The organism is Burkholderia sp. 10_S31, assembly GCF_056930375.1.
In genome coordinates, this window is sequence record NZ_JBXOWK010000002.1 from 401,931 (window position 1) to 459,063 (window position 57,133).

The 57,133-nt window shown below is 67.6% G+C and carries 48 protein-coding genes and 3 pseudogenes (2 of these 51 only partly in view); 29 read left to right on the top strand and 22 right to left on the bottom strand.

Annotation, left to right across the window (positions count from 1 at the left end):
• On the bottom strand, nt 1-2,429 hold the 5' portion of the coding sequence (locus AC1Z3W_RS16405) for a maltotransferase domain-containing protein (RefSeq protein WP_483508001.1). 964 nt of this gene lie to the left of the window's left edge; the window shows 2,429 of its 3,393 coding nt (coding positions 1-2,429); the start codon lies at nt 2,427-2,429; the stop codon falls past the left edge of the window.
• A 401-nt stretch (nt 2,430-2,830) separates the two neighbouring features.
• Here AC1Z3W_RS16405 and AC1Z3W_RS16410 point away from each other — a divergent pair, with 401 nt between their 5' ends.
• Complete coding sequence (locus tag AC1Z3W_RS16410) at nt 2,831-6,151, top strand: type VI secretion system Vgr family protein (protein ID WP_483508003.1); 3,321 nt, start codon at nt 2,831-2,833, stop codon at nt 6,149-6,151.
• Between the two features lie 86 nt (nt 6,152-6,237).
• Here AC1Z3W_RS16410 and AC1Z3W_RS16415 read toward each other — a convergent pair whose 3' ends face one another.
• From AC1Z3W_RS16415 to AC1Z3W_RS16430, 4 genes and pseudogenes are all read right to left on the bottom strand, one after another.
• Entirely contained in the window at nt 6,238-6,726 is a 489-nt protein-coding gene (locus AC1Z3W_RS16415) for a phage protein NinX family protein (RefSeq protein ID WP_483508004.1), read from the bottom strand.
• 50 nt (nt 6,727-6,776) lie between these two features.
• Nucleotides 6,777-6,989, bottom strand: a pseudogene (locus tag AC1Z3W_RS16420) (hypothetical protein); the annotation flags it as partial.
• Complete coding sequence (locus tag AC1Z3W_RS16425; RefSeq protein ID WP_057927038.1) at nt 6,986-7,324, bottom strand: hypothetical protein; 339 nt, start codon at nt 7,322-7,324, stop codon at nt 6,986-6,988. The gene AC1Z3W_RS16425 and the pseudogene AC1Z3W_RS16420, both read right to left, overlap by 4 nt.
• Nucleotides 7,321-8,016: an MgtC/SapB family protein gene (locus AC1Z3W_RS16430; RefSeq protein WP_057927037.1), complete on the bottom strand. Its 696-nt coding sequence runs from the start codon at nt 8,014-8,016 to the stop codon at nt 7,321-7,323. Before AC1Z3W_RS16430 ends, AC1Z3W_RS16425 begins: the two co-directional genes overlap by 4 nt.
• Before the next feature lie 210 nt (nt 8,017-8,226).
• Here AC1Z3W_RS16430 and AC1Z3W_RS16435 point away from each other — a divergent pair, with 210 nt between their 5' ends.
• The 6 genes and pseudogenes from AC1Z3W_RS16435 (at nt 8,227) to AC1Z3W_RS16460 (ending at nt 13,268) form a co-directional block, all read left to right on the top strand.
• On the top strand, nt 8,227-8,469 hold the full coding sequence (locus AC1Z3W_RS16435) for a DUF6566 family protein (RefSeq protein ID WP_483508005.1): 243 nt from the start codon (nt 8,227-8,229) through the stop codon (nt 8,467-8,469).
• A gap of 118 nt (nt 8,470-8,587) precedes the next feature.
• Nucleotides 8,588-8,764, top strand: a pseudogene (gene sdhB / locus AC1Z3W_RS16440) (succinate dehydrogenase iron-sulfur subunit); the annotation flags it as partial.
• A 237-nt stretch (nt 8,765-9,001) separates the two neighbouring features.
• Nucleotides 9,002-9,721 (top strand): FadR/GntR family transcriptional regulator, encoded by a 720-nt coding sequence (locus AC1Z3W_RS16445; RefSeq protein WP_483508007.1) that lies wholly within the window; start codon nt 9,002-9,004, stop codon nt 9,719-9,721.
• 107 nt (nt 9,722-9,828) lie between these two features.
• Nucleotides 9,829-10,596: an SDR family oxidoreductase gene (locus tag AC1Z3W_RS16450; RefSeq protein ID WP_483508008.1), complete on the top strand. Its 768-nt coding sequence runs from the start codon at nt 9,829-9,831 to the stop codon at nt 10,594-10,596.
• 85 nt (nt 10,597-10,681) lie between these two features.
• Entirely contained in the window at nt 10,682-11,974 is a 1,293-nt protein-coding gene (locus AC1Z3W_RS16455; RefSeq protein ID WP_483508009.1) for an MFS transporter, read from the top strand.
• A gap of 46 nt (nt 11,975-12,020) precedes the next feature.
• Nucleotides 12,021-13,268, top strand: coding sequence for an enolase C-terminal domain-like protein (locus AC1Z3W_RS16460; RefSeq protein WP_483508010.1), 1,248 nt, complete (start codon nt 12,021-12,023; stop codon nt 13,266-13,268).
• A 29-nt stretch (nt 13,269-13,297) separates the two neighbouring features.
• Here the strand turns inward: AC1Z3W_RS16460 and AC1Z3W_RS16465 are convergent, their stop codons facing one another.
• Nucleotides 13,298-13,972, bottom strand: coding sequence for an HAD family hydrolase (locus AC1Z3W_RS16465; RefSeq protein WP_175825213.1), 675 nt, complete (start codon nt 13,970-13,972; stop codon nt 13,298-13,300).
• Between the two features lie 199 nt (nt 13,973-14,171).
• On the opposite strand from AC1Z3W_RS16465, the gene AC1Z3W_RS16470 reads away from it, so the two are divergent.
• The gene (locus tag AC1Z3W_RS16470; protein ID WP_057927034.1) at nt 14,172-15,356 is read left to right on the top strand and encodes a sugar transporter; all 1,185 of its coding nucleotides are present in this window, start codon (nt 14,172-14,174) and stop codon (nt 15,354-15,356) included.
• Nucleotides 15,357-15,401: 45 nt separating this feature from the next.
• On the opposite strand, the gene AC1Z3W_RS16475 is transcribed toward AC1Z3W_RS16470, so the two are convergent.
• On the bottom strand, nt 15,402-16,547 hold the full coding sequence (locus tag AC1Z3W_RS16475) for an AraC family transcriptional regulator (protein WP_483508011.1): 1,146 nt from the start codon (nt 16,545-16,547) through the stop codon (nt 15,402-15,404).
• Between the two features lie 243 nt (nt 16,548-16,790).
• On the opposite strand from AC1Z3W_RS16475, the gene AC1Z3W_RS16480 reads away from it, so the two are divergent.
• Nucleotides 16,791-17,516 (top strand): OmpW/AlkL family protein, encoded by a 726-nt coding sequence (locus tag AC1Z3W_RS16480; protein WP_483508322.1) that lies wholly within the window; start codon nt 16,791-16,793, stop codon nt 17,514-17,516.
• A gap of 153 nt (nt 17,517-17,669) precedes the next feature.
• On the opposite strand, the gene AC1Z3W_RS16485 is transcribed toward AC1Z3W_RS16480, so the two are convergent.
• From AC1Z3W_RS16485 to AC1Z3W_RS16505, 5 genes are all read right to left on the bottom strand, one after another.
• Nucleotides 17,670-18,839, bottom strand: coding sequence for a helix-turn-helix domain-containing protein (locus AC1Z3W_RS16485; protein ID WP_242431828.1), 1,170 nt, complete (start codon nt 18,837-18,839; stop codon nt 17,670-17,672).
• 153 nt (nt 18,840-18,992) lie between these two features.
• A complete protein-coding gene (locus tag AC1Z3W_RS16490) occupies nt 18,993-20,120 on the bottom strand; it encodes an NAD(P)-dependent alcohol dehydrogenase (RefSeq protein ID WP_057927030.1) in 1,128 nt (375 codons plus the stop codon).
• Between the two features lie 26 nt (nt 20,121-20,146).
• Complete coding sequence (locus AC1Z3W_RS16495; protein WP_124833434.1) at nt 20,147-21,619, bottom strand: benzaldehyde dehydrogenase; 1,473 nt, start codon at nt 21,617-21,619, stop codon at nt 20,147-20,149.
• A 457-nt stretch (nt 21,620-22,076) separates the two neighbouring features.
• A complete protein-coding gene (locus AC1Z3W_RS16500; RefSeq protein ID WP_124833435.1) occupies nt 22,077-22,502 on the bottom strand; it encodes a GlcG/HbpS family heme-binding protein in 426 nt (141 codons plus the stop codon).
• Nucleotides 22,503-22,526: 24 nt separating this feature from the next.
• Nucleotides 22,527-23,540: a zinc-binding alcohol dehydrogenase family protein gene (locus AC1Z3W_RS16505; protein ID WP_124833436.1), complete on the bottom strand. Its 1,014-nt coding sequence runs from the start codon at nt 23,538-23,540 to the stop codon at nt 22,527-22,529.
• Nucleotides 23,541-23,637: 97 nt separating this feature from the next.
• Between AC1Z3W_RS16505 and AC1Z3W_RS16510 the strand changes: the two genes are divergently transcribed.
• The 9 genes from AC1Z3W_RS16510 (at nt 23,638) to AC1Z3W_RS16550 (ending at nt 31,874) form a co-directional block, all read left to right on the top strand.
• The gene (locus tag AC1Z3W_RS16510) at nt 23,638-24,576 is read left to right on the top strand and encodes a LysR family transcriptional regulator (RefSeq protein WP_483508323.1); all 939 of its coding nucleotides are present in this window, start codon (nt 23,638-23,640) and stop codon (nt 24,574-24,576) included.
• A 505-nt stretch (nt 24,577-25,081) separates the two neighbouring features.
• Nucleotides 25,082-26,218 carry a muconate/chloromuconate family cycloisomerase gene (locus AC1Z3W_RS16515; RefSeq protein WP_124833437.1) on the top strand — a complete coding sequence of 379 codons (1,137 nt, stop codon included), beginning with the start codon at nt 25,082-25,084 and terminating at the stop codon, nt 26,216-26,218.
• Nucleotides 26,219-26,253: 35 nt separating this feature from the next.
• Complete coding sequence (gene catC, locus AC1Z3W_RS16520) at nt 26,254-26,544, top strand: muconolactone Delta-isomerase (protein ID WP_124833438.1); 291 nt, start codon at nt 26,254-26,256, stop codon at nt 26,542-26,544.
• A gap of 74 nt (nt 26,545-26,618) precedes the next feature.
• Nucleotides 26,619-27,563 carry a catechol 1,2-dioxygenase gene (gene catA, locus AC1Z3W_RS16525; RefSeq protein ID WP_175825210.1) on the top strand — a complete coding sequence of 315 codons (945 nt, stop codon included), beginning with the start codon at nt 26,619-26,621 and terminating at the stop codon, nt 27,561-27,563.
• Between the two features lie 116 nt (nt 27,564-27,679).
• Complete coding sequence (locus tag AC1Z3W_RS16530) at nt 27,680-29,038, top strand: Rieske 2Fe-2S domain-containing protein (protein ID WP_124833439.1); 1,359 nt, start codon at nt 27,680-27,682, stop codon at nt 29,036-29,038.
• The gene (gene benB / locus AC1Z3W_RS16535) at nt 29,035-29,523 is read left to right on the top strand and encodes a benzoate 1,2-dioxygenase small subunit (protein WP_057927022.1); all 489 of its coding nucleotides are present in this window, start codon (nt 29,035-29,037) and stop codon (nt 29,521-29,523) included. The genes AC1Z3W_RS16530 and benB overlap by 4 nt, the downstream gene beginning before the upstream one ends.
• A gap of 39 nt (nt 29,524-29,562) precedes the next feature.
• Complete coding sequence (gene benC / locus AC1Z3W_RS16540) at nt 29,563-30,585, top strand: benzoate 1,2-dioxygenase electron transfer component BenC (RefSeq protein ID WP_124833440.1); 1,023 nt, start codon at nt 29,563-29,565, stop codon at nt 30,583-30,585.
• On the top strand, nt 30,582-31,358 hold the full coding sequence (gene benD, locus AC1Z3W_RS16545) for a benzoate diol dehydrogenase BenD (protein ID WP_057927020.1): 777 nt from the start codon (nt 30,582-30,584) through the stop codon (nt 31,356-31,358). Before benC ends, benD begins: the two co-directional genes overlap by 4 nt.
• A 123-nt stretch (nt 31,359-31,481) precedes the next feature.
• Complete coding sequence (locus AC1Z3W_RS16550) at nt 31,482-31,874, top strand: RidA family protein (protein ID WP_124833441.1); 393 nt, start codon at nt 31,482-31,484, stop codon at nt 31,872-31,874.
• A 122-nt stretch (nt 31,875-31,996) separates the two neighbouring features.
• Here AC1Z3W_RS16550 and AC1Z3W_RS16555 read toward each other — a convergent pair whose 3' ends face one another.
• From AC1Z3W_RS16555 to AC1Z3W_RS16570, 4 genes are all read right to left on the bottom strand, one after another.
• Entirely contained in the window at nt 31,997-32,803 is an 807-nt protein-coding gene (locus AC1Z3W_RS16555) for an oxidoreductase (RefSeq protein WP_124833442.1), read from the bottom strand.
• Between the two features lie 35 nt (nt 32,804-32,838).
• Nucleotides 32,839-35,976: an efflux RND transporter permease subunit gene (locus AC1Z3W_RS16560; RefSeq protein WP_124833443.1), complete on the bottom strand. Its 3,138-nt coding sequence runs from the start codon at nt 35,974-35,976 to the stop codon at nt 32,839-32,841.
• Complete coding sequence (locus AC1Z3W_RS16565; protein ID WP_124833444.1) at nt 35,973-37,082, bottom strand: efflux RND transporter periplasmic adaptor subunit; 1,110 nt, start codon at nt 37,080-37,082, stop codon at nt 35,973-35,975. The genes AC1Z3W_RS16560 and AC1Z3W_RS16565 overlap by 4 nt, the downstream gene beginning before the upstream one ends.
• A gap of 82 nt (nt 37,083-37,164) precedes the next feature.
• Nucleotides 37,165-37,782, bottom strand: coding sequence for a TetR/AcrR family transcriptional regulator (locus tag AC1Z3W_RS16570; RefSeq protein ID WP_483508013.1), 618 nt, complete (start codon nt 37,780-37,782; stop codon nt 37,165-37,167).
• Nucleotides 37,783-37,859: 77 nt separating this feature from the next.
• Here AC1Z3W_RS16570 and AC1Z3W_RS16575 point away from each other — a divergent pair, with 77 nt between their 5' ends.
• The 3 genes from AC1Z3W_RS16575 to AC1Z3W_RS16585 all read left to right on the top strand — a co-directional run bounded on the left by AC1Z3W_RS16575 (nt 37,860) and on the right by AC1Z3W_RS16585 (nt 40,138).
• Entirely contained in the window at nt 37,860-39,320 is a 1,461-nt protein-coding gene (locus tag AC1Z3W_RS16575) for an efflux transporter outer membrane subunit (protein WP_483508014.1), read from the top strand.
• A 153-nt stretch (nt 39,321-39,473) separates the two neighbouring features.
• Nucleotides 39,474-39,770, top strand: a complete 297-nt coding sequence (locus AC1Z3W_RS16580; RefSeq protein ID WP_483508324.1) for a type II toxin-antitoxin system RelE/ParE family toxin — start codon at nt 39,474-39,476, stop codon at nt 39,768-39,770.
• Between the two features lie 2 nt (nt 39,771-39,772).
• A complete protein-coding gene (locus AC1Z3W_RS16585; RefSeq protein WP_124833448.1) occupies nt 39,773-40,138 on the top strand; it encodes an addiction module antidote protein in 366 nt (121 codons plus the stop codon).
• Between the two features lie 67 nt (nt 40,139-40,205).
• On the opposite strand, the gene AC1Z3W_RS16590 is transcribed toward AC1Z3W_RS16585, so the two are convergent.
• The 4 genes from AC1Z3W_RS16590 to coxB are packed head-to-tail and all read right to left on the bottom strand — an operon-like array spanning nt 40,206 to nt 45,880.
• The gene (locus AC1Z3W_RS16590; RefSeq protein ID WP_483508015.1) at nt 40,206-41,789 is read right to left on the bottom strand and encodes a c-type cytochrome; all 1,584 of its coding nucleotides are present in this window, start codon (nt 41,787-41,789) and stop codon (nt 40,206-40,208) included.
• Nucleotides 41,780-42,181, bottom strand: a complete 402-nt coding sequence (locus AC1Z3W_RS16595) for a cytochrome C oxidase subunit I (RefSeq protein WP_124833450.1) — start codon at nt 42,179-42,181, stop codon at nt 41,780-41,782. The genes AC1Z3W_RS16590 and AC1Z3W_RS16595 overlap by 10 nt, the downstream gene beginning before the upstream one ends.
• A complete protein-coding gene (gene ctaD / locus AC1Z3W_RS16600) occupies nt 42,178-44,817 on the bottom strand; it encodes a cytochrome c oxidase subunit I (protein ID WP_124833451.1) in 2,640 nt (879 codons plus the stop codon). The genes AC1Z3W_RS16595 and ctaD overlap by 4 nt, the downstream gene beginning before the upstream one ends.
• A gap of 16 nt (nt 44,818-44,833) precedes the next feature.
• Nucleotides 44,834-45,880 (bottom strand): cytochrome c oxidase subunit II, encoded by a 1,047-nt coding sequence (gene coxB / locus AC1Z3W_RS16605; protein ID WP_483508016.1) that lies wholly within the window; start codon nt 45,878-45,880, stop codon nt 44,834-44,836.
• A 247-nt stretch (nt 45,881-46,127) separates the two neighbouring features.
• Between coxB and AC1Z3W_RS16610 the strand changes: the two genes are divergently transcribed.
• On the top strand, nt 46,128-47,111 hold the full coding sequence (locus AC1Z3W_RS16610; protein WP_483508017.1) for an SDR family oxidoreductase: 984 nt from the start codon (nt 46,128-46,130) through the stop codon (nt 47,109-47,111).
• A gap of 5 nt (nt 47,112-47,116) precedes the next feature.
• Nucleotides 47,117-48,895 carry a glycoside hydrolase family 15 protein gene (locus AC1Z3W_RS16615; RefSeq protein WP_483508018.1) on the top strand — a complete coding sequence of 593 codons (1,779 nt, stop codon included), beginning with the start codon at nt 47,117-47,119 and terminating at the stop codon, nt 48,893-48,895.
• A 69-nt stretch (nt 48,896-48,964) separates the two neighbouring features.
• Here the strand turns inward: AC1Z3W_RS16615 and AC1Z3W_RS16620 are convergent, their stop codons facing one another.
• Complete coding sequence (locus tag AC1Z3W_RS16620) at nt 48,965-50,791, bottom strand: thiamine pyrophosphate-requiring protein (RefSeq protein WP_483508019.1); 1,827 nt, start codon at nt 50,789-50,791, stop codon at nt 48,965-48,967.
• Nucleotides 50,792-50,958: 167 nt separating this feature from the next.
• Between AC1Z3W_RS16620 and AC1Z3W_RS16625 the strand changes: the two genes are divergently transcribed.
• Genes AC1Z3W_RS16625 through copM form a run of 5 tightly spaced genes read left to right on the top strand, consistent with a single transcriptional unit; the run spans nt 50,959 to nt 55,734 of the window.
• Complete coding sequence (locus AC1Z3W_RS16625) at nt 50,959-52,059, top strand: enolase C-terminal domain-like protein (RefSeq protein WP_483508020.1); 1,101 nt, start codon at nt 50,959-50,961, stop codon at nt 52,057-52,059.
• A 49-nt stretch (nt 52,060-52,108) separates the two neighbouring features.
• Nucleotides 52,109-52,960 (top strand): hypothetical protein, encoded by an 852-nt coding sequence (locus AC1Z3W_RS16630; RefSeq protein ID WP_483508021.1) that lies wholly within the window; start codon nt 52,109-52,111, stop codon nt 52,958-52,960.
• Nucleotides 52,957-53,616: a gluconate 2-dehydrogenase subunit 3 family protein gene (locus AC1Z3W_RS16635; RefSeq protein WP_124833458.1), complete on the top strand. Its 660-nt coding sequence runs from the start codon at nt 52,957-52,959 to the stop codon at nt 53,614-53,616. Before AC1Z3W_RS16630 ends, AC1Z3W_RS16635 begins: the two co-directional genes overlap by 4 nt.
• Complete coding sequence (locus AC1Z3W_RS16640) at nt 53,606-55,276, top strand: GMC family oxidoreductase (protein ID WP_483508022.1); 1,671 nt, start codon at nt 53,606-53,608, stop codon at nt 55,274-55,276. The genes AC1Z3W_RS16635 and AC1Z3W_RS16640 overlap by 11 nt, the downstream gene beginning before the upstream one ends.
• Before the next feature lie 59 nt (nt 55,277-55,335).
• Entirely contained in the window at nt 55,336-55,734 is a 399-nt protein-coding gene (gene copM, locus AC1Z3W_RS16645) for a CopM family metallochaperone (protein ID WP_483508023.1), read from the top strand.
• Between the two features lie 142 nt (nt 55,735-55,876).
• Here copM and AC1Z3W_RS16650 read toward each other — a convergent pair whose 3' ends face one another.
• Complete coding sequence (locus AC1Z3W_RS16650; RefSeq protein ID WP_483508024.1) at nt 55,877-56,302, bottom strand: hypothetical protein; 426 nt, start codon at nt 56,300-56,302, stop codon at nt 55,877-55,879.
• A gap of 635 nt (nt 56,303-56,937) precedes the next feature.
• Here AC1Z3W_RS16650 and AC1Z3W_RS16655 point away from each other — a divergent pair.
• Nucleotides 56,938-57,133: pseudogene (locus AC1Z3W_RS16655) on the top strand (TolC family protein) (its annotated part continues 122 nt past the right edge of the window); the annotation flags it as partial.

A 57,133-nucleotide genomic window follows, 5' to 3' on the forward strand; every position in this document is an offset into this window, starting at 1 on the left:
GCGTCCGGTGCGTAGAAGTCGGGGTTCACGATGTCCTGGTAGCGCTTCGGCGGGTTCTCCGCATAGCGCAGCGAGCCGTCGGGCCGCCATGCGAACCAGCCCGGGTGCGCGGCGAGCCACGGATGGTCGGGCGAGCACTGGATCGCGAAATCCAGCGCGATCTCGAGCCCCTGCGCGTGTGCCGCATCGACCAGCGCGCGGAACGACGCGAGCGTGCCGAGCTGCGGATGCACGGCCGTGTGGCCGCCGTCGGGCGAGCCGATCGCGTACGGGCTGCCGACGTCGTCGGCGCCGGCCTTCAGCGTGTTGTTGCGGCCCTTGCGCGCGGTCGTGCCGATCGGGTGGATCGGCGGGAAATACAGCACGTCGAAACCCATGTCGCGGATGCGCGGCAGTTGCGCGATCACGTCGTCGAACGTGCCGTGCCGGTGCGGGTCGTTGCTCGCCGAGCGCGGGAACATCTCGTACCAGCTCGAGAAGCGCGCGGCGCGGCGTTCGACCTCGACCGGGTAGACGGTTTCATCGTGCGTGACGAACGGCCGGTAGCGCAGCGCCGCATACGCGTCGGCGAGTGCCGGCGCGCCGAGCAGCGCGAGGCGGTCGTCGGGCGACGCGTCCTTGAAATCGGCGGCCAGCCGTTCCATGTGCGCGCGCGCGCGCGGATCGGCCGGCTCGGCGAGCTTCAGCGCGGTCGCGAGCAGCAGTTGCGCTTCGCGTACCTCCAGCGTCACGTCCTGGCCGGCCGCGCGCTTCTTCGCGACGTCGGTGACGAGCGACGCCCAGTCGTCGCGCCATGCGATCACGCGGAACGCGTGGCGGCCGAGCCGGTCGAGCGCGATGCGCGCGTGCCAGCGGTCGTTCGGTTCGACGACGAACGGCGCTTCCCGCCAGTCGTCTTCGTCGTCCGCGCGCCATTGCAGCGCGGCCGCGAGATGCGCGTGGCCATCGGTGAAGATCGATGCGTGTACAACCAGTGTTTCGCCGATCACGCGCTTGATCGCGAAGCGGCCGCCGTCGACCGCCGGCTCGACGCGCTCGATCGCGATCCGGTCGGCCGAGCGTGCGGCAGACAGCGCGGTGCGCTCGCGTGCCGCATCGGCGTGCGTGGTCGCGGGCGGCGCGCGCCACGCATCGAGCAGCGCATAGCCGCCGGGCTCGAGCGTGAAGGCTTCCAGCGCGGCCGGCGCGCGCTTGTGCGTGCCGTCCGGCGTCGCGACGTGCGTGAAGCCGCCCGGCACGCCGGGCAGGATCGTCGCGGGATCGACGCGCGCCGGCGTATCGAGCGCGGGATTCAGCGCGATCAGCAGCGCGGTGTCGTCGTGTTCGAGCGACGGGCCCATGCCGCGCAGCAGCGCGGTCGCGGCCGCGCCGGGCGCGCTCAGCTGCGCGATCTCGCCGCGCTCGGCCGCAAGCGGTGTCGCGCGGCGCCACGCATTCGCATCGGCAATCGCGCCGGACAGGTCGAAGCGCGCACCGTCGAACGCGGCGCGGTAGCGCGCGGCGTTAGCGTCGCGTGCCATCAGCGGCAGCGCGACGCCGCGCTCGAAGCCCATCGGCACGAGCCAGCCGGTGCCGACCGATGCCGCGGTCCACAATGCACGGTGGTATGCGCGGGCGACCGTTTCGTCCGGCGCCATGCGCCAGCCGTCGGCGAGACGCGGGCCGTCGAACGCGTCCGGAAACGCGATCGGCGAGCCGATGCGGCGCAGCAACCGGTGTTCGTCGACGAACCAGGGCGCGTGCAGGTCCCACCAGCGTACCGACGAGAACACCGCGTCGAAGCCGGCCGCCTCGAGCTGCGCGAGCGCGTCGCGCGCATGGCCGGGCACGCCGGCCAGCACCGCGACGTCCGGGCGCGCGCGGCGCAGCGCCGCGCGCCAGCCGGGCCACCACGCGGCCGGCAGGCGGTGCGGCGCGTCGATCAGGAAGCCGGCCGCGCCGGCGTCCGCGAACGTGGCCAGGTGCTTGCACCACCAGGCGGCGAGCGCGTCGTGCGTCGCGTCCTCGCCGATCTGCGCATGCGCGACATCCGTTTCATGTGCGGCGCTGCGCGGATCGATCAGCGCGTCGTCGTGCGCGCGCTCGACGTACCAGTCCGGATGCTCGGCGCGCAGCGGATTGTCGCGGGCGATGCGGTCCGGCACGACTTCGAGCAGCACGCGCAGCCCGTGACCGTGCGCGAGCTGCGCGAGCCGCGAGAACGTCTCGAGCGCGCCGGCGCGCGTCGCGAACGTTGCGGCCGGCCGGTGGAAGTCGGCGACGTGACGCGGAAAGCCCGCGACGCTGGCGGCCCAGAAGCCGCCGATCAGTACATGGTCGAAGCCCATGCCCGCGATGTGCGCGAACGTGTCGGGCCACGCGTCGAGCGGGCCGATGAGGCGGGCGTCGCAGAAATAGAGGTGCGGGGCGAAGGGTGGGGTGGCGTTCATGGGATGGCGTCGATGGGCGGCGGCGGGATCGGCAATGCCCATGTTCGCCGCAATGCGCGTTCCCGCCGCGATGCATCCGGCGCGGCAAGCCCCCGCGCGGCTCGCGGCGGTCCGGGACGGTCGCTTTTTGCATGGGGCAGGTGGACGGTCGCGGGATTTTTACGCGGGTTCGCGTCGCCGCGGAGTGGTCCGGCTTCGTGAAATTTTTGCCAATGACGTCGAGTCACCGATGAAAATCTCGACGTTCGGGCGGGATGCGGCATCCATCGCTGCAGGTGCGGTATGCAAGAGCCGAGCCCGGTGAAATGTTCGCGTCAAAATCATACGAGTCCTATGGTGGCATTGCCTCCCGGACGGTTAGGATCGCTCGCGATATTCCGAAAACGTTCGACGGGGGCGCCTTGACCAAAAGCACGGCCATTTCCGATATACCCGCGCGCGCGGGTATCGACATCCACCAGTTTTACAGCCTGGATATCCAGGGCGCGCCCGCAGCCGCACTCGCGGACGTGTACGAGTTCGAAGGCACACGCGGAATCGGTGAGCCGACGAAGTACACGATCCGGTTCACGCATTTCCGTCATGACCTGTCGCGCAGCGAATTCCTGAAACGGATGGGTGCGTTCGTCATTCAGCCGCCAGCGCAGGACCGATGGAGTCAGCCGGAAGCGGCGCGGCGCGTGCAAGGTGTCGTGACGGGCTTTGCGTTGAAGGCTGTGAACCGCGATCAGTCACTGTACGAGATCGTGCTGGAATCACGGCTGGCGCTGTTGCGCAATGCGCCAAAGTGTCGATTCTTCCTCGACATGAGCATTCCCGAGATCATCGAGCGGATTCTGCGGGAGCACGAGTTCAATAAGATCTTCGCCGACTTCGAATTCAGGTTGAATCGGCCGTACCGCAAACGCGGCTTCGTGATGCAATGGGGCGAGGACGATCTGGCGTTCATCACGCGCTTGTGCCGACGCTCGGGCATCTGGTTCGTGTGCGACGAAGGCGAGCGGTGCGAGCGGGTGTGCTTCGGCGACGACTATGCGCACTACCGCCGCGATCCCGAGCGTCTGACGGTCGCGTACCGGCCGCACAGCGGGCTGGATGCCAGCGGCATCGAGTCCGTCAGCGCGCTCGAAATGCGCGCGACGACCTTGCCGACGGCCTATGCGGTACGCACGTTCAACACGGAAGCGGCGATCTCGGATCCGATCGAGGCGGTCAGTCCGATTCGCGACGACCGCACGACGTACGGTGAAGCGTATACCTGGGGAGCGCCGAATCAGAGCGAGGACGAGGCGAAGGAAGAGGCGCAACTGCGCCGCGAGGCAGCGCTGGCCGGTCAGGTCGAATATCGCGGCGAGTGCGACATGCTGGACCTCACGCCCGGCTCCGTGCTGAAGCTATCGAACCGGGAATTGCCCGATGCGAAGCACGGGCTCGCCGTCGTGCGCGTGACGTGCGGTGCGAGCCGGAGGCAGGCCTATCACGTGACGTTCGATGCGATTCCATCGGATCGCCAGTATCGAATGCCATTGAAGGAAGAAACCTGGCCCCGGATCGATGCGGTCATTACCGGGACGATCGCGTCGTCCGGCGGCTGGAAAAGCCCCTACCTCGATAGCCAGGGCGAATACATCGTCGATCTTCATCTGGATCGCGACACGCGGACGCCGGGTCTGCAAAGCTGCCCGATGAGGCTGGCGAAACCGTTCGCGGGGCCGAACCACACCGGTTTTCACTTCGGACTCGTTGAAGGCACGGTGGTTGGTGTGAGCTTCCTGTGGGGTTGCGTGGATTTGCCGTTCATCAGCCACGTGCTGCATACCGCACAACACACGGATCCGATCGTCGCAGGTGTTCCCTGGGGCACGCGCAACACGATCCGCACGCGCTCGAACAACACGCTGGAGATGGATGACAGGGAAGGGCGCGAGCATATCAAGGTTGCGACCGAGCATGGCAAGTCGCAACTCAATCTCGGGCACATGGTAGACCGCGGCCAGAGCGAGCGGGGGAGCGGTGCCGAACTGAGATCGGATGGGCCTGCCGCGCTGCGGGGCGGTGCGGGTGTCCTGGTGTCGGCCTATGCGCGAAACGGTGCGTCAGGCAAGCAACTCGACATGCAGGAAACCGTTGCACAGCTCGAGGATGCGTTGGCGCTGGCGAAAGCACTGGCATCGTCCGCTCAGGCGTCGAAGGCCGAAGCGGCCGATATCGCCAATCAGCGAGCCGCGAACAAGGCGCTCGACCAGCTTCAGCAGTCCAGTGTGCTGGTGACCGCACCGGCATCGGCGGGCGTGGTGGCGGGCAAGAGCGTGCAGGTCGTCGCCGGTGAAAACATCATGGGCATCGCCAGGGGCGATGCGAGCTGGAGCGTGTGGAAGCGCTTTACGGTGGCCGCGCACGACATGGTGTCGCTGTTCACGCAGAAAGGCATGAGCCTGATTGCGGCGGCGGGCGCAGTCGTCCTGCAGGCACAGCGCGGACGCATGCAGCTTGCGTCGCAGGAAGACATGACGGTCGAGACGGTGAACGGCGTGCTCCACGTCAAGTCGTCCAAGGAAATCGTGTTGAACGTAGGCGGCTCGTATTTCCGCATGACGCCAGGCGGCATCGAAATGGGGACGCGCGGCGGCGTGTTGTTCAAGACCAGCAGCCTGAAAAAGACCGGGCCGGCGCAGATGGATCTGGGGGGCGCGGCATTTGCGCCGGCATTCGTGCCGTATACGACGCAATGTGACGTGTGGCGGACCAACCCGAACTTTGTTCCACCGGCGTCTCCTGCGTCCGTGACGGATGCTTCGGCCGATACCGGCGTCGCGGCGCCGTCGCTTCTCGGTGGCCTATTCGGTGGGAAATCTGGTGCGGGTTCGAAAACGCTAGGCAATGGCGGTTTGACTGTGAACGACGCCGAAAACGAGAAGTCGATCTGCGTCCCGCTTGATCCCATTCAGTTGCAGAATCCGGCGCCGTGTAACTGGCAGCTGGCCGATTTTGTTGAATCGGCAACGATGATGCGGGAGACGCCACCCTATCAAAAGTATGGTTGGACGAGAACCGAGCGTCTTACGGAGGATGGTCAACCTGTCATGTGTGCAGGGACGGCGCCGACCACATGCCAGTTCACCTACGATTCGGTCAGTAAAACGTTGACAGCGAAGGTGGTTATCGCATTAGTGCCGCGACTGCTGGTGAAAATGAATCGAGCGACCCGGGAGCCGTTGCGGGACGCGAACAATGACTACGTTGTTGTCCAGTACGAAACCTTCCGGAACGGAGCAAATTCTCCTAAGACCCTCGCAGAGCAGGGGCTGATGCTGGTGGAGCGCGACCCGAAGGAAGTCGGCGCTTCTACCTACAAGAATCAGATTGAAAAGACCCTGAATCAGGGCAACTACAAGCTCATTCTCGACGGGTGCCAGAAGGGTGGTGCCTGCGGTTGTCGAATCTCCGTCAAATTTTGTGCCGACGTGCATGTCGTACGAGTGGCCGACGCTCCGGCGCTCAACCCGAACATCACCATCAATCTGTATCCGACGACCGAGCGAGCCGACGCTTTGAATTGGCCAGAGGACGACTATGAACTAGATAACAGTGGGGCTGGAAAGATAAGGGTCGAGACGGTATTTACGATTGCGATTGGCGTCTTCGTCTTGCTGAGTATTGCGTGGCGCCTTTTTTGGGGACCGCGCCTCTATACGAATGACGTTTTGCGCGAGTACGGATAACCCGCGCGTCGGACGTTGTCGTTTCTACATGTGCGCCGCACGGTCGTGGCAATTCGACCGCAACGGACTACCCATGGGGCGCAGCCTCACGTGCGCGGAATCGACCGGATATCCGAACTGTCTCCCGTAGCCGGATCATCGTCCGCCTCGGGAAGCGGCGCACCGGGGTCGTAGCGCACCGGGGCGCCGCGTTCGATCCGATGCGCGAACGACGGCGGCGTCTCGACCGTGTCGCCGAAGCGCGCTCGCACGAACGCGCGCAGCAATGCGGTGCGCATGTCCGGCGCACGGGCCGCACAGGTCGACGGACGGTCGATGAAGCACGCGTCGCATTCGACGCCGTCGCCGCGGCGCGCGATCCGAAGATCGCCGACGCGCTCGAGCACCGCCCCCGCGTCGGCCCATGACGCCGACGGTGCGAAATGCGCGTCGAGGCGCCGCAATGCATCGCATGCGGCGGTCACGATGACCTTCGGTTCGACGGCCGTGAAGCACAGCGTGTCTTCGTCGTCCGCGCACAACGCGCGCGCGCACCAGTAATCGAGGGCCGTTCCGGCGAGTTCGTCGGTTCGCATCGGCAAGCTCCGTCAGGTTCCATCAGGCAGGGGCGCTCAGCGCGCAAAGGGCGTGCCCGGCGCAGCGCGGCGCGCAGCGTCGCGAAATATGCGTCGCCGTCCACCGGCATCGCGAAACGGCTTGCATCGCGGATCGTGTCGCAGTTGCGTCCGCATTCGAGCAGCCCGTGTCGAACCGGATCGTCCGGGCGCGAGGTATTGACCGCCGCGTCGGTGCTCGCGGTCGCGAATGCGGCGCGCGTCATGCGAACCGGCACGATCATCGGGCGTCGACGTCCCGGTCGCCGTCGATGCGTTGCAGCAGCACGTCGCAACGCGCGCGCAGCGCCTGCAGTTCCGGCGAATCGGCGTCGAGCCGGACGCGTTCGCCGCTGTCGGGGTCGCCGTATGCGCACGCGATCTCGTAGATGCCTTGCGCGATCGTCGCGGACGCATGCGCGATCCTGATCCGGTCGAGCCAGCCGCATTCCGCGTGGTGGCACGCGAGCCACGCGCGCATCGCGCCGACCGCCTGGCTGGTCGTGAGCCATGCGCCGCCGCGCATGCGCGCAGCGAGCTGGCTGGTGACGAGGTAGGAGAGCAGGTCGGTCGGGGTCACGCGAGACTCCTTGTCGAGGTGTCGGGATGACAGGTCCGCACACCGGCGATGCGTTGCAGCGCCGCGCAGATCGCCGCAAATTCCGCGCCACTCGTGCGCGAGAACGATACCGAGATGTCGTCGGTGTCCGGATCGTCATCCGATTGCTGGACGATGAACCGCTTCACGCGCACGCGGCCGGTGCCGAGCGTGTCGTGCAGCACCCCGAGCGTCAGGCCGCCGCGTTCGACGACGAGCCGCAGCGTGCGCTGCTGCCGCTGCGCGATGAAGCGGCGCTCGAGCGGTTTCACGCCCGCGAGGATTGCAAGCACGATCGCCGTTGCACCGATCGCCGCGACATACATGCCGCCACCCGCGGCGAGACCGACGCCGGCCACCGCCCACAGGCTCGCTGCCGTCGTCAGCCCGCGCACCACTTCGCCGCGCAGCAGGATCGAGCCGGCGCCGAGAAAGCCGATGCCCGATACCACCTGCGCGGCGACCCGCGACGGATCGAGCACGACGCCGTTCTGCCCGCGCACGTCCTCGAAGCCGAACGTGGAAACGAGCATCACGAGGGCCGAGCCGACGCACACCAGCATGTGCGTGCGCAATCCGGCGGCCCAGTTGAGCCGCTCGCGTTCGAGCCCGATGACGCTGCCGAGCAGCGCGGCGAGCAGCAGGCGTCCGAGGAGTTCGATATGGCCGATCATCGTGGCCTCCTTTATTGTCTGGCGGACCGGGGCGGTTCGATGCCCGGTTCGATAGCCGGTTCGATACCCGATACCCATTCGGGACGCAAGGCGCGTGCCGGGCCTGCCGATACCGGGCACGGCGCGTGCGCACGGGGCCGACGGCGCGCGCGGCGATCATGCGGTGCGCATTTTCTGCATCTCCATCGCAGATAAGTACAGGGGGCCAGGATGCAACATCAACAGGACGCACAGGTTCGCGATCCGTATCGCGGCCACGAGATTCGCGTATGGGCGCGGCGCAACGCGCGCGGCGCGTGGGACGATGAGGTGCAGGTGTATGTCGACGGCGCGCGCATCGAGCTCTACGTGCCGGAGCCGTCCGGACCCGAATGGCCGACCGAGGACGAGGCACTGCGTGCCGGCGTCGAGCGCGGGCGCTATCTGGTCGACAAGCGGGTCGACGACGATTGATACCGCGCGACCCGATTCGATCGGCATGGCGTTTGCGCGCGGTTCGCGCACTTCGTATCGACGCGCGTGCCGCGCGGGCATCTGCGGTTCGGATGCGATGAATATCAATGACAAGAACTGGCTCGCGGATCCGCGCGACTTCGCGACGGCCGGGCGGCTCGACAACCTCGAGGATCCGTATCGGCTGTTCCGTTGCCAGACGATCATGAACTGCACGGACGTATGCCCGAAGCGGCTCAATCCGACGAAGGCGAGTTCGGAGATCCGGACGATGCCGGTCAGGTGGGCGGTTTAGCGCCTGCGCACGGCACGGGCGTCGTGAATCACGAAAGAGGTGGCACGATCCGAGCGACCATCCCCGTCGGCTCTCCTTTCCGCAGCGCCGAGGTTCAGCCGTGCGCCTGTACGATCTCGCGCAACGACGGCGAGCGACGCTCCGCACAGGATCTGTCAGCCCCGGGTCAACCCCGATTGCGAGCGGCGCACGACCTGCCTATCTTTCTACATCATACGTATGATCTAGAGAGTCGATATGGCAACCCTCCACCGACAGGTACTGAATCAGATCGGTGAGCGGATCTGCTCGGGCCAGCTGGCGCCCGGCGACGTCCTGCCGTCCGAAGACGAACTGGCCGAACAGTTGCAGGTCAGCCGCATCACCATCCGCGAGACGGTCAAGTCGCTGTCCGCCAAGGGCATGCTGCAAGTGCGCCGGCGCTACGGCACGGTCGTGCTGCCGCGCGCGCAATGGCAATTGTTCGATCCCGACGTCATTACGTGGCGTGCGCGCGCCGGCACGGTCGATGAGGGGCTGATCCAGGATCTGATGGAACTGCGCCTGATCATTGAGCCGAACGCGGCCAGACTTGCCGCGAAACGTGCGACCGACGAGGACCGCATCGCGATCCGGCGTGCTTACCGGGCGATGGAGCGCGCGGTCGCTGGCAATGGTGAATATGTACCTGCCGATCTTGCGTTTCACGGCGCGATTCTCACCGCCTGTCACAACCAGTTCGTCCAGCAGATGCAGAACGCGTTGTCGTCCATCTTGCAAACGAGCTTCGAGCTCAGTTCCGAGATCGCCGGCGGCCCGGCCCGATCGCTGCCGATGCATGAAGCGCTTTGCGTCGCAATCGAAAAGGGCGATGAGGCTGCCGCGGAAGAAGCGGTGCTCACGCTCATCAGGCGCGCCGAACAGGACTTCGAGGATCGCGCCGCACTGAATCGGGCCGCTGCCGACAAGCGCGCCTGACAGTTTGACAGCCTGACAGGAGACCGCGTTGGCATCGTCGCGTCCGGAGACGGACGCGAGGGGCACACTCGCGCCCGATTTCCCATCATAGAGAGGAGTACGATTAAATGACTTCACTATTTGACCTGCGCGGCCGCACGGCGCTCGTCACCGGCTCGGCGCGCGGTATCGGCTTCGCGCTGGCGGAAGGACTTGCGACGGCAGGCGCTCGAGTCGTCGTAAACGGAACGCAGCCCGAGACGGTTGCCGCCGCGGTCGACCAACTCATCCGAAAAGGGTTCGACGCGCAAGGTCACGCGTTCGACGTGACGGACGAGCAGGCTGTCGCCGAGGCGTTCTCGCAATGGGACGCGGCAGGCGTGCAGATCGACATCGTCGTCAACAACGCTGGCATCCAGTTTCGCAAACCACTTGTCGAACTTGAGCTGGGTGATTGGCAACGGGTGATCGACACCAATCTGACGAGTGCGTTCATCGTCGCGAAGCAGGCGGCGCAACGCATGATCGTGCGTGGCACCGGCGGCAAGATCATCAACATCGGCTCACTCACGAGCGAAGCCGCGCGTGCGACGGTCGGTGCGTACACGGCCGCCAAGGGCGGGATCAAGATGCTGACCCGCGCGATGAGCGCCGAATGGGCGTCGTCGAACATTCAGGCGAACGCGATCGGCCCCGGTTACATCCTGACCGACATGAACAAGCCGCTCGTCGAGAACGCGGCGTTCGACGCGTGGGTCAGGAGCAGCAATCCGACGCAGCGCTGGGGCAAGCCGGAGGAACTCGTCGGTACGGCGGTGTACCTGGCATCGGCGGCGTCGAGCTATGTGAACGGCCAGATCATCTATGTCGATGGCGGCTGGCTGGCCGTCCTTTGAAAAGCAGATCCGCGCGAACAATACCCATACCAAAGGCAGCGCGCACCCGTAAAGCGTCCGCGCGTCGCACCTATCCGGAGACATCATGGAAAGCACCCAACCCGTAGCCCCCCAGAGATGGTGGTATCTGATGCCCATCATCTTCATCACCTATAGCCTCGCCTATCTCGATCGTGCGAACTACGGCTTCGCCGCGGCCGCCGGCATTGACAAGGATCTCGGCATCACACACGGGATGTCGTCGCTGATCGGCTCGCTGTTTTTCCTCGGCTACTGCCTGTTCCAGGTACCGGGCGCGATCTACGCGCAGCGCAACAGCGTGAAGAAATTGATCTTCTTCAGCCTGATCCTGTGGGGCCTGTGCGCTGCCGCGACCGGGATGGTCAGCAACATTCCGATGCTGATGGTCCTGCGTTTCGTGCTCGGCATCGTCGAGGCCGCCGTCATGCCGTCGATGCTGATGTACATCAGCCGCTGGTTCACGCGAACCGAACGCTCACGCGCGAATACATTCCTGATTCTCGGTAATCCGGTGACGGTGTTGTGGATGTCGGTGGTGTCGGGTTACCTGGTGCACAGCTTCGGATGGCGCGAGATGTTCGTCATCGAAGGATTGCCCGCGCTCGCCTGGGCCGTCGTCTGGTGGTTCACCGTCAAGGATCGACCGGCCGACGCGCCATGGATGACGGACGAAGAAAAGGCCGAACTCGATGCACGCCTGAAAGCCGAGCAGGCTCATATCGCGCCGGTTCGCGACTACAAGGCCGCATTCCGTTCGTCTGTCGTATTGAAATGCTGCGCGATTCATGCGCTCTGGAGCATCGGGGTGTATGGCTTCATCATGTGGCTGCCGTCGATTCTCAAGACGGCCTCGACGATCGACATCGTGTCGGTGGGCTGGCTCGCCGCAGTTCCGTACCTCGCCGCGATCGTCCTCATGCTGCTGGCATCGTGGCTGTCGGACAAGACGCGTAACCGCAAGCTGTTCGTCTGGCCGCTGCTGCTGATCGGGACGATTGCGCTCGCGGCGTCGTTCCTGGTCGGCGGATCGCACTTCTGGATCTCGTTCACGCTGCTCGTGATTGCTGGCGCGACGATGTATGCGCCGTACGGACCGTTCTTCGCGCTCGTACCTGAACTTGTCCCCAGCAACGTGCTGGGTGGTGCGATCGGCATCATCAATTCGAGCGGCGCACTGGGCGCATTCCTCGGGTCGTGGGTCGTCGGCTATCTGAATGGCGCAACCGGCAGCCCGTCGGCTTCGTACATCTTCATGGCGCTTGCACTGCTGCTGTCGGTGATTCTGATGATCACGGTTCCGGCCCGTTCCGAACAGCGCTCGGCCGAGGAACCGACCGTCTCTCTGCGCCGCACTTGAAGTGCTGCATCGCGTGATTTATTGATTAGATATTGGTAGACGAGAAATGACCACTCCGATTACAGACGTAAAGGTCATCCTGACCGCGCCGGAAGGCATCAACCTGATCGTCGTGAAGATCGAGACCAACCAGCCGGGCTTGTATGGTCTCGGATGTGCGACGTTCGCGTACCGACACGTCGCCGTCCAATGCGTCATCGAGGCATATTTGCGGCCCCTGTTGATCGGACGTGACGCGGAAGGCATCGAGGAGCTCTGGCAGTTGATGCACCAGAACGCGTACTGGCGCAACGGCCCGATCGAGAATAATGCGATTTCGGGCGTCGACATGGCGCTGTGGGACCTCAAGGGCAAGATGGCGAACATGCCGCTATATCAGCTGTTCGGGGGGAAGTGTCGCGAAGGCGTGCCCGTCTATCGTCATGCGGACGGACGCGACCTGGGCGAGCTGTGCGAGAACATTCAGAAGTATCGCGAGCAAGGCATCACGCACATCCGCTGCCAGAGTGGCGGTTACGGCGGCGGCGGATACGGCAAGGCGCCGGCGAGCGCGCCGGACGGTGCGGCCGATGGCGTCTATCTGGACAGCAAGCAGTACATGCGCGATACGCTGAAGCTGTTCGACGGGATCCGCAGCAGGATCGGCTTCGATGTCGAGCTGTGTCACGATGTTCATGAACGCCTGAAGCCGGTCGAGGCCATTCGCTTTGCGCGTGAACTCGAGCAATTCGACCTGTTTTTTCTCGAGGATGCGATCGCGCTGGAAGAGGGCGAATGGATTCGCCAACTGCGGGAGAAGACGTCTACACCGCTCGCGCAAGGCGAGCTTTTCAACAATCCTTATGAGTGGCGCTTCCTGATCACCGAGCGGTTGATCGACTTCATCCGGGTTCATCTGAGTCAGATCGGCGGCATTACCGCCGGCCGCAAGTTGCAGATATTCGCTGAGCAGTTCGGTGTCAGAACGGCTTGGCATGGCCCGGGCGACATGTCGCCGCTCGGGCATGCGGCGAATATTCATATCGATCTCGCATCTCGCAATTTCGGTGTGCAGGAATGGTCCGGTACCGAGCCGCCCAATTTCGTGATTCAGGAACTCAAGGGGCCGAGGGCGGCATTGCTCGATGTATTTCCCGGTCTTCCCGAGTTTCGGAGCGGGCACGTATACGCCAGTGAAAGGCCGGGGTTGGGCGTGGATATCGATGAAGCCGAGGCGGCGAAATATCCGTGCGAAAACACGGTGACGACCTGGACGCAGACGCGGCTGAAGGACGGCACGCTGCAGACACCGTAACGCGTGCGATGGAACGGGATGCGTCAGGCCTACGGCCGCGCCGCAATCTCGTCCAGATGCCACAGCAGATCCGCCGGATCGTCGTACACGCGCAGCGCCCCCGCGCGCTCCAGCTCGTCGCTGCCGTAACCGCCCGACAGCAGCCCGACGCCCAGCGCGCGGCAGCGGCTCGCGGCGAGCATGTCCCAGATGCTGTCGCCGATCACTACCGTATGCTCGATCGGCACGTTCAGTTTCGCGGCAGCGGTCAGGAACAGGTCGGGATCCGGTTTCGCATACTTGACCTGGTCGCGCGTGACGACCACGTGCTTCGCGGGATCGACGCCGAGCGCGTCGAGATTGATCGCGGCGGTTTCCATCCGCCCGCTCGTCGCGATCGCCCAGCGGATGCCCGCGTTCGACAACGCGGCCAATAGCTCGCGCGCGCCCGGCAGCGGCCGGACCTGCGCACGCAGCCGCTGGTACGCGGCCGCATGCAGCCGCGCGAGCCGTTCGACGCGCTCGGCGTCGATGTCGCCGGCCGTCTCGCGCAGCAGCTGGTTCAGGAACAGGCCGCCGCTCATCCCGATCTTGCGATGGATGCGCCACACCGACAGCTCGATGCCTTCCGCATCGAGCGCTTCCTTCCACGCGAGCACGTGCTGGTAGACGCTGTCGACGAGCGTGCCGTCGAGATCGAACAGAAACGACGTTTCAATGCGCATGTGAATCTCCCTGCCCGAGGTCGTTCGGGCGAATCGTTAGCGAAAGCGTTTTCGACACATCGGTCATTATCGGCGCACGGCCGTGTCATCGCCATGTCCGCGCGCCGCGGCCGGCAGCAGCGTGTCAAGCGCCGCTGGTACAATCGCGCCGATGCGCCGGGCCGGCTGCCCGCGCTCTCAACCTTCGTCGAATTCCCGTATGGCAACCCCGGACGCCGTCAGTTCCGAACAGTCGTGGTGGGGCGTTCTGGCCCTGGCACTCACTGCCTTCATCTTCAATACCACCGAGTTCGTGCCCGTCGCGCTGCTGAGCGCGATCGGCGACAGCCTGCAGATGCAGCCGACCGCCGTCGGCCTGATGCTGACGATCTACGCGTGGGCCGTCGCCGTCGTGTCGCTGCCGCTGACGTTCGTCACGCGTCACGTCGAGCGCCGCAAGCTGCTGAGCTGCGCGTTGCTGGTGTTCATCGGCAGCCATGTCGTCACCGGCGTCGCGTGGAATTTCACGGTGCTGATGATCGGCCGGCTCGGCATCGCGTGCGCGCATGCGGTGTTCTGGTCGATTTCCGTCCCGCTCGCCGTGCGGGTCGCGCCGAGCGACCGAAAAAGTCGCGCGCTCAGCCTGCTCGCGATGGGCACGGCGATCGCGATGGTCGCCGGCATTCCGCTCGGGCGCGTGATCGGCGAGGCGCTCGGCTGGCGCGTCACGTTCCTCGTGATCGGCGGCGCGGCGGCCGTTGCGCTGCTGATACTGCGCGTGTCGCTGCCGACGCTCCCGAGCCAGGGCGCCGGCTCGCTCGCGAGCATCGGCACGTTCCTGCGCAAGCCGGCGCTGGTGTCGCTGTATGCGATCACCGTGCTGGTGGTATCCGCGCACTTCACGTCGTACACGTATATCGAGCCGTTCGTGCAGAGCGTCAATCACGCGAGCAGCGGCCGGATTACCTACGTGCTGATCCTGTTCGGCGTCGCCGGCATGCCGGCCGCGCTCTGCTTCAACCGCGTGTTTCCGGAGCGGCCGGCCGACTTCCTGCTCGCGTCGATCATCGCGTTGTCGGCCTGTCTGCTGATCCTGTTCCCGAGCGCACTGAACATCGTCACGCTGTCGGTTCACACGCTCGTGTGGGGCGGCGCGATCGTCTGCTTCGGTCTCGCGATGCAGGCGTGGGTGCTGAAGTTGGCGCCGGAAGCGACCGATCTCGCGGTGTCGATCTTTTCCGGGCTGTACAACGTCGGGATCGGCGCCGGCGCGCTGCTCGGCAACCATATCGCCGGAGCGTTCGGGCTGCCGTGGATCGGCACGTTCGGCGGGTTGGTCGGAATCTTCTCGGCCGGCATCGCGTGGGCCGCGTTGCGGCTGCATGAGCGGCGAGCGGTCGCGTAGGGCCTGTTCATCGGCCATGCCGACGATAACGCCGCAATGGCGGCGTCAACCCGCCGTGCTCCACGGCCGCGGCGCCGGCTCCGCGTTGCCGCGCACCTCGTTCGGCGTCAGGCCGGTCCAGCGCTTGAATGCATGCCGGAAACTCGCGGCGTCGCTGAATCCCAATACCGATGCGATGTCTTCGGTGCTCAGCGCGGTCGTGCCGAGATAGTCGATCGCCAGCGCCCTGCGCACGCCCGTCAGCAGTTCGTTGTAGGACGTGCCTGCGGCGTCGAGCTTGCGGCGCAGTGTCCTTGAAGTCATGTGGAGGGTCCCGGCGATCGCGTCGATGTCCGGGAATCTGCCGGGGATGCGCGTTAGTTCGTCGTAGACGCGAAGCGTGATCCCGGAGCGGTCCTGGAGTTCGTCGAGCAACTGCGCGCAGTGCCGCGAGACCTGGGCCGCCGTGATCGGGTGGGCAAGCTGCGGCGCCCGCGATAGCCACGCGGCGGGATAGCTCAACACATGGCAATCCTGATCGAATGCAACCGGACAGTCGAGCGCTTCGGCAAGCAATGTCGCATGGGCCGGTGGTTCGCATGCAAACTGTGCGCGCACCGGCACGCACCACGATCCCATCACGTCCTTGACGAATGTCGCGTGAAGAACGAACTGCATGTCGAGCAGAAACGCGTACAGTCGCGCGTCGAGTTCGGGCAGCACCACGTCTTCGCGGGCAGGGAAATGCCAGGACGCCAGATCGCCTTCCTCGCCTTCTATGCCCCAGCGAATGCCGAGCAAGCCGTTCGCGAGCCGGTGGAACCGGACCGCCGCATCGAACGCCTGCCCGAGCGTTTCGGCGCACAGCGTCGCATACCCGTATAGCCCGTAGCTCGATGCATGCAGCAACCTGCCGACCCGCACGCCCAGGTCGGAGCCGGAATAGTGCCGGAGCGCATTGCGCACGGCCGTCAGGAATTGTTGCGCCGACGTGAGCGTGAACGGGTTCGACACGTCGTTCGGGGTGAGATCGGTCCCGGCGAGCACCGCGGACGTGTCGAGCGCCAGATGCGCCGCGACTTCCATCAGCGCCGCGAGCTTCGACGGCGATGCGCGTTTTTCCGACAGGGTGGCCAGATCGACCGGCGACGACGGCAAGCCGGCGCCAGGGCCGGCTTGCGTCGGGTTCAATCGCATGGTGCTGCTGCTCATCTCTGAATCAGGTCGTCGGTTCTCGTCGCGGCCTGGAATCGGGCAATGCCGGGCATCGATGCTTCGCAGGCCGCGTCCGCAGTGACCACGTTACGTCAATCCGCCGGTTCCGTGTGGTAGCGAACGCGGACAATTTTCGCGTCCGTTTCAAACATTTCCAAAGCCCCGGTCGGCCGCCATAGTGGCGGCACGCCACGGTCGGCATACGCACCCGTGTCGAGACAATAAATAGGGAGATACCGTCTGATGAAGTCGATGAAACTGGCGGCGGCTGCCGCCATGCTGGTGGCGAGCGCGGCAGCACATGCGCAGTCCGCGGGAAGCAACGTGATCGGAATGGGCTGGTTGCGAATCGCCCCTCAAACCTCGAGCGATCCGCTCGAAATCGGCGGGCACGCGGTGCCCGATACGGGCGCGAGCGTCGATAACGCCGACACGCTTGGCATGACGTTTACGCATTTCCTGACCGACAACATCGCGGTGGAGACGGTCGCCGGCATTCCGCCGAAATTCAAGTTCTCGGGAACGGGGGTGCTTTCCGCCGCGGCGATCAATCCGCTCGGCGATGTCCGCCAGTGGAGTCCGGCGCTGCTGCTGAAATACTATTTCGGCCGCGCGGATGCCCGATGGAGACCCTATCTCGGCATCGGCGTCAGCTACATCTGGTTCACCAATGCGCATGTCGGTCCCGCGTTCCAGCAGGCGTTGAGCGCGCAATTGACGCACGGGGCGACGACAGGCCTGTCGACGAGTGCGGACGTAGACAGCGCATGGTCGCCGGTCTTCAATGCCGGGTTGAATTACCAGTTCGACAAGCATTGGTCGGCCGGGCTTTCCGTGTCGTACCTGCCGTTCGGGACGAAAGCCAATTTGAGCACCCGGCTGCCGAACGGTGTCGTGGTCAAGAGCGTCGCGAAGATCACGCTGGATCCGCTCGTCACGCTGGTGTCGGTCAATTACGCATTCTGACCGGGTGAGGCTGCGGCGGCGATCCGCTTGCAAGGACGGGAGGAGGGCGGCGTGGCCGCCATCGTTTCATGCCGAATGGCGAACGGCGAATGCCGAACGCCGACCGCCGACCGCCGACCGCCGACCGCCGACCGCCGACCGCCGAACGCCGCGTCAATGCGGCCCGCCAATCCCGAGCCCCGCCGCATCGAGCTGCCTGAGCTTCGCATACAGCGTCGTGCGTGAAATGCCGAGCTGCCGCGCGGCCGCCGACACGTTGCCGTCGTGCTCGCCGAGCGCCCGGCGGATCGCGTCGAGCGATTGTTCGTGCAAGCTCGCGTGCGGGGTCGCGGCCGGCGCTGCGTTGCACGCGTCGGCGGCGTCCTCGAGCACATCGGCGTGGCGCGCCATCGTCGCCCGATCGAGCGGCGCGCGCACGGTGCGCACCCATACGTGGCTACCATCGTCGCGCGCGATCCGCTGCGGCGTGCGCGCCGGCGTCAGCAAACGACGCTGCTGCGCGGGCGTTGCACCGGGAAACAGTTGCCGGAGATCGCACCGTGCGACCGGCCCCTCGGGCGCGAGATCGAGCATCTGGCGCGCGAGCCGGCTCACCGCGCGCACGCGGCCCGCTTCGTCGAGCGCGACGACGCCGGCGAGCGGCGTGCCGAGCCAGCGCGGATCGTATTGCACGTGCAGCAGATGGCAGTCGCGCAGCAGCGCATACAGCCGCTGCTCGGCGGACAGCGCCGCATGCCGGAACTGCTCGCGCAGTTGCACGACGTTGCGCCGGCCGATGCCGGTGATGTCGAGCGCGCCGATCACTTCGCCATCGAAGCCGACCAGCGGCACCGCGAGACAGAACACCCGCGACAACTCGTCGAGATAGTGCTGCGCACCCGCGACGACGGCCTCGGCCCCGTCGTGAATCACGCAGCTCGGCGCGGTCGTGCCGACGTTCGGTTCGACGATCCGGCGCCCGGCGACGATCGGCGTCAGCAGCGTGTCGCCGCACTGCGGGCTGCGCCGCGCATGGACGATCGTGCCGCGCGGATTGACGCAGAAGATCGTCCAGTCGCTGCCGCCGAACGCAGCCCACAGCTGCTCGATTTCCTGCGCGACGCAGCGGGTCAGTTGCCGGTCCGCGCGCGATTCGTCGCGCTCGCGCTGCATTTCGTAGCGGGCGGTTTCCCACGGCCGGAGCCCGGCATCGCGCGAACGCGCCCACGAGCGCGCGACGCTGGCCGGCAACGCGGTTTCGGGCAGTGGCTCGCCCGCCGCGAAGCGGACGCGGAGCCGGTCGAGGTCGACCGGCCGGGCAAGGGATTCGGGAGCCGTATTCACGCTGGATTCCATTTGGGGTCGAATGTCCGGGCCGGGCGGGGCGGCCCGGCGTGTCGCGCGAATGCGTAATATAGCCCGGCGCCCGAAGCGCGGTATTGTCGTCCCCACCGGAGCGCCGCCGCGTGCCGCCGACGGCCGGCGGCACGCCTGGGCTCAATGCGGCAAGCGCAGGATCGGCTTGAGCGTGATGCCTTTGCTGCTGTCTTCCGCCGCCTGGTTGATCTGTTCGAGCGGATAGAACTTCACCAGCCGATCGAACGGAAACCGCCCTTGCAGATACAGCTGCACGAGCTGCGGAATGAAGATCTGCGGCACGCTGTCGCCTTCGACGATGCCGCGGATCGTGTGGCCGCCGAGCAGCAGGCTGTTCACGTCGAATTCCGCCCGGGTGCCGAGCTTCGGCGCGCCGACCACGCCCATCGTGCCGCGCGAGCCGAGCGCGTCGATCCCTTGCGACAGCACGGCCGGCAGCCCGGTCGATTCGAGCGCGAAATCGACGCCGCCGCCGGTGATCTCGCGGATCGCGTCGACGACATCGACTTCCTTGCTGTTGATCGCGTGCGTCGCGCCGAGCGCCAATGCCAGCGCGAGCCGCGACGGCACGATGTCGACGGCGATGATGGTGGTGGCGCCCGCGATCCGTGCGGCCATCACGGCGCTCATGCCGACCGCCCCCGCGCCGAAGCTCGCGAAGCTGCTGCCCGTGCGCACCGCGAGCGAGTTGATCACCGCGCCCGCACCGGTCTGGATGCCGCAGCCGAGCGGCCCGAGCAGGTCGAGCGGCGCCTCCTTCGGCACCTTGACCGCGTTGTTCTCGCGTGCGAGCGCGTAGCTCGCGAACGACGACTGCGCAAAGAAATGATCGTGCAGCGGTTGTCCGGCGGCGTCGCGGATCGCGGTCTGCCCGTCGGCGTCGGCGCCGCCGAAATTCAGCGCGAAGAACTGCCGGCAATACGCACCGTGACCGCCGACGCACGACGTGCAGTGGCCGCACGCGCCGTAGGTGAGCACGACGTGATCGCCCGCGGCGAGCGTCTTCACGTTCGGGCCGACTGCCTCGACCACGCCGGCGCCCTCGTGACCGAGCACGGCCGGCAGCGGCACCGGGTAGTACTGGTCGCGCACGATCAGGTCGGTGTGGCACAGGCCCGTCGCGACGACGCGCACCAGCACCTCGTCGCCGCGCGGCGCGCGGATCCGGGCCGATTCGATCGAGAACGGTGCGCCGGCGGCGCGTGCGACGGCCGCGGTGACGGCGCGCGTATCGTTTTCCGTGTACATGGTCGGTCTCCTTGTTAAAGCCTTCGTTAAAGCGGATACAACGGCGCGTCGCCCTTGATGGTCAGCCACTGCCACTGCGTGAATTCTTCCCAGTTCGCGCTGCCGCCGATGCTCGAGCCGTTGCCCGATGCGCCGACACCGCCGAACGGGTTGATCACTTCATCGTTGACCGTCTGGTCGTTGATGTGCAGCAGGCCGGTGTTCAACCGCTCGCCGATCCTGAGCGCGCGGCCGACGTCGGCGGACAGGATCGCCATCGACAACCCGTATTCGGTCTGGTTCGCGAGCGCGATCGCCTCTTCGTCGGTATCGAACGGCACGACGATCGCGACCGGCCCGAAGATCTCCTCGTCGAACGCCGGATTGCCCGGCGCGACGCCGCTCAGCACGGTCGGCTCGAAGAACAGGCCGCGATGGCCGCCGCCCGTCTCGACGCGTGCGCCCGCGCGACGGGCCGCGTCGACCAGGTTCGCCGCATGGTCGCGTTGCGCGGCATTGATCAGCGGGCCGAGGCCGACGTCCGCGGTCGCTGGATCGCCGACGCGCAGGCCTTGCGCCTTCTCGACGAGCTTCGCGACGAAGCGGTCGTGAATCGCGCGCTGCACGAGCACGCGGCCCGTGGCCATGCAGATCTGGCCTTGATGCAGATACGCGCCCCAGGCGGTGTTGGCGACGGCGCGGTCGAGATCGGCGTCGTCGAGCACGATCAGCGAGTTCTTGCCGCCGAGTTCGAGCGACACCTTCTTCAGGTAGCGGCCCGCCGCTTCGCCGACCTTGCGTCCGGCCGCGGTGGAGCCGGTGAACTGGATCATCGCGACGTGCGGATCGGCGACCAGCGCCGCACCGGCCGCGCCGTCGCCGGGCAGCACGTGCAGCACGCCTTGCGGCAAGCCGGCGAGCTCGAACACGCGCGCGATCGCGACGCCGCCGCACACGGCGGTGCGCGGATCGGGTTTCAGCACGACCGCGTTGCCGAGCGCGAGCGCCGGCGCGACCGCGCGCACCGCGAGGTACAGCGGGAAGTTGAACGGCGAGATCACGCCGACCACGCCGCGCGGGCGGCGCCGCGCGAGCGACAGCCGGCCGGGCGTCGACGGCAGCACTTCGCCGGCTGCGCGCGATGGCAACCCGGCCGCCTCGTGCAGGGCCTTGATCGTGACGGCGGTTTCGAACGACGCCTTCGCGCGCGTCGAGCCGCTTTCGCGCACGAGCCAGTCGACGATCGCATCGAAGTGCGTTTCGGCGACGGCCGCCGCGCGACGCAGGACCGCCGCGCGCTCGTCGTACGGCAGGCCGAACCACGCAGGCTGCGCGCGCTGCGCGGCGGCCGACGCGTCGGCGATGGCCGCGCTATCCGCGAGGCCGATGCGGCCGAGCGTGTTGCCGGTCGCCGGTTCGATCACGTCGGCCGCGTGCGGGCTCGCGTGCCAGTGCCCGGTGAAAGTCTTGCCGCGCCAGACGTCGGCGTCGAACAGTGCCGTGTTGCTGCTGCTATCCATGTACGCTCCTGAGGAAATTTCGGTCGGCCGGATCGGGCGTTGCTTGGCGCTTTGGTGTCGACCGGCATGCGCGCGAGGGTAGGCGGGGGCGGCGAAACGGGGCTATCCGGGTTTCTTCCCACCCGCGGGGCCCGCGCGGATCGTGGGGCGTTTGCGGTCATGTGTACGGAAACTGGACAGTCGTTGCGCGGATTGTTGCCGCACGCCGGCTGATGACACTGCGGGGATTGCTGGTGCAGCAGTGCCTGCGCCGTGTCTGACGAGGCTCAACGCGTAAACCTGTGCTCAGACCTACGCTCACGCTTCTCGGGATTCGCAGTTATCGACCCGAAGCCGTCGTTCGAGCCGCCAGAGCTTCAACGACAATTATTGGAGTGATCCGGCCGTCCGGGCCGGTCCCTCACGCGCAACGGTTCCGCCTTTGTGGAACGTTTGTCGATTGACGGCAAGGCGATCGTTACTGGTTAAACCCGGCGTGGCGCAGCGCTTCCTCAGCGGCCTCGTGGTCTTGAGCCGATGTTCCGCCAGAAACACCGATGCCCCCGACCAGACGCCCTTCGTAAAAGATCGGTACGCCACCGCCGACCGGCATCAGCCGCGGATGGTGCGCCAGCGGGGCAACGGCAGGTTCGGCCATGTACTGATTCCATTGGTGCGTGGCCATGCCGAATGACGCGGCGGTCCATGCCTTGTCGATGGCGACGTCGACAGTCAGGAACGGGGCGGTATCGGCGCGCTCGAAAGCGCGCAGGTGACCGCCTGCATCGGTAATCGCAATTGTCGCGGCGAATCCTCGTGCGGCGCACGCGCGGCGCGCTTCGGCAATCAATGCTTGCGCGGCTTCCAGGCTGATCGTTGTCGTGCTGATGATTGGCGATGTCATGTTGATGTCCGTTATCAGAAGGGTTCAATGGTTGGCGACGACGACCTTGCCGATCATGTTGCCGGCCTCGACCAGCGCGTGCGCTTCGATGAGACCTGCGGCGTTGATGCCGTCAATGCGTCGGGTCAGGGTGTGCTTGAGGCGGCTCTGGTCAACCAGCTGCGCCGCGCGGCGCAGCAACGCGTGTTGCCGTGCGAGGGTGTCGGTGGTGAACATCGCGCGGGTAAACATCAGTTCCCAGTGAATCGAGATGGATTTCCCCTTGAACGGCCCGATGTCGAGACCCACCGGATCGTCGATGAGGGCGAACTGGCCTTCCGGGCGCAGCACGGCGGCGATTTGAGCCACATAGGCAGCGCTGTTGTTCAACCCGGCAACATGGGTGACGTGCTCGATACCGAGCGCGGCCAACTGGGTTGCCCAGGGTTGATGGTGATCGAGGACGTAGTGCGCGCCATGAGCCAGCACCCATTCGCGGGTTTCCGGTCGCGAGGCCGTGCCGATGACGGTCATACCGGTCAGCTCACGTGCCAGTTGGGTCAGAATCGAGCCGACGCCGCCCGCCGCTCCGATCACGAGCAGCACGTTGTGCTTGGCCGGGTCCGCTGCCTGAACACGCAGACGGTCGAACAGCAGCTCCCACGCGGTGATCGTGGTCAGCGGCAATGAAGCGGCCTCTGCGAAATCCAGTGATGTCGGCATGGGTCCGACGATGCGTTCGTCCACGGCGTGCAGTTCGCTGTTGCTGCCGGGTCGCTTGATGTCGCCCGCGTACCAGACACGGTCGCCTGCCTTGAAGCGCGTGGCCAGCGGACCGGTCGCGCGGACGATTCCCGCCGCGTCCCAGCCGGCGATGCGGGCACCGCCTTCAGGAATATCTCCACTGCGCCGAATTTTGGTATCGACCGGGTTGACCGATACCGCCTTTACTTCCACCAACAGATCGTGGTCGCGCAGTTCCGGCGTGGGCAGCTCGATATCCTGCAGCGCGTGCGGGTGGCTGACGGGATGGTTCTGATAGAAGCCGATGGCTTTCATACACGTGGTCTCCAAGGGTGATTGAGACCATGCTATCTTTCGTCGATATGCGGATAAATATCCGGCGAGCCCAAACACTTTCGTCATTTCAATGAAAATGATTCGACTCGATGACGTCCAGATCTTCTTGCACACGGTGGATTACGGCAGCTTCTCGGAGGCGGCGCGCCAGCTGAATATCGCGCCGGCACACGCGAGTGCATCGGTGCAGCGGCTTGAGAAGGTGCTGGACACGCGCTTGTTCACGCGGTCCACGCGAAGCATGCAATTGTCGGAGGCTGGAGAGCGTTACCTGCCGCATGCGCGGGTCATGATTGGTGCGCTGGAGCAAGGCCAGCAGGCCCTGGCAAACAGCCGGGGGGCACTGTCCGGCCCGCTGCGGCTGTCCGCTCCGTCTGACTTTGGTCGAAACCTGCTGTTGCCGTGGCTGGATGACTTTCAGCACCGGCACCCTGGCTTGTCGCTGTACCTGAAAATGAGCGACCGTGCGGCCGACCTGATCCGCCAGCCGCTGGATGCAGTCGTGCGCTACGGAGCGCTGCCGGATTCGTCGCTTTTGGCCATGAAACTGGTCGACAACAACCGGCGCGCATTGTGTGCCGCGCCGTCCTACCTCGAACGGCATGGCGCACCGACCAAAATTGAGGATCTGCGGCGGCACAACTGCCTTCGGTACGTATGGAGCGAGCAGATACATGAACGCTGGCGCTTTACCCCGCGAGGCGGCGAGCGCACCGTGGCCGTGACAGGTAATCGCATCAGCGACGATGCCGATGCCGTTCGTCGCTGGGCCGTAGCCGGGGAAGGCATTGTTTACAAGTCGCGACTGGACCTCATCGACGATCTGAAGGCAGGTCGACTGGTGGAGTTATTTCCCCCGGAGGACTGCGAGCCTGCGCCGCTGCACTTGATTTGTGCTCACCGTGCGCAACTGTCGCCGGCGATTAACGCGTTGCATGCTTTCTTGCGGGAGCGCTGCGCTGCATGGCTTGCCAGCCACCCATCGGGGGGCACTCAGGCTGTACTCGCGATTTAAATGGCCGCCTCCAGGGCGCAACGGACGTCTGAATGTCCGAACCCCGTTGCCCGCGAAGGTCGTCTGTTGGCCGATAGCCACCATCGGCTTCTGATAGACGTGGCGCATCGGCGACGAGCCGATATCCACATACCGACCTCCATCCGGTCGTTCGCAGAAACCGACGCCGAAGCCGAAGACCGACGGCCAACCCCACCGTTTTGCCCTCAGGAAAACCCTGATCGATTCAGGCAGGCCACCCGTTTCAGCCGGTTTTCCCACTGCCGAAAGTAGCCGCATCGCACCTCCGCGCAAGCGATACCCCGACCACGCGCGACCACGCTCCAGCAAGCCTCTCCGCCCGCATACCTAGCCAAAAAAGGTATGGCGCGCCGCAATATCCCGGGTCTCGAGTCGTATTTCAATACCCTCCAGGTATCAAAAAACTCGCCCAAAAGTATTGGACGCCCCATTTCCCCGCCGCGTATAAATCCGTTCCATGAACTTCCCACACGCAGCGTGCCCCATGTCCTCAGTCACCATCGAACGCATTGAAACCCGCCTCGTCGACCTGCCGACGATCCGTCCGCACAAGTTGTCGGTCGCCACGATGCACGGGCAGACGCTGATGCTGGTGAAGGTGACCTGCAGCGACGGCGTGACGGGCCTCGGCGAAGGCACGACGATCGCCGGGATGGCCTACGGCCCGGAAAGCCCGGAAGCGATGAAGCTTGCGATCGACGCGTACCTCGCGCCGGCGATCATGGGCAAGGACGCGACGCGCATCCAGACGCTGATGGCGTTCCTCGGCAAGCTCGCGAAGGTCAATCACTTCGCGAAGAGCGCGCTCGAAACCGCGCTGCTCGACGCGCACGGCAAGCGCCTTGGCGTGCCGGTCAGCGAACTGCTCGGCGGTCGCCGGCGCGATCGCCTGCCGGTCGCGTGGACGCTCGCATCGGGCAACACGGCGACCGATATCGCGGAAGCCGAACGGATGCTCGACCTGCGCCGCCACAACGTGTTCAAACTGAAGATCGGCGCGAAGGCGCTCGCCGAGGACGTCCGGCACGTGGCCGAGATCAAGCGGGCACTCGGCGAGCGCGCATCGGTGCGCGTCGACGTGAACATGGCCTGGAGCGAGACGCAGGCGGCGCGCGCGATTCCGGCGCTGGCCGATGCCGGTTGCGAACTGGTCGAGCAGCCGGTCGCGTCGGCCGCGGCGCTCGCGCGGCTGATGCGCCGCTTCCCGGTCGCGCTGATGGCCGATGAAATCCTGCAGGGCCCGGACAGCGCGTTCGAGATCGCGAAGCATCACGGCGCGGACGTGTTCGCGATCAAGATCGAGCAGAGCGGCGGCCTCTTTGCCGCGCAGCGCGTCGCGGCGATCGCGGATGCGGCCGGCATCGAGCTGTACGGCGGCACGATGCTCGAAGGCGCGTTCAGCACCGTTGCATCCGCGCATCTGTTCGCGAGCTTCGCGAACCTGCAGTGGGGCACCGAACTGTTCGGACCGCTACTGATCACCGAGGAAATCCTCACGGCCCCGCTCGACTACAGCGATTTCGAACTGACCGTGCCGAGCGGCCCGGGCCTCGGCATCGAGCTCGACGAAGCGAAGGTCGCGCGCTTCACCCGCGACGGGCTGACGAAAGTCTCCCGCTAACTTGCGCCAACCCGATTACGTATCAGGACATCACGATGCTTTTCCACGTACGCATGGACGTCAACCTCCCGGCCGACATGCCGGCCGGGGTGGCCGACGAGATCAAGACCCGCGAGAAAGCGTATTCGCAGGACCTGCAGCGCAGCGGCAAGTGGCGCCATATCTGGCGCATCGCCGGCGAATACGCGAATTTCAGCGTGTTCGACGTGTCGGGCAACGCCGAGCTGCACGAGATCCTGACCGGCCTGCCGCTGTTCCCGTACATGAAGATTTCGGTGACGCCGTTGTGTCGCCACCCGTCGTCGATACACGACGGCGACGTTTGAGCCACGGAGCCGCCTCTGCTGCGACAGCGAGCACCCCGGGTCACTTTTCCCCTAATACACGTGGAGACACCATCATGAGCGTCAAAGTTTTCGATACGAAGGAAGTGCAGGATCTGCTGAAGGCCGCGTCGAACGCGGGCGCCAATGGCACCAACGGCGGCGACGCGCGCACGCAGCAGATCGTGCTGCGGCTGCTCGGCGACCTGTTCAAGGCGATCGACGATCTCGACATCACGCCCGACGAAGTGTGGGCTGGCGTGAACTACCTGAACAAGCTCGGCCAGGACGGCGAAGCGGCGCTGCTCGCCGCCGGCCTCGGCCTCGAGAAGTATCTCGACATCCGGATGGACGCCGAGGACGAGGCGATCGGCCTCGACGGCGGCACGCCGCGCACGATCGAAGGCCCGCTGTATGTCGCCGGTGCGCCGGTGCGCGACGGCGTCGCGAAGATCGACCTCGACGCGGACGAAGCCGCGGGCCCGCTCGTGATCCACGGCACGGTCACGGGTCTCGACGGCAAGCCGGTGGCCGGCGCGCTGGTCGAGTGCTGGCACGCGAATTCGCACGGCTTCTATTCGCACTTCGACCCGACCGGCAAGCAGAGCGATTTCAACCTGCGCGGCGCGGTGAAGACGGGCGCGGACGGCCAGTACGAATTCCGCACGCTGATGCCGGTCGGCTACGGCTGCCCGCCGCAGGGCGCGACGCAGCAGTTGCTGGACCGCCTCGGCCGCCACGGCAACCGCCCGGCGCACGTGCACTTCTTCGTGACCAGCGACGGCCACCGCAAGCTCACGACGCAGTTCAACATCGACGGCGACCCGCTGATCTGGGACGACTTCGCGTATGCGACGCGCGAGGAGCTGATTCCGCCCGTCACCGGCAAGACCGGCGGCGCCGCCCTTGGGCTGAAGGCCGACGCGTACCAGGACATCGCGTTCAACTTCGTCCTGACGCCGCGCGTCGAGGGCAAGGACAACCAGATCGTCGAACGCCTGCGCGCTTCCGCCACGGCATAACCACCCGACGGCGCGGCGGCGCGCCTGCGCCGCCGCCGGCCGGGTCCCCGCGAGATTCAATCGATACCGATGCGAGCGTGCTTGCAGGACCCGGCACGCGCACAGGAGGAACCAACATGTCCGCCACGATCGACCCCACCACCGAACTGGACCACCTGCTCGCCACCGCGGTGCAGGACGACAAGGAGGCCGGCGTCTTCCGCTGCCGCCGCGACATCTTCACGAACGAGGCGCTGTACGAGCTCGAGATGAAGCACATCTTCGAGCGCAACTGGGTGTACCTCGCGCACGAGAGTCAGATCCCGAACAACAACGATTACTACACGACGTGGATCGGCCGCCAGCCGGTCGTCATCACGCGCGACAAGACCGGCGAGCTGCACGCCGTGATCAATGCATGCGCGCACAAGGGCGCGATGCTGTGCCGCCGCAAGCACGGCAACAAGGGCAGCTTCACGTGCCCGTTCCACGGCTGGACCTTCTCGAACACCGGCAAGCTGCTGAAGGTGAAGGACGAGAAGACGACCGAGTATCCGGTGCAGTTCAACACGCACGGCTCGCACGACCTGAAGAAGGTCGCGCGCTTCCAGAACTATCGCGGCTTCCTGTTCGGCAGCCTGAGCGACGACGTGCTGCCGCTCGAGGACTACCTCGGCGAGGCGCGCGTGATCATCGACCAGATCGTCGACCAGGCGCCGAACGGCCTCGAAGTGCTGCGCGGCAATTCCTCCTACATCTACGAAGGCAACTGGAAGATGCAGATGGAGAACGGCTGCGACGGCTATCACGTGAGCACCGTGCACTGGAACTACGCGGCGACGATGGGCCGCCGCAAGGAGGACGGCACCAAGGCCGTCGACGCGAACAGCTGGAGCAAGTCGGTCGCGGGCGTGTACGGCTTCGACAACGGCCACATCCTGCTGTGGACCCAGACGATGAACCCGGAAGTGCGGCCCGTGTACCAGCACCGCGACGAGATCAAGGCGCGCGTCGGCGACGTGCAGGCCGACTTCATCGTGAACCAGACCCGCAACCTGTGCGTGTACCCGAACGTGTTCCTGATGGACCAGTTCAGCACGCAGATCCGCGTGGTGCGCCCGCTCGGCGTCGACAAGACCGAAGTCAGCATCTTCTGCTTCGCGCCGAAGGGCGAGAGCGAAGCCGACCGCACGACGCGCATTCGCCAGTACGAGGATTTCTTCAACGTGACCGGGATGGGCACGGCCGACGACCTCGAGGAATTCCGCGCATGCCAGGCCGGCTACGCGGGCATCACGGCGATGTGGAACGACTTGTCGCGCGGCGCGCCGCTGTGGATCGACGGGCCGGACGAGAACGCGAAAAAGATGGGGCTGAACCCGCGCATTTCGGGCGAGCGCAGCGAGGACGAAGGGCTGTTCGTGTGCCAGCACGAACACTGGGTGCACGTGATGCGCGATGCGCTGAAGAAGGAACGCGGGGAGGTGGAGGCATGAACATCGATTACCGGACCATTTGCGCGGCGCTGTATCGCGAAGCGCGCCTGCTCGACGATCGCGAGTGGGACGCGTGGCTGACCTGCTACACGGAGGACGTCACGTACTGGATGCCCGCGTGGGACGACGACGACCGGCCGACCGACGATCCGCAAAGCCAGATCTCGCTGATGTACTACCCGGATCGCGGCGGCCTCGAGGATCGCGTGTTCCGGATCAAGACCGAGCGCAGCGGTGCGTCGACGCCCGAGCCGCGCACCAGCCACAACGTGACGAACGTCGAGGTGCTGGCCGAGCGCGAAGGCGAGGTGGACGTGCGCTACAACTTCGACACGCTCAACCATCGCTACCGCGTGACCGATCACTACTTCGGCACGATGTTCGTCACGCTGCGCCAGGTGGGCGACGCGCTGCTGATTTCGAACAAGAAGATCGTGCTGAAGAACGACTACATCCGGCAGGTGCTCGACGTGTACCACGTCTGACGCCGATTGTTTCGACACGTAACACAGGGAGACGAGGTCATGTCCACCTACAAGATTGCACTGAACTTCGAGGACGGGGTCACCCGCTTCATCGACTGCAAGGCCGGCGAGAAGGTGCTCGACGCCGCGTTTCGCGCGAAGATCAACCTGCCGATGGACTGTTCCGACGGCGTGTGCGGCACCTGCAAGTGCCGCGCGGAAAGCGGCAGCTACGACCTCGGCGACGACTACATCGACGACGCGCTCACCGAGGACGAGAAGGACGGCGGCCTCGTGCTGACGTGCCAGATGGTGCCGCAAAGCGATTGCGTGATCGCGGTGCCGACGTCGTCGGTCGCGTGCAAGACCGGCCACAGCGCATTCGCCGCGACCGTGACGAAGGTCGAGCAGCACAACGACGCGGCGATCGTGCTCGAGCTCGACGTCGACGCGGCCGCGCCGGCGTTCCTGCCGGGCCAGTACGTGAACATCGGCGTGCCGGGCAGCGGCCAGCACCGGTCGTACTCGTTCTCGTCCGCGCCGGGCGACACGAAGGTCGGCTTCCTGATCAAGAAGATCCCGGGCGGCGTGATGAGCACGTGGCTCGAATCGGCGAAACCCGGCGACACCCTCGAGCTGAACGGGCCGCTCGGCAGCTTCTACCTGCGCGACGTGGCGCGGCCGCTGCTGTTCCTCGCGGGCGGCACGGGCCTCGCGCCGTTCCTGTCGATGCTGGAGGTGCTCGCGCGCAGCGGCTCGCAGCAGAAGGTGCACCTGATCTACGGCGTGACGCGCGATCTCGACCTGGTGCTGGTCGACGCGATCGAAGCGGTTGCGGCGAAGCTGCCGAACTTCAGCTACGCGACGGTGGTCGCCGATGCTGCGTCGAGCCACGCGCGCAAGGGCTGGGTCACGCAGCACATTCCGGCCGATGCGCTGAACGACGGCGACGTGGACGTCTATCTGTGCGGCCCGCCGCCGATGGTCGACGCGGTGCGCCAGTACTTCGACGATCAAGGCGTGAAGCCCAACAGCTTCCACTACGAGAAGTTCACGCCGAACGTGACGGCAAAGGCGGCATGACCATGCAACGATTCTCCGGAAAGGTGGTCGTCGTCACCGGCGCGGCGCAGGGCATCGGACGCGGCGTCGCGCTGCGCGCGGCGGCCGAGGGCGGCAAGGTGCTGTTGGTCGATCGCGCGGAGTTCGTGGCCGAGGTGGCCGCCGAAGCGCCGGGCGGCAACACGGCCGGCTTCGTCGCCGATCTCGAGACCTACGACGGCGCGCATGCGGCGATGGCGTGCGCGGTCGCGACGTTCGGTCGGATCGACGTGCTGATCAACGGCGTCGGCGGCGCGATCCGGATGCGGCCGTTCGCCGAGTTCGAGCCCGCGCAGATCGACGCGGAAATCCGCCGCTCGCTGATGCCTACACTCTACAGCTGCCACGCGGTGCTGCCGCACCTGCTGGCCGCGGGCGGCGGCACGATCGTCAACGTGTCGTCGAACGCGACGCGCGGGATTCGCCGCGTGCCGTACTCGGCCGCGAAAGGCGGTGTCAATGCGCTGACGGCGGCACTCGCGATGGAATACGCGGAGCACAACATCCGCGTGGTCGCGACCGCGCCGGGCGGCACCACGGCGCCGCCGCGCCGCGTGCCGCGCAATGCGGCCGGCGACAACGCGCAGGAACAGGCGTGGATGGCCGAAGCGGTGCGGCAGGTGACCGACTCGACGTTCTTCAAGCGCTACGGCAGCCTCGACGAGCAGATCGCGCCGATCCTGTTCCTCGCGTCGGACGAGGCGAGCTACATCACCGGCACGGTGCTGCCGGTCGCGGGCGGCGATACGGGTTGAGCCGCGGCGGCTCGCCGAACCTGATGCCTCGGGCGTGCACGCGCCGCAGCCGCGCGTGCGCGCCATTCGACAATCACATGAACATGATCGGCCGGCGCCGCGCGCCCGGCCATGGAGACACTCATGCGCAAACGCGAAGCGATCATCCCGGCCGGCATGGAAGCCGTGTACGAAAAAATCGGCTATGCGCCGGCGATCAAGGTCGGCGATACCGTCTACGTGTCCGGCCAGATCGGCCGCGACGCGGCGATGCAACTGGTGGAAGACCGCGAAGCGCAGATCGTGCAGGCGTTCGAGAACCTGAAGCGCGTGCTGGAGGCGGGCGGCGCTTCGCTCGGCGACGTCGTCGACCTGACGACCTTCCATACCGACATGCGCGACCTGCCGCTGTTCATGCAGGTGCGCGATCGCTATTTGCATGCGCATCCGCGGCCCGCGTGGACCGCGGTCGGCGCACACATGCTCGGCGGCTCGCCCGGCTATATCGTCGAGATCAAGGCGGTGGCGGTGCTGTGACGGTGATCGCTCCGCATCGCGACGGGCGATGCGGGCGGAATGCGGTACCTGAGGCGTTACGCCGATGCCGCCGGTTCCGATGACGCACGCGTGGTTCGAAGTCGTGTCACCGACCCGCCGCGTTACGCGAGCCGGAATTTTTTCCGCAGGCTCGAATCGACCGGGCCGGCCGGCATGAAGCGCCGCAACGTGCGCAAAAGCGACGCCTCGCCGGTCGGCGTGCGGCGCATCCGCCAGGTGCCCAGCGCCGCCTCGACGATGGTGGCCGCCACGCCGTCGGGTGCGGGCGCGGCTTTCACGCCGTTGGCGACGGCCTGCGATGCCGCCGCGCGCTCGCGATCGTAGTCGGCGATCCTCGCGCTCGCGTGCGGCGCATTGACGTCCAGGTTGGTCCGCGTAAACGACGGTTCGACCAGCGTAGCGCGGATGCCGAACTGGCGCACCTCGTGATCGAGCGTTTCGGTCAGCCCCTCGACCGCATGCTTCGACGCCGAATAGAGACCCATGTACGGCGCCGGCAAAAACCCAAGCACCGAACTGACATTGACGATGCGTCCGCCGCGTTGTTTCCGCATATGAGGCAGCACCGCCTGCACCGTGCGCACGATGCTGAAGACGTTGCTGTCGAACAAGGCCGCCGCTTCGTCCACCGAGGTTTCTTCCACCGCGCCGATCAGGCTCGCGCCGGCATTGTTGACGAGCACGTCGATACGCGCGGCGCGCTCGACGATCGTATGGATTCCGGATCGAATGGACGCATCGTCGCGAACGTCCATCTCGATCAGCTCGACACCGGCGACGGGCGCCGTGCGCGCGATACTGCGCACGGTGCCGAACACGCGGCACCCGCGCTTGGCGAACTTCTCGGCGGCGGCGCGCCCGATGCCCGACGACACGCCGGTCACGACGACAACGGTGGGGTTCGACATGGCTGTTTCCTTCGATACGATGAACGGGGTGGGTATCAATCGCGCGCGTCGAGCGCGGGTGCAAGTGTAGGTGCGGCAGGCGACGCCTCGTGCCCGCCGCGGCGCGAACCGGCGGCATGGCCGGGCCGGATTCGATACCAGATTGCATACATCGCCGGCAGGAACACCAGCGTGAGGACCGTGCCGGCGAACGTGCCGCCGATCAGCGTGTACGCGAGCGTTCCCCAGAACACCGAATGGGTGAGCGGAATGAACGCGAGCACGGCGGCCATCGCGGTCAGGATGACCGGGCGGGCCCGCTGCACGGTCGCTTCGACGACCGCATGGAACGGGTCCAGCCCCGCGTGTTCGTTCTGATGGATCTGCCCGATCAGGATCAGCGTGTTGCGCATCAGGATCCCCGACAGCGCAATCAGCCCGACCAGCGCGTTGATGCCGAACGGCTGCCCGAACAGGATCAGCGTCGGCACCACGCCGATCAACCCGAGCGGGCTCGTCAGGAACACCATCACCATCGCGGAGATCGAGCGCACCTGGAAGATGATGATGACGAGCGTGATCGCCAGCATGATCGGGAACAGCGGCAGCATCGCCGTCGTCGCCTTGCCCGATTCCTCGATGGAGCCGGCCTGCTCGATCCGATAACCGCTCGGCAGCTTGTCGACGATCGGTTGCAGCGCCTTCGTGATGGCGGCCGATACGTCAGGCGGCTGCAAGTCATCGGCGATGTCGCCGCGCACCGTGACGGTCGGCACGCGATCGCGCCAGCGCATGATCGGCTCCTCCATTCGCACGTCGACCTTGCCGACCTGCGACAGCGGAATGCGCTGGCCGTTCGCGCCGACGAGCGTGAAGTCGTCGAGCCGCGCCGGGTCGAGCCGCGTAGCGCCGCCCGAACGCGCGATCACCTGTACGGTTCGAATATCCTCGCGCACCGCCGTGACGGGCACCCCCGTGAGCAGAAACTGCAGCTGCTGCGCGACCGCGCCCGACGTCAAGCCGACTGCCTGCAGGCGATCCTGCTGCAACGTGAAGTGCAGCGTCGGCGCGCGCGTGCCCCAGTCGGCATTGACCGTGCGCATCATCGGGCTGCCGGCCATCACGCGCTCGACGTTGGCCGCGATGCCGCGCAGCGTGTCCGGATCGGGGCCCGTGATCCGGTAGGCCACCGGGAACGGCGAATACGGACCGAACACGAGGTGCGTCACGCGCACGCGTGCTTCGGGCGCGAGGCCGTCGGCGATGGCTTTCCGCAGTCGTGCCTTCAATGCATCACGCTCGTCCTGACTGTCCGTGCGGATCACGATCTTCGCGAACGACGGGTCGGGCAGCTCGGGCCCCATCGCCAGGAAAAAGCGCGGCGCGCCCTGGCCGACGTACGCGGTGACGATCCTCGCTTCCTTCTGCTTCGCGAGCCACGCTTCGACCTTCGAGGTGGCGGCGCTCGTTTGCGAAATCGACGTGCCGTACGGCATCTGCACCTCGATCAGTACCTCGGGGCGATCGGAGATGGGGAAAAACTGCTTCTTGACGATCGCCATGCCGAGAATCGCGAACACGAACAGCGCGATGACCGAACCAGCGACGAGCCATTTGCGGGCGATCACGCGCGTCAGCAATTGCCGGAAGCGGTTGTAGCGGGGCGTGTCGTAGATCGCATCGTGACCGCCTTCGAACTTCCTGAAGTCCGGCAGCATCTTCACGCCGAGGTAGGGCGTGAAGGCCACTGCGACGACCCACGATGCGATCAGCGCGATCCCCACGATCCAGAACATGTTGCTCGTGTATTCGCCCGCGGTAGAGCGCGCGAAGCCGTTCGGCATGAAGCCGACCGCGGTCACCAGGGTGCCGGCCAGCATCGGCGCGGCCGTATGGCTCCACGCGTAAGCCGATGCGGCCACGCGGTCGTAGCCTTCCTCCATTTTCACGACCATCATTTCGATCGCGATGATCGCGTCGTCGACGAGCAGGCCGAGCGCGAGGATCAGCGAGCCGAGGGTAATGCGGTCGAAGTTCTTGCCGGTCGCGGCCATCACGACGAACACGATCGCGAGCGTGAGCGGCACGGCCGCAGCAACGACGAGCCCCACGCGCCAGCCCATGCTGACGAAGCTCACCAGCATCACGACGAGCAGCGCGGCGAAGAACTTGACCATGAACTCGTCGACGGACGAGCTGATGTTCACGGACTGGTCGGTGACCTTGGTCAGGCTCATGCCGAGCGGCAGCTCCGCGTTGATTGCGCCGACTTCCCGGTCCAGCGCACGGCCGAGGTCGAGCCCGTTCCAGCCGTCGCGCATCACGACACCCAGCAGCAGCGCGGGTTCGCCGTTGCTGCGGATCATGAACGTCGACGGGTCTTCGTAACCGCGCTCGACGGTGGCGATGTCCGACAGTTTCAGCGTGCGGCCCTGCGCGACGATCGGCGTGTCGCGAATCTTCTGCAGCTTGTCGAATGCGCCGTCCATGCGAATGAAGATCTCCGGCCCGCGCGTCTCGACGGAGCCGGCCGGCGTCAGCGCGTTTTGTCCGTTGAGCGCGGCGAACACGTCCTGCGGGCTCACGCCGAGCGTCGCGAGCCGGTCGTGCGACAGCTGCACGTAGATGCGCTCCGCCTGTTCGCCGATGATGTCGACCTTCTTCACGCCCGGCACATGCAGCAGGCGCTGACGCTGTGTCTCCGCATCGCGCACCAGCAGGCGCTGCGGTTCGCCCTTGGCCTTCAGCGCGAACAGCGCAAACGTGACGTCCGCGTATTCGTCGTTGACCATCGGCCCGATCACGCCGGCCGGCAGATCGTTCGCCACGTCGCCGATTTTCTTGCGCGCCTGATAGAACTGCTCCTGCACCTCGGACGGCGGCGTGCTGTCGAGCAACGTCAGCGTCGTGAACGCCAGGCCGGGGCGCGTGTAGGTTTCGCTGCGGTCGTACCAGCGCAGCTCCTGCATGCGCTTTTCGATCTTTTCGGCGACCTGGTCGTGCATTTCCTGCGCGGTCGCGCCCGGCCAGGCGGTGACGATGGTCATCACCTTGACCGTGAACGCCGGATCTTCCGCGCGGCCGAGCTTGAAGAACGACACGAGCCCGGCGAGCGAAATCAGGCAGATCAGGAACAGCGTGACCGCGCGTTCGCGCACGGCGAGCGCCGACAGGTTGAAGCGGCGTTCGCTCACGGCCGTGCTCCTTCGCTTGCGAGCGCGATGGCCTGCGGCGACACGCGGACCGTTTCGCCTTCGCGCAGCAAGTGGGCGCCGAGTGCGACGACGCGCTCGCCTTGCTTCAGCGTGCCGGACACGCGGGCGTTGTCGTCGTCCAGATGCGCGAGCGTGACCGGCCGCCACGCCACCTTGGCCGGATCGCCGGCGACGACCCACACGCCGGGCCCCTTGCCTGCATCGAGCAGCGCGCCGATCGGCACCTGCAGGCCGGCTTGCGGCGTGCCGTCCGCGATCCGGATCGTCACGGTCGCACCCAGCGGTGCGCTGGCCAACGCACCCTGCAGCACATAGCGCGCTTCGAACGTGCGCGTTCTGGCATCCGCAGTATCGGAGAGCTGGCGCAGCGTCGCGGGAACGCTCGCGTCCTGCTTGCCGAACAGCTCGGCCTGCGCGCTCGACCCGATCGCCGGGCGCAGGGTTTCGGGCAGCTGGATCACGGCCTCGCGGCTGCCGGCGTGCGCGAGCCGCACCACCGGCTGGCCGGCGCTGACCACCTGACCGGGCTCGGCGAGGGTTTCCATCACGACGCCGTCGCCGTCCGCGACGAGTTCCGCATAGCCCGTCGCATTGCGCGACACGTTCGCGTCGGCCTCGGCGGCGCTCAGTTGCGCCTTGGCGGCATCGGCCGCCGCCTTGATCTGGTCATAGGCCGATGCCGATATCGCTCCGGTGCCGCGCAGGTCGCGGTAGCGGGCTTCATCCTCGGCGGTCTGCCGCGCGCGGGCCCGCGCGGCGGCCACGGCTTCGTCGCGTGCGCGCGCCGCGAGCTTCAGGTCGACGGGGTCGAGCCGCATCAGCGGCTGGCCGCGCCTGACGGTTTGACCGGCGTCGACGAGCCGCTCCTGCACCTTGCCGGACACCCGGAAGCCGAGGTCGCTCTGCACGCGGGCCGCGACGGTGCCGGTAAACGCGCGGGACGCGGGAACGGCCGCCTGCACGAGGGCGGTACGCACGAGCGGCGCTTCCGTGCGCGGATCGGAAGGCGCTTTTCCGCTGCACGCGGCTAGCGCGAGCGGCAGTGCGGAAGCGACTGCGAGGTGAGCGAGGCGACGCCTGACCATGAAAGACCCAATGACGAAGTGTTCGGGGCTTTCATTGTGGATCTAGTGACTAAAATAGTCAATGGTCACAAACGGTGACGTATCACGGAGCCAGGCTGCGCAGAATGAGGTTCGACAACTGGGCGGGCGCGGCGTCGGTCGTGTCGAGGTTGTATTGCAGCAGCAGCGGATTCAGGTACGGGCGCATCACCAGGTAGATCGCCATCGCGGTTTCGTCCAGTGGCGTCTTGCGCTCGAACTCGCCGTTCTGCCGGCCTGCCTGAAGCACGTCCTGCAGCAGTTTCTGCACGCGCCCTTCGTAGGCCTGCACCGACTGCCAGTTCCCGGTGGCGGCCGAGGCGGCGATGTCGTACAGCTTGCGGTCGCGGAAGAACAGCCGCAGGCTCGCTTCGGTAAAGACCTTGAACATCCGCCGCAGCTTTTCGGTGGGCAGTTCGGCCTCGGCAACGGCCGCGCGCACCTCGGTTTCGATCTCGTGCAGGCAGTTCGCGCAGATCATTTCGCCGATCGCCTGTTTCGATTCGAAGAACTTGTAGATATAGGCCTTCGAGAAGCCGATCGCCTTCGCGAGATCGGACACGGTCGTTTTCTCATAGCCGTACCGGCTGAAATGCTCGGTGGCGGCAACGACGATCTGGTCCCGGACGTCATGGTCGGCCGGCCCCCGCGCGGGGGCCGGGGAGGAAGCGGTTTTTTTCATGGGCTGCAGCCGACAGGATGGACAACGAGTGACTATTTGGTATTATAGTCACTATTGAATTCTTGCGAAAAACCGTCATGCTACCCAAACCCGTCGTTGCCGCGGTTCTTGTTGCCGTCCTGTTGGCGGGTTGCGCCGTCGGTCCCGACTACATGCGCCCGGACGTCGCGATGCCGCAGCGGTTCCTGGGCCAGGCCGCCATGGACCAGCGGCACGCGGCCGCCGATGCCGACCTCGCGACGTGGTGGACGGGGTTCGGCGATCCGCAACTGACGCGCTACGTCACGCTGGCTCTGGCGCAGAACCTCGATCTCGTGCAGGCCGCGGCACGCGTCGCGCAGGCGCGCGCGGCGGTGGGGGCGGCGAATGCGGCGCTGCTGCCTTCGGGCAATGTGACCGGCCAGGCGGCGCGCGTCTACCAGTCGGTCGAAACGCCGTTGGGACGCGTGCTGAACTCAGCGCCGGGTTTCGACCGTCACGGCAGCGACTATGAGGCCGACTTCAACGCGAGCTGGGAGCTGGACGTGTTCGGCGGGTTGCGCCGCGGCCGCGAAGCGGCGCTCGCCGACTATCAGGCGTCGGAAGCCGGTGCGGTGGCGACGCGCCTTGCCGTCGCCGCGCAAACCGCGGACATCTACATCACGATTCGCGGGTTGCAGGGCCGGCTGAAGGTCGCGCGGCACCAGGAGCAGACCGAGCAGGATCTGCTGTCCACCATCAATCTGCTGTATGGCAAGGGGCTCGCGGCGGAGCTTCAGGTCAGGCAGGCCGAAGGCGCGCTCGCGCAGGTTCGCGCCACGGTGCCGGTGCTCGAAGCGGCGCTGGACACGGCGATGAACGCGCTCGACGTGATGCTCGGTTCGCAGCCCGGCACGCATCGGGCGGAATTGCTCGACGGCGGCGACGTGCCGGTTGCGCCGCGCATCGCGGCGACGGGAACGCCCGGTGAACTGCTGAGGCGGCGGCCCGACCTGATCGTGGCCGAGCGGCGCGTGGCGGCGGCGAACGCGCGCATCGGCGTGGCCATCGCCGAGTATTACCCGAAGTTCTCGTTGAGCGGATTGATCGGTAGCGCGACGACGATGGGCGCGGGCAACCTGTTTACCGGCGGCGCCAACCAGGCGGCGGGCGTGCTCGGCCTGCGCTGGCGCCTGTTCGACTTCGGCCGGATCAATGCGCAGATCGCGCAGGCCAAAGGGCAGGATGCCGAAATGCTGGCCGCGTATCGGCTTGCGGCGCTGCACGCGACCGAGGACGTCGAAAACGCGTTCTCGGCGCTCGTCAAGCGCGACGAGCAGGCGGCCGTTCTCGCCGGCGGCGTGGATTCGCTGGGCCGGGCGAGAGCTGCGTCGTTCGCGGCGTACCAGAAAGGCGTCGTCAGCCTGATCGAGGTGCTGCAGGCCGACGAAAACCTGCTGCGCGCGTCCGACCAACGCGTGCATGCGCAAACCGAATTCGCACGCGCGGAGGTCGCCGCGTTCAAGGCGCTCGGCGGCGGATGGCAGGCACCGGAAGCCGAGGCCGTCGCGAGTCGGTAGCGGTGTCGTGGAACCGCTGATCGGTCGGGCCCGACGCACGCCGAATGCAGATGGCGTCGAGCGCCTTGCTTCAGGTGCGCCCGCAGCGCCTGCGGCTCCGACGAGCAGGGCGGAGCGATAGCGAAATTGTCCCCTATGGGTTACAATCACTCGATGTTCAGAGTCCTGACCACCCCCCAATTCGACAAATGGCTCGACGGCCTTCGCGACCCGGTCGGGAGCGCCGCGATCAACCTGAGCCTCGAGCGGGCAAAGCTCGGCAACCTTGGCCAGTGGCGGGCGATCGGCGACGGCGTCAACGAAATGAAGATCGATGTAGGGCCGGGGTATCGGGCCTACTTCGTGCGGCGCGGAAAGATAATCGTCGTGGTGTTGTGTGGCGGGGACAAGTCGACGCAGAAGAAGGATATCAAGACGGCGAAGCAAATCGCCGCCGAACTGGAGGATTGAATATGAAAATCAGCGAACTGGCCGAATTCGATGGCTCGAAGTACCTGAAGGATGACGAAGCGATTCGTCACTACCTGGCACAGGCGTTCGAAGACGGGGATCCTCGACTGATCCAGGCCGCGCTCGGGAACGTCGCGAAAGCGCGTGGCATGACCGCGTTGGCGCGCGAGTCCGGCGTCAAGCGTGAAGCGCTCTACCGTGCGCTGTCGGAAGGCGGGAACGCGGAGTTTGCGACGGTGATGAAGGTCGTCGCAGCGCTGGGATTGCATCTGACCGTTGCACCGACCACGCCCGCGGCCGAATTGGCTCCGGCGCCCAAACCGGCCCCGCGCTCGCGCTCGCACGCACGTGCGGCGGCCCATGGATGATGCCGTCAGCGGTCGACCGTATTGATCCGCGCCGGATTGCGCGGGACGACCAGCGCACAGCCCGCCGCTACCGATGTATCGCCCCGCGCAACCGCCTCACCTCCTGCTCCGACACCGGCGCGGCGCGATTGCCCCACGCGCCGCGCACGTAGCTGACCACAGCGGCGATCTCGCTGCTCGTCAGCGCGCCGCGCATCGCGGGCATCCGCTGCACGGGGCCGTTCGTGCCGGGCGCCGGCCGCGCGCCTTCGACGACGATCCGGATCGCGCTCGTCGGATCGGCCGCGAGCACGGCCGAATTGCCCGCGAGCGGCGGCCCGTGATCGCGCACGCCCGTGCCGTCCGCACCGTGGCAACGCGCGCAGAACCCCGCATACATGCCGGCGCCCGGCGCCTGCTGACCGCCTTCCGGCCGCGGCCCGGCGGCCGTCAGCCGCGGGACGCCGATGCCCAGCGGGCTCGTCGCGGCAGTCGGTTGCGCGGGCAACGATTTCAGGTACACGGCGATTGCGTGACGATCGTCGTCGCTGAGCAGCGCGGTGCTCTCTTCGACGACCGGCGCCATCGCGCCGAACACCGCGCCGCGCACCGCATGGCCGCTGCGCAGAAAGGCGGCGAGGTCGTCGATCGTCCAGCGGCCGAGGCCGTCCGCATCCGCGCCGGTCAGGTTCGGCGCGAACCAGTGATCGTTGATGCCGCCGGTCAGGAACGCCGGGCTGTGCTCGTCGTAGCCGCGCTCGTTGTAGGCCGGCCCGCGCGGCGTATGGCACGCGCCGCAGTGGCCGAGCCCCTGCACGAGATACGCGCCGCGATTCCATTGCGCCGATTGCGACGGTTGCGGCACGAACCGGTCGCGGTTCGCGAACGCGAGGCTCCATAGCCCGAGCGCCCAGCGCTGGTTGAACGGAAACGGCAGCCGCGTGCGCTTTGCCGCGTTCGCGGACGGCGCGACGCCGCGCATGAAATACGCATAGAGCGCGCGCACGTCGGCGTCGGTCATGCGCGCGAACGACGGGTAGGGCATCGCCGGATACAGCCAGCTGCCGTCCGCGCGCACGCCGCGCCGCAACGCGTCGTCGAACTGCTGCAGCGTGTAGTGGCCGATTCCGTGCGCCGGATCCGGCGTGATGTTCGGCGCATAGATCGGCCCAAACGGCGAATTTACCGGCTGGCCGCCCGCGTACGGCGTGTGATCGGGCGCGTCGTGACAGGCCGCGCAGTCGCCGGCGAGCGCGAGGTAGCGGCCGCGCGTGATCGTCGCGGCGTCGGCGTCCGCGGCGGCAGCGGCGACCATCGGGCGTCGGGCCGCCTTGGCCGATGCCGCGTCCGACGGCGCGGCGGGCGATGAGGCCGACACTGCCGACGCAGCCGACGCCGGCGCGGCAGGCTGCCCGGAAAGCCTGCGATCCTCTTTCGCGCGAGCCGACATCGACGCACCGGCATCGGCCGCCGACGCACCGATCCGCACGAAGCGCCAGCCCGACGCGGGCTCGGGTGCTTCCGCCGCCGACGCGGCGTCGGCCGTATCGCTGGCGGACGCAGGATGGTCGTCGTGCTGCATGTCGCATGCAGCGAGCGCGACGCACGCGGCGAGTACGGCGCCGATCGCGCGCCCTGGAAAGCGGAACGAAGCGATCGAGATCAGCGCCATGGACTGCACGGCCCCACGAAAGCCGTCACGATCCCGGTGAACACGAGACCGATCACGAACCCGAGCGCGGCGAGCATCCCGCAGCGCGCGAGAAAGCGCGTGCTGTCGTCACGCGTCGCGGCCTGGACATTGGCGTCATGCCTGCGTTGCCACGTGCGCACGAGCCACGTGGCAAAGACGGCCGCCAGCGCGAACGCGCACGCGGCGATCAGTGCGAGCCACACGCCCACGTGCGCCCAGCGCGGCACGGCCTGCGCGACGCCGAGCGGATAGCACGCGGTCGACGCGAGCGTCTCGGACGCGAGCATCTGCGCGAACCACAGCGCGGGCGCGCCGACCAGGCCGGCCGCGATCGCCAGCAATGGGGACCACGAGCGTCGCGTGCCGTTCATCCCGATCTCCTGAGCCAGTACGGGGACACGTACAGCGCGGTGAAGATGAACAGCCACACGATGTCGACGAAGTGCCAGTAGAGCCCGCCGACCGTCAGCGCGACGGACCGCTCGCGGCCGAAGAAGCCGGCGGCCGTCCACCCGGCGAGCAGCGCGAGGATGACGAGGCCGGCCACCACGTGCGCGAGGTGGAAGCCGGTGATCGTGAAGTACAGGCTGCCGTACAGGTGCGTGGTCGGGCCGTACGGATGAGCGCGCCACTCGTGCAGCTGAACGAGCGCGAACGCGACGCCGAGCACCAGCGCGCCGGCGAGCGCAGCCACTGCACGCGGCCGCTTGCCGGCCCGCACCGCGCGCTCGGCGAGCCATACGAACCCGCTGCTCGACAGCAGCACGACCGTGTTGCCGGCCGCGAGGCCGATCTTCGGCATCCCTTCGGGCGGCCACGGCGCGGCCGATTGCGACTGCAGGTAGAAGTAGCAGAACAGCAGGTAGCCGAACAGCCCGGCCTCGGTCACGATCAGCGTGACGACACCCCACCAGCCGCCGGCGCGCTCGCCGCAGCTGCCGACGGGCAGCGGTTCGACGCACGCGGCCGGCGCGCCCGGCAACACCGTCGCCGACGGCGGTTCGTCCGGATGAAGCCCGGCGGCGGCCGCGGGCACCTGCGTGCTGTCGCGGGCCGGCAGGCGCGCGCGCTGCCCCAGCGCACGGCGCGGCCACAGCCATACGGCGGTCCCGATCGCGCAACCGGCGATGGCCGTGCAGCCGAGCGTCGGCGAGCGCGCCAGCATTGCCGCAAACACGGCGGTCGCGAGCAGCGCGAGCACGAACGGCACGCAGCTGTCTTCCGGCATCTTCAGGATCGCGCTCGGCGTTGCCGCGAGCGGCGTGACCGCGAGCGCCTCGCGGCCGTCGGCGAGCCGGTAGCCGATCCGCATGCTGGTGCGCTTCGCGTCGTCGCGCGTTTCCCACAGCGGGTGCCGCGACGCGACCAGCGGCAGCACCGCGAAGTTGTACGCGGGCGTTGGCGACGCGACCGACCACTCGAGCCCGGCCGCGCCCCACGGATTCTCGCCGGCGCGTGTGCCGCGCCGTGCGCTGACGAGCGCGTTGACGACGAACATCACGATCCCGATGCCAAAGACGAACGAGCCGATCGTGGTCAGCAGGTTCGACGTGTCCCAGCCCATCCCGGACGGATAGGTATAAATGCGGCGCGGCATCCCGAGCAGCCCGGAGACGTGCATCGGGAAGAAGCCGAGGTTGAAGCCGACGAGCACGACCCAGAACGTCAGGCGCCCGAAGCGCTCGTTCATCATCCGCCCGGTGAATTTCGGGAACCAGTACGTGATGCCGCCGAGCACGGGGAACACGTTGATGCCGAGCAGCACGTAGTGCAGGTGCGCGACGACGAAGTACGTGTCGGTCAGCTGCCAGTCGAGCGGCACGGCGGCCGTCATCACGCCGGACACGCCGCCGATCACGAACATCAGCACGAAGCCCGCGAAATACAGGAACGGCGTGCGAAACACGGGGCGGCCGGTCCAGATCGTCGCGAGCCATGCGAACACCGCGACCGCGCTCGGGATCGAGATCAGCATGCTCGCTGCGCCGAAGAATGCGAGCGCGAGCGGCGCGATGCCGGTCGCGAACATGTGGTGAACCCACACCTCGAAGCCGATCAGCATCGTCGCCACCGTCGACACCGCGACGGCCTCGTATGCGACGAGCGGCCGGCGGCAGAAGGTCGGCAGCGCGTCCGACACGATGCCCATCGCCGGCAGCACGACCACGTACACCCACGGGTGCGCGAACATCCAGAACAGGTGCTGCCACAGCAGCGGCCGCCCGCCGGTCGCGACGTCGAAGAAGTGCGTGCCGGCATTGCGGTCGAGCCACAGCAGCAGGAACGCGAGGCTCACCGACGGCACCGCGACGAGGTTGGCGACCGACGCGGTCAGCGTGCCCCATACGATGATCGGCAGCCGGTCGATCGACATCCCGTGCGCGCGCATGCGCAGCAGCGTGACGACGAAGTTCGCGGCGCCGCCGGTCGTCGAGATCCCGAGCAGGATCATCCCGAGCGCGTAGATGTCGATGTTCGCGCCGGCGCTGTAGTCGAGCGACGTGAGCGGCACGTAGTTGAACCAGCCGCCGTCCGGCACCGCGCCGAGCGGAAAGCTTGCATAGAGGAACAGCCCGGCGAACAGGAACGCCCAGTACGAGAACGCGTTGAGCCGCGGAAACGCCATGTCGCGCGAGCCGAGCATCAGCGGCCACAGGTAGTTCGCGAAGCCGGACAGCACCGGCAGCGCGTACAGGAAGATCATCGTGACGCCGTGCATCGTGAACAGCGAGTCGTATTGCGCGGGCGTGAGCAGCGTCGCGTTCGGCCGCGCGAGCTGGATCCGCATCACGAGCGCCTCGACGCCGCCGAGCAGCAGGAACGCGAACGCCGTGACGATGTAGCGCAGCCCGATGCGCTTGTGGTCGACCGTGCCGAGCCAGCCGCGCCAGCCCGGCTCCGATTCCCACAGCTCGGCGAGCGCGCGCTCGTGCGCGGAGCCCGGCGGCGCTTCGCCGAGGTCGGGCACGCGGCTGAGCGGCGTGGGCGTGTCGCGGGCAACGGCCATCGTCGTCTTCCTCCGTTCAGTGCAGCGTTGCGAGATACGCGGCGAGATCGTCGGCGTCGCGCGGCGCGAGCGCGAACGACGGCATCAGCGTCTGCGGCTTGACCTGCTGCGCATGTTCGATCCAGCGCCGCAGGTTCTCGGGCGTGTTGTCGAGCGTGCCGGCCGCGAGCAGCCGGCGCGACCCGAGATGCGACAGGTCGGGGCCCGCATCGCCTGCCGCATCGGTGCCGCGCACCGCGTGGCAGCCCGCGCAGCGCGCGGCGAACACGTGCCGGCCACGCTGCTCGGCGCCGGCCGCGGGCGCGCTCGCCGGCTGCCGCTGCGCGGCCAGCCACGCGCGAAACGCGTCGGGCGGCTCGGCGACGACCTCGAACGCCATGTGCGCATGCTGCGCGCCGCAATACTGCGAGCACTGTCCGCGATAGACGCCCGGCCGGTCCGCCTGCAGCCACTGGTGATTCGTCTGGCCGGGGACCGTCTGCGTCTTGCCGGCCAGTTGCGGGACCCAGAACGCGTGGATCACGTCCGCGCTTTTCAGCTCGATCGCGACGGGTTCGCCCACCGGGATGTGGATCTCGTTCGCGGTGACGAACGCGGCGCCGCTCGCGTCATCCGGATAGCGGACGGCCCACCACCAGTCGTGCGCGGTGACGACGATCGTCAGCGCAGGCGGACGCGGCGGCGACGCCACCGCACCGAGCACGCGCAGCATGTATACGAGTGCACCGAACAGCAGCACGATCGAGATCGCGGAGCCGACCGTCACGATCGCCAGCCCGCCGCCGGGGCTGTCGCCTGGCTGCGCGCGGTGGCGAAACATCGCGACCAGCAGCAGTACCGCGATCGCCATGCAGACGAGCATGCACAACGCGAGCAATGCCCACCCGAGCACGAATACCGGCCCCGCGGCCGGGCCGGCTGCATGGGCGACGTACGCGAGCGGCAGCGGCCCGGCGGGGGAGGCGGGCGCGTCGGCCGCACGTGCGGCCGCCGACGCGGTGACGCACGCACCAGCGGCGAGGCACGCGATTCGGCGCGCTTTGACGAACAGCGGAACGACCAACGCGACTCCTTGCCGGATTCGGCGGCATGGCGACAGGCCGCTCGCGGCAGAGCAATTCCCGTGCGTGCGCGGCGCGCTGACGGTCGGCCCGGCTATTGCGGACGCAACGGCCCGCGCGTTACAGCCGGCTTGTAAATTTGGCGACCGTTCACGGTGCGCACCCGGATCGCACGGCTCGCGTGGTGCGCGGCACGCCGCTTGCTACGCCGATTGCCGGCCACCATGAAAAAAACGGGAGGAATCAATCGTGAAGACCGTCGCGATCACCGGCGCGAGCGCCGGCGTCGGCCGCGCGACCGCCCACGCGTTTGCGCGGCGCGGCGTGAACGTCGCGCTGCTCGCACGCGATCCGCGCGCGCTGCACGACACCGCGTGCGAAGTGCGCGTCTATGGCGTCGAAGCGCTGCCGATCGCCGTGGACGTCAGCGACGCCGCCGCGCTCGATGCGGCGGCCGAACGCATCGAGAACGAACTCGGCCCGCTCGACGTGTGGGTCAACAACGCGATGGTGACCGTGTTCGCGCCGTTCGACGAGATTGCGCCGGAAGACTATGCGCGCGTGACCGCGGTCACCTACCTCGGCTGCGTGTACGGCACGCGCGCAGCGCTTGCGCGGATGGCGCCGCGCAATCGCGGCACGATCGTGCAGGTCGGCTCCGCGCTCGCGTACCGGTCGATCCCGTTGCAGGCGCCGTACTGCGGCGCGAAGCACGCGATCCGCGGCTTCACCGACGCGCTGCGCTGCGAGCTGCTGCATGCGCGCAGCCGCGTGCGCGTGACGATGGTGCAGTTGCCGGCGATCGACACGCCGCAGTTCGATTGGGCCGAATCCCTGTTGCCGAATGCGCCGCGTCCGGTCGCGCCCGTCTATGCACCGGAGGTGGCGGCAGAGGCGATCGTCGAGGCCGCGCGCCATCCGTGCCGCGAGCGCTGGGTCGGCTGGTCGTCGCTGGCCGCGATCGTCGCGAACGCGCTCGCGCCCGGCTGCTTCGACCGTTATCTCGCGCATTCGGCTGTGCGCGGCCAGCAACGCAAGACGCCCGCCGGCCCGCGCGAATCGAACCTGTGGCACACCGTGCCGGGCCGCCATGCGACGCGCGGCGCGTTCGGCGTCGAAGCGCACCGCACCGGTGCCGAGGCAGGGCTCGGCACGTCGCGCGCGCTCGCGTACGGCGCGGTGTTCGCGATGCTCGCGGCCGCCTTCGTCGCCGCGCGCAAGCTCGACCGGTGAGCGCGATGCGAATCGAGGACTACGCGTTGATCGGCGACGGCCGCAGCGCCGCGCTCGTCGCGTGCGACGGCAGCATCGACTGGCTGTGCTGGCCCGACTTCGACTCGCCGCCATGTTTCGCCGCACTCGTCGGCACGCCCGACAACGGGCGCTTCCGCGTCGCGCCGCGCGAGCCGGATGCGCGCGCGACGCGCCGCTACCTGCCCGGCACCGCGGTGCTCGAAACGGCGTTCGAGACGTCATCGGGTTGCGCGGTCATGATCGACTGGATGAGCTGGGCCGCGCCCGACCCGTGCCTGATCCGCAGCGTGCGTGGCGAGCGCGGCACGATCGAGTTCGACGTCGATCTCGGCGTGCGTTTCGACTACGGCAACGCGTTGCCGTGGTGCCGCCGTTTCGGCCGGCGCTGGCGGATGATGACGGGCGGCGATGCGATGTGGCTCGATGCCGACACGCGCCTCGACGTGCGGGACGACCGGCTCGTCGGCACGCAGCGCATCGCGGCGGGCGAGCGCGCGGATTTCTGCATCAGCTACGCGCGCTCGTACGACCGGCCGCCGTCCGTGCCGGATCCGTACGCGTCGCTGCGCGACACACAGGCGTTCTGGCGCGCCTGGTCGAAGTGCAACGCGGCGCAAGGCCCGTATCGCGACGCGATCGAGCGCGCGCTGATCACGGTGAAGCTGCTGTCGAGCGTGCGCACCGGCGGCATCGTCGCGGCGCCGACGAGCTCGCTGCCTGAACGCTTCGGCGGCGCGCGCAATTGGGATTACCGGTTCTGCTGGCTGCGCGACGCGAGCTTCACGCTGCGCGCGCTGGTGCGCTGCGGCTACCGCGAGGAGGCGGCGCGCTGGCGCGACTGGCTGGTGCGCGCGATCGCCGATCACCCGGCGCAACTGCAGGTGCTGTACGCGGCGGATGGCGGCCGGCGCGCGGACGAATGGGAAGCCGCTCACCTGGCCGGCTACGAAGGGGCGCAGCCGGTGCGCTTCGGCAACGCGGCGGCCGAACAGCTGCAGCTCGACGTGTACGGCGAGGTGCTGGCCGCGCTGTACCAGGCGCGTCGCCACGGGTTGCCGCCCGACGACGACGCGTGGACGCTCGAGCGGCGTCTGCTCGAGCATCTGGCGACGATCTGGCGCGAGCCCGACGAAGGGATCTGGGAAGTGCGCAGCGGCCGGCACCAGTTCACGTCGTCGAAGGTGATGGTGTGGGCGGCCGTCGAAAGCGCGTACCGTTCCGCGCGCGCGTTCGGCCATCATGCGCCGCTCGACGAATGGCGGCGCTGGGCCGATACCGTGCATGCGGACGTGCTCTCGCGCGGCTATCACGAGAAGCTCGGCCGCTTCGTCGAGCGCTACGACGGCGACGGGCTCGACGTGAGCCTGCTGCTGATTCCGCTGACGGGGATGCTCGATGCGGCCGACCCGCGCGTCGCCGCGACGGTGGCCGCCATCGAGCGAGATCTGGTCGAGGATGGCCTGCCGTTCCGTTATCACCCTCCGCGTTTCAATGATGGTTGCGAGGGCAACGAGGGTGCGTTCGTCGCGGCCGGGTTCTGGCTCGCGCAGGTGTACCGGATGCAGGGGCGCGAAGACGATGCGCATGCGCTGTTCAAGCGGCTGCTGGGCCTGCGCAACGACGTCGGTCTGCTGGCCGAGGAATACGACGTGAAGGCGCAGCGCATGTGCGGGAATTTTCCGTTCACGCTCGCGCAGGTCGGACTGGTCAACGCGGCGCTCGCGCTGCAGGGTGACGGACCCGACGACGTCGATATCGGTTGACGCGCCGCACCGCACCGCGCGGGGCAGGTCGGCACCGCGAACGCGCCGTGCCGCCCCACCCGTCATCCGCTACGACTCGTGCCTGCCTCCCTTGCCGCCATGATCGCCGTTGCCCGGCAACACGGCCGACAGCACCTGCCGCGCGGTCTCGACGATCACGTTCGCTTCGCGCGCGTCGCCCTTGACCAGCGTTTCGGCGAAATGCTTCGCCTGCTGCAGCGTCACGTGCGGCGGCAGCGGCGGCACTTCCGGATCGCTCTTCACCTCGAGCACGACCGGACGGTCGGACGCGAGCGCCTCGTCCCACGCGGCGCCGAGCTGTTCCGGATCGTCGACGTAGATGCCCTTCAACCCGAGCAGCGTCGCGAAGCGGTAGTACGGCACGTTCGGAATCTGCTGCGACGCGTCGAACTTCGGATCGCCTTCCATCACGCGCTGCTCCCACGTGACCTGGTTCAGGTCCTCGTTGTTCAGCACCATGCAGATCCAGCGCGGATCGGGCCATTGCCGCCAGTACTTCGCGACGGTGATCAGCTCGGCCATGTTGTTCATCTGCATCGCGCCGTCGCCGACCATCGCGATCACCGGGCGCACCGGATACGCGAACTTCGCGGCGATCGCGTAGGGCACCGCCGCGCCCATCGACGCGAGTCCGCCGGACAGCGAGCCCATCATCCCGCGGCGGATCATCAGGTCCCGCGCATACCAGTTTGCGCAGGACCCCGAATCGCTCGTCAGGATCACGTCGTCGGGCAGCCGCGGCGACAGCTCCGTGAAGGCGCGCTGCGGATTCACGCCGCGCCCCGGGCTAGCCTTCGCGGCCGCGCGCGCGGCCAGTGTTTCGTGCCAGTCCGCATTCCATTTCGCGATCCGGTCGCGCCAGCCGGTGTCGCTGCGCGCCTTCAGCAGCGGCAGCAGCGCGCGCAGCGTCTCGGCGCTGTCGCCGACGAGGTTCACCTCCATCGGGTAGCGCAGGCTCAGCATGTCGGCCTTCAGGTCGATCTGCACGCCGCGCGCCTGGCTTTCCTTCGGCAGGAATTCGGAATACGGGAAGCCCGAGCCGACGACGAACAGCGTGTCGCATTCGGTCATCAACGCGTAGCTCGGCTTGGTGCCGAGCAGCCCGATCGAGCCGGTCACCCACGACAGATCGTCCGGCAGCGCGGCCTTGCCGAGCAGCGCCTTCGCGGCGCCCGCGCCGAGCCGGTCGGCCACCGCGATCACCTCGTCGGTCGCGCGCAGCGCGCCGGCGCCGATCAGCATCGCGACCTTCGAGCCCGCGTTCAGCACGTCGGCGGCGCGCTGCAGGTCGTCGGCGTACGGCACCACCTTCGGCGGCGTGTAGCCGACGCCTGAATGCACGGTACCGTGCGCGCGCTTCGGCGGCACGTAGTCCAGTTCCTGCAGGTCGTTCGGCAGCACCAGCGCGGTGACCGTGCGCGCGCCGAGCGCGATGCGCACCGCACGGTCGACCAGGTGGCGCACCTGGCCGGGCACCACCGCAAGCTGCACGAAAGCGCCCGCCACGTCCTTGTACAGCGCCGGCAGATCGACTTCCTGCTGATAGTGGCCGCCGAGCGCCGCGCGCGCCTGCTGGCCGACGATCGCGAGCACCGGCATGTGATCGAGCCGCGCGTCGTACAGGCCGGTCACGAGGTGCGCGGCGCCGGGGCCCGAGGTCGCGACGCATACGCCGAGCTCGCCTGTAAATTTTGCATGCGCGGATGCCATGAAGGCCGCCATCTCCTCGTGGCGCGCCTGGATGAACTCGATCTTGACTTCGGCCCGGCTGAGCGCGCCGAAGAAGCCATTGATGCCGTCGCCCGGGTAGCCGTATATGCGGCGCACGCCCCAGTCGTACAGCCGCTCGACGATGAAATCCGCCACTGTCGCCATGCCGTTTCTCCTTGGTTCGGGATGAGCCGATAAGCCGCGCACAGACCGTCGGCTTGCGCGGCGTTGCCGGGCGTCGCGCAAGGCGCGTGCCGTGCGAAGGCGCCGGGCACGGGCGTTGCACGCGGGTGCTGCAGGCAAAAAGCAAGCAATCCGGAGCGCAACCAACGATGGCACTTTCCGACGCACCGGCGATCGACGACGTGCGCGCCCGCGCGTACCGCGTGCCGACCGACCGGCCCGAAGCCGACGGCACCTATGCATGGCATGCGACGACGATCGTCGTCGTCGAGATCGACGCGGGGCCCGTGACGGGGCTCGGCTATACGTACACCGATGCGAGCGCCGCGCCGCTCGCGATGTCGCTGCTGGCCGACGTGTTGCGCAACCGGCCGCTCGTCGACATCCCGGCTGCCGTCGATGCGCTGTGGCGCGCGGTGCGCAACGTCGGGCGTGCCGGCCTCGCGGCGACCGCCATTTCCGCGCTCGACGTCGCGCTGTGGGACGCGAAGGCGAAGCTCGCCGGCGTGCCGCTCGCGATCCTGCTCGGCCGCCTGCGCGAACGCGTGCCCGTATACGGCAGCGGCGGCTTCACGACCTACGACGACGCGACGCTCGCCGCGCAACTCGACGGCTGGCGCGGCGAACGCATCGGCGCATGCAAGATCAAGATCGGCGTGCAGGATGCGCGCGATCCGTCGCGCGTGCGCGTCGCGCGCGACGCGCTCGGCCCGGACGTCGAGCTGTTCGTCGATGCGAACGGCGCGTATGCGCCGCGCACCGCACTCGCGTTCGCGGCGGCGGTGGGCGATTGCGCGATCCGCTGGTTCGAGGAACCGGTCAGCAGCGACGACGTCGACGGCCTGCGGTTCGTGCGCGAGCACGTCGGTGCGAGGGTCGATGTCGCGGCCGGCGAGTACGCGTATACGCCCGACGATTTCCGGCGCCTGCTCGAAGGCCGCGCGGTCGACGTGCTGCAGGCCGACGCGACGCGCTGCGGTGGCGTGAGCGGCTTTCTCGCGGCCGCCGCGCTCGCCGATGCGCATCACGTCGACCTGTCCGCGCATTGCGCGCCGGCGCTGCACCGGCACGTCGGCTGCGTCGCGCCGCGCATGCGCCACGTCGAGTGGTTTCACGATCACGTGCGGATCGAGCGAATGATGTTCGACGGCGCGCCGACGCTCGTCGACGGCGCACTGGAAATCGACGCCGCGCGCCCCGGGCTCGGCCTGGAATTGCGCGCGGCCGACGTCGCGGATTTCGCGCTTTGAATCCGGGGCGCGGTACGACCGCTACGTCCGTCACGACGAAGGAGGCACGATGCGACACCCCCGACACCGCGCGGCCGAGCACGACACGTTGCTGGCCGATGCCGCACGCCTGCTGAACCGCAGCGCGCTGCTGCTCGCCGGCTCGGTGCTCGCCGACAGCGGCGTCGAGCACTATCGCGGCACGATCCACAACCGCGCGATGATCGCGCCGCTGGTGTCGTCGACGCTGTCGGTGCTCGCGAGCGTGCACGGCCACGCGGACGACACGCCCGAGCGCCATCGGTTGCGCGACGCGGTGCACGTGGCGTCGGCCGCGGTAGGCATCGCCGGATCCGCGTTCCACGTGTACAACGTGACGAAGCGGCCGGGCGGGTTCAGCTGGCACAACCTGTTCTACGGTGCGCCACTCGGCGCGCCATTCGCGCTGCTGCTGTCGGGCCTGCTCGGCGCGGCCGGCGAGCGGCTGCGCGCGTGTCCGGCCGACGCGCCGCGCCTTGCCGGGCTGCCGGCCGGCCGCGCGCTGGCCGCGCTGGTCGCCGCGGGGCTCGTCGGCACGCTCGGCGAAGTCGGGTTGCTGCACTTTCGCGGCGCGTTCCAGCATCGCGCGATGTTCGTGCCGCTCGTCGTGCCGCCGGTGGCTGCATTGACGGCCGCGCAGCTCGCGCTGTCGCGCCCGTCCGCCGACCGGCGCGTCTGCCGCTGGTGGATGCGCGCGACGGCTGTGCTCGGCTTCGTCGGCGTCGCGTTCCACGCGCGCGGCGTTGCACGGCAGATGGGCGGCTGGCGCAACTGGTCGCAGAACGTGCTGTCGGGGCCACCGCTGCCGGCACCGCCGAGCTTCACGGCACTCGCGATCGCCGGCCTCGCCGCGACCGCGCTCGCCGAACGGGAGGCGCGATGAAGCATCCGAACGACAAGCCGGTCGCGCTGCCCAGCTATTCCGGATACGACGTGCTCGCGAAGCGCGATACGCCGTCGTGGAACGACGCGACGCGCAGCGCGATCGACGCACGGCTGCGCGTCGCCGCGAGCGCGCCGCGTCATCTCGATGCCGAACAGTTCGTGACCCTCGGTGCGCTATGCGAGCGGATCGTCCCCCAGCGGAAGGGCGTCGTCGGGTCGGTGCCCACTGCGGCGCTGCTCGACGCACGGCTCGCGACCGACGAAGGTGACGGCTTTCGCGATGCGCGGCTGCCGCCGCTGCGTGCGGCGTGGCACACGGGCCTCGCCGCGCTCGACGCGATGGCGCGCCATGCGCACGATCGCCCGTTCGCGTCGCTCGACGCGCAAGACGCCGATGCGCTGCTTGATGCGGTCCAGCACGGCAGGATCGACAGGGCCGTCGAATCCGCGTGGGCCGGCATGGACCCGCGCACGTTCTTCGCGAAGCGCGTGCTGATGGACCTTTGCGCCGCGTACTACAGCCACCCGTTCGCATGGAACGAGATCGGGTTCGGCGGACCGGCGAGCCCGCGCGGCTATGTGCGCATGGATTTCAACCGGCGCGATCCGTGGGAAGCGCAGGTGGACGGGGAGGGCGATCGCGATGGCCGCTGACGATCCGCTATCCGCCGGCAAGCCGCGCGGTTGCGACGGCCGTGCGCCCGACCCGCTGCGCGTCGGCGGCTGGTCGCCGATGCGGATGTTCCGCGCCGACGACCCGGTCGACTTCGTGATTGTCGGCACCGGCGCGGGCGGCGGCACGCTGGCGTGCCGGCTTGCCGAACACGGTTTCTCGGTCGTCGCGCTCGATGCGGGCGCCTGGTGGCGGCCGCTCGAGGAATTCGCGTCCGACGAAGCGCACCAGCACAAGCTGTTCTGGACCGAAGAGCGGATCTGCGACGGCGAGAATCCGCTGACCCTCGGCAGCAACAACAGCGGGCGCGCGGTCGGCGGCAGCACCGTGCATTTCGCGATGGTGTCGCTGCGTTTCCGGCCCGAGTGGTTTCGCTCGCGCACGGCGCTCGGCTATGGCGTCGACTGGCCGCTCGACTGGCGCGAGATGTGGCGTTACTACCGCGAGGTCGAGCAGGCGTTGAAGATCAGCGGGCCGGTCCATTACCCGTGGGGGCCGCCGCGCCCGCGCTATCCGTACCGTGCGCACGAACTGAACGCGGCCGCGCTCGTGCTCGCGCGCGGTGCCGAGGCGCTCGGCATCGACTGGACGCCGACGCCGCTCGCGACGCTGTCCGCCCCGCGCGGCCGCGCGCATCCGTGCGTGTATCGCGGCTTCTGCATCTCCGGTTGCGCGACCAACGCGAAGCAGAGCGCGCTCGTCACGTGGATTCCGCGCGCGGTCGCGGCCGGCGCCGAAGTGCGCGATCTCGCGATGGCGCTGCGGATCGAGGCCGAAGGCGACCGTGTGACCGGCGTGCATTACCGGCGCGACGGCCGCACGCATTTCCAGCGCGCGCGCAACGTCGTCGTCGCCGGTTACGCGATCGAGACGCCGCGGCTCCTGCTGCTGTCCGCGAATGGACGCCATCCGCAGGGGCTCGCCAACAGCACGGGCCTCGTCGGCCGCTACATGATGGCGCAGCTGAACCAGGCGTCGTGGGGGACGATGGACGACGAAGTGCGTTGGTACAAGGGTCCGCCGTCGCTGTCGATCACCGAGCACTGGAACTACGCGGACGAAGGCAAGGACTTCTTCGGCGGCTATTGCTGGATGAGCCAGGGGCCACTGCCGATCGAGTGGGCGAGGAAGCTCGCCGGGCGCGGGCTGTGGGGCGACGCGCTCAAGCGCGAGATGGCGCGCTACAACTTTCAGGCCGGGCTGAAGATCGTCGGCGAGACGCTGCCGCGCGTGGAGAACCGCGTGACGCTCGCCGACGAGCGCGACGCGTTCGGGTTGCCGATCGCGCGCGTCACCTATTCGTACGACGACAACGACCGCCGGATGATGCGTCACGCGTTCGCGCAGATGGGGTACTCGCTCGAAGCCGCCGGCGCGCGCGACATCTGGCACGAACAGGACGACACGTGTCACCTCGCGGGCACCGCGCGCATGGGCGACGACCCGGCGACGAGCGTCGTCGATGCCGACTGTCGCAGCTGGGACATCCCGAACCTGTGGGTCTGCGACGGCTCGGTGTTTCCGACCGTCGGCGGCGTGAACCCGTCGCTGACGATCCAGGCGATCGCGTGCCGCACGGCCGATCGCATCCGCGCGCTGGTGGCGCGCGGCGACGCGCAGGCGCGCGCGCGGTGGCGGTGAACGCCGGCCGCCGCGCGACATGTGCCGCCCCTGTCTTTCATTCATCGAGGAGCCTCGACATGCATCCATTCACTCGTCGCCCGGCGCGCGCGAACCGCCACTGTGCCGCGTACGCGCTGCTGGCCGCGACCGTCGCGGCAGCCGTAGCGCCGGCCTGGGGCCAGCTTCGCCCGCCCGACGCCGCGATCGTTCCCGATACATCGACGCAAGCGTACAAGCGCGCCGACCGCAGGATGATGGACGCGATGGAGGGCGCGCGCTACACGGGTGACGCCGATCGCGATTTCGTGTCGCACATGGCGCCGCACCATCAGGGCGCGATCGACATGGCGCAGGTCGAGCTGAAATACGGAAAGGATCCGATGCTGCGCAAGCTCGCGAGCCGGATCGTTGCCGCGCAGCGCGACGAGATCGCGCTGATGGAGCGCTGGCAGAAGGCGCACGGCGCGACGCCGTGAGCGCAGGGCATGACGCGGTGTGCGCGCTGCCGTCGGTTACGTTGCGGCGGCTGCGCTCGTGCAGGCGGTGCGGACAGCGAACCGCCGCGCGTCGGGATTTCCGGCGGGCATTCCGGATTTCGGCGCAATCTCAAAATCGCAACTAACGGTCAGCCGCATTCCCGCCCACGACACGGACACGCACGTGCTGGGGTAGCACACATCGCGCAACGTCGATGTGTAAACCCGCTTGCAGAAGGCGAGTTCCGTACCGCACTGTTCGCGCGGCGGCGGCGGCGACGCACGCATCCGCTTTCACGCCCGGCGTCTCGTTGCCGACGGAGTTCGCCGCTCCCGGAATTTTCAAGCGCTTGTCATTTCGTTCGCGCGCCGGCGTCCGGTGTGGCCGTTCGTCGGGTCGAGGCGCCGACGCGTCGTCGTCGGAGGGGGCCGGCTTGCCTTCGGCGGGGTCGTGCGCGCTGCGCGGCGGCGGCGTGTCCGTGCCGTGGCGCTTGCCTTCGGGGCCGGGCGTGCTGTCGCCGCGGTCCTGTCCTTGCGAGTCGGTGTCGAGGGAGGTCGCTTGTGTCATCGGGGCGGGTCTCCTTGATGATCGGATCACGCCGTGCATTGCGCGTGCCGGCGGCATCCGTCGTACGACACGTCGGCCGGGCGCGTCGTTTGCTTGTGTACACGCTCGAGGCAGGCGCGTGCAATGCCGCACGCGAGTGCCGCCTTGAGCGATATCTCATGCCTGAAGCGATCCTGTTTCCGTTGTCCGTTGACGAGCGATCGCGCGTCGGGTTCCGGCGCGCGCTCACCCCGGGACGACGCGGCACGCCGGCGTGGTCGACCGGTTTCCCGGCGCCATACGCGAACGCTGCGTCGTCTATGATCGGGCCATCGACCGGGCTTGTATCCCCGACCGTCTACCGCGCCGGCAACGGCGGCAACCGTGGGCACACCGGAGAGGGTCGCCACGGCGAACTCGACACGGACGCGCCGGGCGGCGGCGGAGGCGACGGCCATCCGCACGACGATCGCGGCGGCCGCACCGGTGGCGATGGCGGCGGCGACAACGGAAAAGGCAAGCGCGAACGCTGGTGGCCCGGCAGGAAACCGTTGATCATCGTCGGCGCGGTGGTGTTCGCGCTGGTGACCGCAGGACTCGCGTGGTGGCTCGCGACGCGCGACCAGGGAGGCGCCGACTACGCAAATACCGGCGGCAACGCGCTGGCCGTCTACCGCACCGACCAGACGCGCGCGGCCGCGCTCGATGACGCGGTGAAGGCCGAGCAGGGTGCGCTGGAACTCGCGCGCGATCGTTACCGGAAGGGGCTGTCACCGTTCCTCGACGTGCTCGACGCCGAGCGGCAATGGTCGGAGGGGCAGCAGGCGGTGCAGGGTGCGTTGCAGACGACGA

Bases quoted from the DNA above. Each gene is read 5' to 3' on its own strand.
- copM (WP_483508023.1), top strand. From the start codon at position 55,336: ATGCATCCATTCACTCGTCGCCCGGCGCGCGCGAACCGCCACTGTGCC.
- AC1Z3W_RS16635 (WP_124833458.1), top strand. From the start codon at position 52,957: ATGAAGCATCCGAACGACAAGCCGGTCGCGCTGCCCAGCTATTCCGGA.
- AC1Z3W_RS16415 (WP_483508004.1), bottom strand. From the start codon at position 6,726: ATGCGAACCGACGAACTCGCCGGAACGGCCCTCGATTACTGGTGCGCG.
- ctaD (WP_124833451.1), bottom strand. From the start codon at position 44,817: ATGGCCGTTGCCCGCGACACGCCCACGCCGCTCAGCCGCGTGCCCGAC.
- AC1Z3W_RS16455 (WP_483508009.1), top strand. From the start codon at position 10,682: ATGGAAAGCACCCAACCCGTAGCCCCCCAGAGATGGTGGTATCTGATG.
- AC1Z3W_RS16590 (WP_483508015.1), bottom strand. From the start codon at position 41,789: ATGGCGCTGATCTCGATCGCTTCGTTCCGCTTTCCAGGGCGCGCGATC.
- AC1Z3W_RS16505 (WP_124833436.1), bottom strand. From the start codon at position 23,540: ATGAAAGCCATCGGCTTCTATCAGAACCATCCCGTCAGCCACCCGCAC.
- AC1Z3W_RS16585 (WP_124833448.1), top strand. From the start codon at position 39,773: ATGAAAATCAGCGAACTGGCCGAATTCGATGGCTCGAAGTACCTGAAG.
- AC1Z3W_RS16500 (WP_124833435.1), bottom strand. From the start codon at position 22,502: ATGACATCGCCAATCATCAGCACGACAACGATCAGCCTGGAAGCCGCG.
- AC1Z3W_RS16595 (WP_124833450.1), bottom strand. From the start codon at position 42,181: ATGAACGGCACGCGACGCTCGTGGTCCCCATTGCTGGCGATCGCGGCC.
- AC1Z3W_RS16495 (WP_124833434.1), bottom strand. From the start codon at position 21,619: ATGGATAGCAGCAGCAACACGGCACTGTTCGACGCCGACGTCTGGCGC.
- AC1Z3W_RS16470 (WP_057927034.1), top strand. From the start codon at position 14,172: ATGGCAACCCCGGACGCCGTCAGTTCCGAACAGTCGTGGTGGGGCGTT.
- AC1Z3W_RS16575 (WP_483508014.1), top strand. From the start codon at position 37,860: ATGCTACCCAAACCCGTCGTTGCCGCGGTTCTTGTTGCCGTCCTGTTG.
- AC1Z3W_RS16450 (WP_483508008.1), top strand. From the start codon at position 9,829: ATGACTTCACTATTTGACCTGCGCGGCCGCACGGCGCTCGTCACCGGC.
- AC1Z3W_RS16515 (WP_124833437.1), top strand. From the start codon at position 25,082: ATGTCCTCAGTCACCATCGAACGCATTGAAACCCGCCTCGTCGACCTG.
- AC1Z3W_RS16650 (WP_483508024.1), bottom strand. From the start codon at position 56,302: ATGACACAAGCGACCTCCCTCGACACCGACTCGCAAGGACAGGACCGC.
- AC1Z3W_RS16615 (WP_483508018.1), top strand. From the start codon at position 47,117: ATGCGAATCGAGGACTACGCGTTGATCGGCGACGGCCGCAGCGCCGCG.
- AC1Z3W_RS16550 (WP_124833441.1), top strand. From the start codon at position 31,482: ATGCGCAAACGCGAAGCGATCATCCCGGCCGGCATGGAAGCCGTGTAC.
- benC (WP_124833440.1), top strand. From the start codon at position 29,563: ATGTCCACCTACAAGATTGCACTGAACTTCGAGGACGGGGTCACCCGC.
- AC1Z3W_RS16630 (WP_483508021.1), top strand. From the start codon at position 52,109: ATGCGACACCCCCGACACCGCGCGGCCGAGCACGACACGTTGCTGGCC.
- benB (WP_057927022.1), top strand. From the start codon at position 29,035: ATGAACATCGATTACCGGACCATTTGCGCGGCGCTGTATCGCGAAGCG.
- benD (WP_057927020.1), top strand. From the start codon at position 30,582: ATGACCATGCAACGATTCTCCGGAAAGGTGGTCGTCGTCACCGGCGCG.
- AC1Z3W_RS16435 (WP_483508005.1), top strand. From the start codon at position 8,227: ATGCAACATCAACAGGACGCACAGGTTCGCGATCCGTATCGCGGCCAC.
- AC1Z3W_RS16530 (WP_124833439.1), top strand. From the start codon at position 27,680: ATGTCCGCCACGATCGACCCCACCACCGAACTGGACCACCTGCTCGCC.
- AC1Z3W_RS16555 (WP_124833442.1), bottom strand. From the start codon at position 32,803: ATGTCGAACCCCACCGTTGTCGTCGTGACCGGCGTGTCGTCGGGCATC.
- AC1Z3W_RS16580 (WP_483508324.1), top strand. From the start codon at position 39,474: ATGTTCAGAGTCCTGACCACCCCCCAATTCGACAAATGGCTCGACGGC.
- AC1Z3W_RS16565 (WP_124833444.1), bottom strand. From the start codon at position 37,082: ATGGTCAGGCGTCGCCTCGCTCACCTCGCAGTCGCTTCCGCACTGCCG.
- AC1Z3W_RS16620 (WP_483508019.1), bottom strand. From the start codon at position 50,791: ATGGCGACAGTGGCGGATTTCATCGTCGAGCGGCTGTACGACTGGGGC.
- AC1Z3W_RS16460 (WP_483508010.1), top strand. From the start codon at position 12,021: ATGACCACTCCGATTACAGACGTAAAGGTCATCCTGACCGCGCCGGAA.
- AC1Z3W_RS16465 (WP_175825213.1), bottom strand. From the start codon at position 13,972: ATGCGCATTGAAACGTCGTTTCTGTTCGATCTCGACGGCACGCTCGTC.
- AC1Z3W_RS16445 (WP_483508007.1), top strand. From the start codon at position 9,002: ATGGCAACCCTCCACCGACAGGTACTGAATCAGATCGGTGAGCGGATC.
- AC1Z3W_RS16570 (WP_483508013.1), bottom strand. From the start codon at position 37,782: ATGAAAAAAACCGCTTCCTCCCCGGCCCCCGCGCGGGGGCCGGCCGAC.
- catA (WP_175825210.1), top strand. From the start codon at position 26,619: ATGAGCGTCAAAGTTTTCGATACGAAGGAAGTGCAGGATCTGCTGAAG.
- AC1Z3W_RS16640 (WP_483508022.1), top strand. From the start codon at position 53,606: ATGGCCGCTGACGATCCGCTATCCGCCGGCAAGCCGCGCGGTTGCGAC.
- AC1Z3W_RS16430 (WP_057927037.1), bottom strand. From the start codon at position 8,016: ATGATCGGCCATATCGAACTCCTCGGACGCCTGCTGCTCGCCGCGCTG.
- AC1Z3W_RS16625 (WP_483508020.1), top strand. From the start codon at position 50,959: ATGGCACTTTCCGACGCACCGGCGATCGACGACGTGCGCGCCCGCGCG.
- AC1Z3W_RS16475 (WP_483508011.1), bottom strand. From the start codon at position 16,547: ATGAGCAGCAGCACCATGCGATTGAACCCGACGCAAGCCGGCCCTGGC.
- AC1Z3W_RS16510 (WP_483508323.1), top strand. From the start codon at position 23,638: ATGATTCGACTCGATGACGTCCAGATCTTCTTGCACACGGTGGATTAC.
- AC1Z3W_RS16490 (WP_057927030.1), bottom strand. From the start codon at position 20,120: ATGTACACGGAAAACGATACGCGCGCCGTCACCGCGGCCGTCGCACGC.
- catC (WP_124833438.1), top strand. From the start codon at position 26,254: ATGCTTTTCCACGTACGCATGGACGTCAACCTCCCGGCCGACATGCCG.